Annotated in this window: 47 protein-coding genes and 1 pseudogene (1 of these 48 running past the window's edge); 34 read left to right on the plus strand and 14 right to left on the minus strand. The window is 64.7% G+C overall.

Features of this window, described 5'->3' with window-relative positions:
- Positions 1-2,187 (plus strand): DUF3418 domain-containing protein (locus ACVOLI_RS03080; RefSeq protein ID WP_481533479.1); only part of this gene is annotated, 2,187 nt, incomplete at its 5' end.
- 12 nt (positions 2,188-2,199) lie between these two features.
- Here the strand turns inward: ACVOLI_RS03080 and ACVOLI_RS03085 are convergent.
- Together ACVOLI_RS03085 and ACVOLI_RS03090 are read right to left on the minus strand one after the other, a co-directional pair.
- Positions 2,200-2,730 carry a DUF4124 domain-containing protein gene (locus ACVOLI_RS03085; protein ID WP_481533480.1) on the minus strand — a complete coding sequence of 177 codons (531 nt, stop codon included), beginning with the start codon at positions 2,728-2,730 and terminating at the stop codon, positions 2,200-2,202.
- 77 nt (positions 2,731-2,807) lie between these two features.
- The gene (locus ACVOLI_RS03090) at positions 2,808-3,323 is read right to left on the minus strand and encodes a hypothetical protein (protein ID WP_481533481.1); all 516 of its coding nucleotides are present in this window, start codon (positions 3,321-3,323) and stop codon (positions 2,808-2,810) included.
- Between the two features lie 61 nt (positions 3,324-3,384).
- On the opposite strand from ACVOLI_RS03090, the gene ACVOLI_RS03095 reads away from it, so the two are divergent.
- Together ACVOLI_RS03095 and ACVOLI_RS03100 are read left to right on the plus strand one after the other, a co-directional pair.
- Positions 3,385-5,541: a RelA/SpoT family protein gene (locus tag ACVOLI_RS03095; RefSeq protein WP_481533482.1), complete on the plus strand. Its 2,157-nt coding sequence runs from the start codon at positions 3,385-3,387 to the stop codon at positions 5,539-5,541.
- Positions 5,542-5,554: 13 nt separating this feature from the next.
- The gene (locus ACVOLI_RS03100; protein ID WP_481533483.1) at positions 5,555-7,102 is read left to right on the plus strand and encodes a hypothetical protein; all 1,548 of its coding nucleotides are present in this window, start codon (positions 5,555-5,557) and stop codon (positions 7,100-7,102) included.
- A 131-nt stretch (positions 7,103-7,233) separates the two neighbouring features.
- Here the strand turns inward: ACVOLI_RS03100 and pdxR are convergent, their stop codons facing one another.
- Entirely contained in the window at positions 7,234-8,721 is a 1,488-nt protein-coding gene (pdxR, locus tag ACVOLI_RS03105) for a MocR-like pyridoxine biosynthesis transcription factor PdxR (protein WP_481533484.1), read from the minus strand.
- Between the two features lie 104 nt (positions 8,722-8,825).
- Between pdxR and ACVOLI_RS03110 the strand changes: the two genes are divergently transcribed.
- The 4 genes and pseudogenes from ACVOLI_RS03110 (at position 8,826) to glyA (ending at position 12,883) form a co-directional block, all read left to right on the plus strand.
- Positions 8,826-10,070 (plus strand): benzoate/H(+) symporter BenE family transporter, encoded by a 1,245-nt coding sequence (locus tag ACVOLI_RS03110; RefSeq protein WP_481533485.1) that lies wholly within the window; start codon positions 8,826-8,828, stop codon positions 10,068-10,070.
- Entirely contained in the window at positions 10,063-10,878 is an 816-nt protein-coding gene (locus ACVOLI_RS03115) for a YggS family pyridoxal phosphate-dependent enzyme (protein ID WP_481533486.1), read from the plus strand. The genes ACVOLI_RS03110 and ACVOLI_RS03115 overlap by 8 nt, the downstream gene beginning before the upstream one ends.
- Positions 10,875-11,570, plus strand: coding sequence for a glutamine amidotransferase (locus ACVOLI_RS03120; protein WP_481533487.1), 696 nt, complete (start codon positions 10,875-10,877; stop codon positions 11,568-11,570). Before ACVOLI_RS03115 ends, ACVOLI_RS03120 begins: the two co-directional genes overlap by 4 nt.
- A gap of 47 nt (positions 11,571-11,617) precedes the next feature.
- Positions 11,618-12,883 (plus strand): annotated as a pseudogene (gene glyA / locus ACVOLI_RS03125) (serine hydroxymethyltransferase).
- A 117-nt stretch (positions 12,884-13,000) separates the two neighbouring features.
- Here glyA and ACVOLI_RS03130 read toward each other — a convergent pair.
- A complete protein-coding gene (locus ACVOLI_RS03130; RefSeq protein ID WP_481533488.1) occupies positions 13,001-15,103 on the minus strand; it encodes a glycosyltransferase in 2,103 nt (700 codons plus the stop codon).
- A 96-nt stretch (positions 15,104-15,199) separates the two neighbouring features.
- On the opposite strand from ACVOLI_RS03130, the gene mrcB reads away from it, so the two are divergent.
- The 4 genes from mrcB to tsaB all read left to right on the plus strand — a co-directional run bounded on the left by mrcB (position 15,200) and on the right by tsaB (position 21,134).
- Positions 15,200-17,626, plus strand: a complete 2,427-nt coding sequence (mrcB, locus tag ACVOLI_RS03135; RefSeq protein WP_481533489.1) for a penicillin-binding protein 1B — start codon at positions 15,200-15,202, stop codon at positions 17,624-17,626.
- A gap of 8 nt (positions 17,627-17,634) precedes the next feature.
- Entirely contained in the window at positions 17,635-18,168 is a 534-nt protein-coding gene (locus ACVOLI_RS03140; RefSeq protein WP_481533490.1) for a tetratricopeptide repeat protein, read from the plus strand.
- A 152-nt stretch (positions 18,169-18,320) separates the two neighbouring features.
- Complete coding sequence (gene yoaA / locus ACVOLI_RS03145; RefSeq protein ID WP_481533491.1) at positions 18,321-20,417, plus strand: DNA repair helicase YoaA; 2,097 nt, start codon at positions 18,321-18,323, stop codon at positions 20,415-20,417.
- 9 nt (positions 20,418-20,426) lie between these two features.
- Positions 20,427-21,134 carry a tRNA (adenosine(37)-N6)-threonylcarbamoyltransferase complex dimerization subunit type 1 TsaB gene (gene tsaB, locus ACVOLI_RS03150; protein WP_481533492.1) on the plus strand — a complete coding sequence of 236 codons (708 nt, stop codon included), beginning with the start codon at positions 20,427-20,429 and terminating at the stop codon, positions 21,132-21,134.
- A gap of 123 nt (positions 21,135-21,257) precedes the next feature.
- On the opposite strand, the gene ACVOLI_RS03155 is transcribed toward tsaB, so the two are convergent.
- Together ACVOLI_RS03155 and gshB are read right to left on the minus strand one after the other, a co-directional pair.
- Complete coding sequence (locus ACVOLI_RS03155) at positions 21,258-22,148, minus strand: energy transducer TonB (RefSeq protein WP_481533493.1); 891 nt, start codon at positions 22,146-22,148, stop codon at positions 21,258-21,260.
- Positions 22,148-23,095: a glutathione synthase gene (gene gshB / locus ACVOLI_RS03160; protein ID WP_481533494.1), complete on the minus strand. Its 948-nt coding sequence runs from the start codon at positions 23,093-23,095 to the stop codon at positions 22,148-22,150. Before gshB ends, ACVOLI_RS03155 begins: the two co-directional genes overlap by 1 nt.
- Positions 23,096-23,335: 240 nt before the next feature.
- On the opposite strand from gshB, the gene pilG reads away from it, so the two are divergent.
- The 7 genes from pilG (at position 23,336) to ACVOLI_RS03195 (ending at position 35,600) form a co-directional block, all read left to right on the plus strand.
- The gene (gene pilG / locus ACVOLI_RS03165; RefSeq protein ID WP_057628851.1) at positions 23,336-23,737 is read left to right on the plus strand and encodes a twitching motility response regulator PilG; all 402 of its coding nucleotides are present in this window, start codon (positions 23,336-23,338) and stop codon (positions 23,735-23,737) included.
- A gap of 17 nt (positions 23,738-23,754) precedes the next feature.
- The gene (locus ACVOLI_RS03170; RefSeq protein WP_282271119.1) at positions 23,755-24,117 is read left to right on the plus strand and encodes a response regulator; all 363 of its coding nucleotides are present in this window, start codon (positions 23,755-23,757) and stop codon (positions 24,115-24,117) included.
- Positions 24,117-24,647, plus strand: a complete 531-nt coding sequence (locus ACVOLI_RS03175; protein ID WP_282271121.1) for a chemotaxis protein CheW — start codon at positions 24,117-24,119, stop codon at positions 24,645-24,647. Before ACVOLI_RS03170 ends, ACVOLI_RS03175 begins: the two co-directional genes overlap by 1 nt.
- A gap of 40 nt (positions 24,648-24,687) precedes the next feature.
- A complete protein-coding gene (locus ACVOLI_RS03180; protein ID WP_282271122.1) occupies positions 24,688-26,724 on the plus strand; it encodes a methyl-accepting chemotaxis protein in 2,037 nt (678 codons plus the stop codon).
- A gap of 108 nt (positions 26,725-26,832) precedes the next feature.
- Positions 26,833-33,768: a hybrid sensor histidine kinase/response regulator gene (locus ACVOLI_RS03185; RefSeq protein ID WP_481533495.1), complete on the plus strand. Its 6,936-nt coding sequence runs from the start codon at positions 26,833-26,835 to the stop codon at positions 33,766-33,768.
- Complete coding sequence (locus ACVOLI_RS03190) at positions 33,755-35,098, plus strand: chemotaxis protein CheB (RefSeq protein WP_481533496.1); 1,344 nt, start codon at positions 33,755-33,757, stop codon at positions 35,096-35,098. Before ACVOLI_RS03185 ends, ACVOLI_RS03190 begins: the two co-directional genes overlap by 14 nt.
- A 25-nt stretch (positions 35,099-35,123) precedes the next feature.
- Positions 35,124-35,600, plus strand: coding sequence for a chemotaxis protein CheW (locus tag ACVOLI_RS03195; RefSeq protein ID WP_282271128.1), 477 nt, complete (start codon positions 35,124-35,126; stop codon positions 35,598-35,600).
- Positions 35,601-35,795: 195 nt separating this feature from the next.
- Here the strand turns inward: ACVOLI_RS03195 and ACVOLI_RS03200 are convergent, their stop codons facing one another.
- A complete protein-coding gene (locus ACVOLI_RS03200; RefSeq protein WP_481533497.1) occupies positions 35,796-36,530 on the minus strand; it encodes a 16S rRNA (uracil(1498)-N(3))-methyltransferase in 735 nt (244 codons plus the stop codon).
- A gap of 124 nt (positions 36,531-36,654) precedes the next feature.
- Between ACVOLI_RS03200 and nudE the strand changes: the two genes are divergently transcribed.
- The 11 genes from nudE (at position 36,655) to ACVOLI_RS03255 (ending at position 44,040) form a co-directional block, all read left to right on the plus strand.
- The gene (nudE, locus tag ACVOLI_RS03205) at positions 36,655-37,203 is read left to right on the plus strand and encodes an ADP compounds hydrolase NudE (protein WP_296252621.1); all 549 of its coding nucleotides are present in this window, start codon (positions 36,655-36,657) and stop codon (positions 37,201-37,203) included.
- Positions 37,200-38,009 carry a 3'(2'),5'-bisphosphate nucleotidase CysQ gene (gene cysQ, locus ACVOLI_RS03210; protein WP_481533498.1) on the plus strand — a complete coding sequence of 270 codons (810 nt, stop codon included), beginning with the start codon at positions 37,200-37,202 and terminating at the stop codon, positions 38,007-38,009. The genes nudE and cysQ overlap by 4 nt, the downstream gene beginning before the upstream one ends.
- Before the next feature lie 78 nt (positions 38,010-38,087).
- A complete protein-coding gene (gene mazG, locus ACVOLI_RS03215) occupies positions 38,088-38,909 on the plus strand; it encodes a nucleoside triphosphate pyrophosphohydrolase (RefSeq protein WP_481533499.1) in 822 nt (273 codons plus the stop codon).
- Entirely contained in the window at positions 38,906-39,229 is a 324-nt protein-coding gene (locus tag ACVOLI_RS03220) for a YnfA family protein (protein ID WP_282270615.1), read from the plus strand. Before mazG ends, ACVOLI_RS03220 begins: the two co-directional genes overlap by 4 nt.
- Before the next feature lie 39 nt (positions 39,230-39,268).
- A complete protein-coding gene (locus ACVOLI_RS03225) occupies positions 39,269-39,571 on the plus strand; it encodes an Mpo1-like protein (protein WP_296252631.1) in 303 nt (100 codons plus the stop codon).
- A gap of 66 nt (positions 39,572-39,637) precedes the next feature.
- Positions 39,638-40,606, plus strand: a complete 969-nt coding sequence (locus ACVOLI_RS03230) for an SPFH domain-containing protein (protein WP_303747133.1) — start codon at positions 39,638-39,640, stop codon at positions 40,604-40,606.
- Positions 40,607-40,609: 3 nt separating this feature from the next.
- Entirely contained in the window at positions 40,610-41,041 is a 432-nt protein-coding gene (locus tag ACVOLI_RS03235) for an NfeD family protein (RefSeq protein ID WP_481533500.1), read from the plus strand.
- A gap of 90 nt (positions 41,042-41,131) precedes the next feature.
- Positions 41,132-42,253 (plus strand): glycine cleavage system aminomethyltransferase GcvT, encoded by a 1,122-nt coding sequence (gene gcvT / locus ACVOLI_RS03240; RefSeq protein ID WP_481533501.1) that lies wholly within the window; start codon positions 41,132-41,134, stop codon positions 42,251-42,253.
- 86 nt (positions 42,254-42,339) lie between these two features.
- A complete protein-coding gene (gcvH, locus tag ACVOLI_RS03245) occupies positions 42,340-42,735 on the plus strand; it encodes a glycine cleavage system protein GcvH (protein WP_282270622.1) in 396 nt (131 codons plus the stop codon).
- A 299-nt stretch (positions 42,736-43,034) separates the two neighbouring features.
- Complete coding sequence (locus ACVOLI_RS03250) at positions 43,035-43,238, plus strand: hypothetical protein (RefSeq protein ID WP_481533502.1); 204 nt, start codon at positions 43,035-43,037, stop codon at positions 43,236-43,238.
- Positions 43,239-43,524: 286 nt separating this feature from the next.
- The gene (locus tag ACVOLI_RS03255; RefSeq protein ID WP_481533503.1) at positions 43,525-44,040 is read left to right on the plus strand and encodes a hypothetical protein; all 516 of its coding nucleotides are present in this window, start codon (positions 43,525-43,527) and stop codon (positions 44,038-44,040) included.
- 389 nt (positions 44,041-44,429) lie between these two features.
- On the opposite strand, the gene ACVOLI_RS03260 is transcribed toward ACVOLI_RS03255, so the two are convergent.
- A complete protein-coding gene (locus tag ACVOLI_RS03260) occupies positions 44,430-45,845 on the minus strand; it encodes a serine hydrolase domain-containing protein (protein ID WP_481533504.1) in 1,416 nt (471 codons plus the stop codon).
- 79 nt (positions 45,846-45,924) lie between these two features.
- Here ACVOLI_RS03260 and ACVOLI_RS03265 point away from each other — a divergent pair, with 79 nt between their 5' ends.
- A complete protein-coding gene (locus ACVOLI_RS03265) occupies positions 45,925-46,530 on the plus strand; it encodes a LemA family protein (RefSeq protein ID WP_481533505.1) in 606 nt (201 codons plus the stop codon).
- A gap of 29 nt (positions 46,531-46,559) precedes the next feature.
- Entirely contained in the window at positions 46,560-48,485 is a 1,926-nt protein-coding gene (locus tag ACVOLI_RS03270) for a M48 family metallopeptidase (RefSeq protein WP_481533506.1), read from the plus strand.
- Positions 48,486-48,591: 106 nt separating this feature from the next.
- On the opposite strand, the gene ACVOLI_RS03275 is transcribed toward ACVOLI_RS03270, so the two are convergent.
- Entirely contained in the window at positions 48,592-50,187 is a 1,596-nt protein-coding gene (locus ACVOLI_RS03275; protein WP_481533507.1) for a GMC family oxidoreductase, read from the minus strand.
- 169 nt (positions 50,188-50,356) lie between these two features.
- Between ACVOLI_RS03275 and ACVOLI_RS03280 the strand changes: the two genes are divergently transcribed.
- Together ACVOLI_RS03280 and ACVOLI_RS03285 are read left to right on the plus strand one after the other, a co-directional pair.
- Positions 50,357-51,685, plus strand: a complete 1,329-nt coding sequence (locus tag ACVOLI_RS03280; RefSeq protein ID WP_481533508.1) for an NTP/NDP exchange transporter — start codon at positions 50,357-50,359, stop codon at positions 51,683-51,685.
- A 49-nt stretch (positions 51,686-51,734) separates the two neighbouring features.
- A complete protein-coding gene (locus ACVOLI_RS03285) occupies positions 51,735-52,091 on the plus strand; it encodes a DUF1304 domain-containing protein (protein WP_481533509.1) in 357 nt (118 codons plus the stop codon).
- 229 nt (positions 52,092-52,320) lie between these two features.
- Here the strand turns inward: ACVOLI_RS03285 and ACVOLI_RS03290 are convergent, their stop codons facing one another.
- From ACVOLI_RS03290 to ACVOLI_RS03305, 4 genes are all read right to left on the minus strand, one after another.
- Entirely contained in the window at positions 52,321-52,725 is a 405-nt protein-coding gene (locus ACVOLI_RS03290) for a hypothetical protein (protein WP_481533510.1), read from the minus strand.
- A gap of 3 nt (positions 52,726-52,728) precedes the next feature.
- Positions 52,729-53,211: a hotdog fold domain-containing protein gene (locus ACVOLI_RS03295; protein ID WP_481533511.1), complete on the minus strand. Its 483-nt coding sequence runs from the start codon at positions 53,209-53,211 to the stop codon at positions 52,729-52,731.
- 66 nt (positions 53,212-53,277) lie between these two features.
- On the minus strand, positions 53,278-55,758 hold the full coding sequence (locus ACVOLI_RS03300; RefSeq protein ID WP_481533512.1) for an acyl-CoA dehydrogenase: 2,481 nt from the start codon (positions 55,756-55,758) through the stop codon (positions 53,278-53,280).
- Positions 55,755-56,660, minus strand: a complete 906-nt coding sequence (locus tag ACVOLI_RS03305) for an alpha/beta fold hydrolase (RefSeq protein ID WP_481533513.1) — start codon at positions 56,658-56,660, stop codon at positions 55,755-55,757. The genes ACVOLI_RS03300 and ACVOLI_RS03305 overlap by 4 nt, the downstream gene beginning before the upstream one ends.
- Positions 56,661-56,824: 164 nt before the next feature.
- Between ACVOLI_RS03305 and ACVOLI_RS03310 the strand changes: the two genes are divergently transcribed.
- The gene (locus tag ACVOLI_RS03310) at positions 56,825-57,427 is read left to right on the plus strand and encodes a TetR/AcrR family transcriptional regulator (RefSeq protein WP_282265782.1); all 603 of its coding nucleotides are present in this window, start codon (positions 56,825-56,827) and stop codon (positions 57,425-57,427) included.
- 40 nt (positions 57,428-57,467) lie between these two features.
- Here ACVOLI_RS03310 and ACVOLI_RS03315 read toward each other — a convergent pair whose 3' ends face one another.
- On the minus strand, positions 57,468-57,671 hold the 3' portion of the coding sequence (locus ACVOLI_RS03315) for a putative 2OG-Fe(II) oxygenase (protein WP_481533514.1). 1,176 nt of this gene lie beyond the right edge of the window; 204 of the gene's 1,380 nt are visible here — the last part of the coding sequence; its start codon lies off the right edge, out of view; its stop codon occupies positions 57,468-57,470.

Below are 57,671 nucleotides of genomic sequence, written 5' to 3' on the forward strand. Positions count from 1 at the left end.
GGTTTCCCTCGAGTTTTGTCCGCCGCGGAAGGAGTCAGTGGGAAACCCGACTCTGACCCCGGTTTTAAAGCCGGTCTTAACTCCATCCCGGACAAGGTACGCATAGCGGCCTATCAAACGCTGCATCGTGCAGTGCTGGCAGGCCTGCCAACCCAGATTGGTCATCGCACCGACAAGGGCGACTTCCAGGCGCCGCGTCAGCGTCGCTTCCATTTGTTCCCGGGTTCGGCCCTGGCCAAGCGGCCGCCGCCATGGGTGCTCAGTGCCACGTTGTTGGATACGGCGCGCGTCTGGGGCATGACCAATGCCTCGATCGAGCCGGATTGGGTGATCGCCGAGTTGCCGCATCTGCTGGCGCGCAAGCACTTCGATCCGCATTGGTCGCGTGCCCAGGGGCAGGTGCTGGCCTCGGAACAGATCAGCCTGTTCGGGCTGGTGCTGGCACCGAAAAAGCCGGTGCATTACGGCAGGATCAATCCAGGCGAAGCGCACGACATCTTCGTGCGGCAGGCGCTGGTCACCGGTGAGATCAATACCCGCGCCGGTTTTGTCGCCGACAACATGAAGCTGCTGGAGCAGGCGCGCGAAGAGGAAGCCAAGCTGCGCCGTGCCGGTATCGTTGCCGACGAGGATTGGCAGGCGCGCTGGTACCTGGATCGGGTGCCATCGCATATCCATTCGGCCAATCTGCTCGATGGCTGGTGGAAAGCTTTATCGCCGGAACAGCGCCGCAGCTTGCACTGGTCACTGACCGATCTGTTGCCGGGCGAGGGCAGTGAGCAGGATCGCTATCCGAAGTATTTCCCGTTGGGCGATGCACGGTTGGCCATGCACTACCGCTTCGAGCCGGGTAGCGAGGAGGATGGCGTCACCCTCGATGTGCCGTTGCACCTGCTCAATGCGCTGGACCCGGCGCGCCTGTCATGGCTTGCCCCCGGCTTTGTCGCCGACAAGGCCTCGGCCCTGATCCGCAGCCTGCCCAAGGCGATGCGCCGCAATTATGTGCCGGCGCCGGACTTTGGCCGTGCGTTTGCGGAAGCCTGGGCGCAGCCGTCGGCTGACGACATCCGTGGTGAGCTGGCGCGCTTCCTGTCCAAGGCTACCGGGGCGATGGTTGCTGCGACGGACTTTGATGTGGACGCATTGGATCCGCACCTGCGCATGAACCTGCGTTTGTTTGAAGCAGCATCTGGTAGCGCAACACGCGGCAAATCGGCTGGCGCTGGCGAGAAGGACGGGATGAAGCTGCTCGCCATGTCACGTGACCTGGATGCACTGCGTGCCCGCTTCGGCGAGCGCGCTGGTAACGCGTTTGCTGCACGTGCAGGCGCGGCCCTGGCTGCTGAGGGGCTGCGCGAATTTCCAGCCACCGCCATTCCCGAGCAGGTTCCGGGTGAAGCCGGGGTGCCGGCCTATCCTGCGCTGGTCGATACCGGCGAGGCCGCTGCGCTGCGCATCTTCGCCGACAAGAGTGAAGCTGCGCTTGCGCATCCGCAAGGCGTCCGCCGCCTGCTGGAGATCGCCTTGGCCGACAAGCTCAAGCAGGCACGCAAACAGCTGCCTGTGTCGCCCAAGACAGGCTTGCTTTATGCGTCCATCGAGTCGCAGGAGCGGCTGCGTGGCGATCTGGTCGATGCGGCGGTAAACGCGGTGTTGGCCGATGGCTTGGAAGCGATACGCACACCGGAAGCCTTCCAGCAGCGCTGTGCCGACGCTGGCAAGCGCCTGTTCGGCGAAGCGATGGAGCGGCTCAAGCTGGCCGAAAGCATCCTCGGTCTGACCGGTGAGTTGAAGCCACAACTGGAGTCACCGTTGATGGGCTGGGCACGCGGCAACCTGGACGACATGCAGGCGCAGCTGGCCGGTCTGGTGCATGCGGGCTTCCTGCGCGAGACACCAGCCGATGCGCTGGCGCAGTTCCCGCGTTACTTGAAGGCGATGATCCTGCGTGCCGAACGCGCCAAGCGTGATCCGCCGCGTGACCAAGCACGCATGCTGGAGCTCAAACCCTTCGTTGATGCCTTGCAGGAAGCGCGTGTGCAGGGACTGGCGCAGCGACCGCAGTGGGCGGCCCTGCGCTGGGACATCGAGGAGCTGCGGGTATCGCTGTTCGCCCAGGAGCTGGGCTTCCGTTCCGGTATCTCGGCCAAGAAGCTGGCGCAGCGGGTGGCAGCACTGCGCGGCTGAGCGCGGCTGCGTTCAGCGCGCGACCGCCGCTCCCGGACGGTGCTGCTGGACGCAGGCGCGACGGGCGGTATTCATCTGCGCGTGGGCGCTGGCATGTTCGCGGCTGATGGCCTGACGGAAGGTTGCCATCCGTTCCCGCAAGGCCTTGCTGCGTTGCGCGTCCTCGGCTGCAGCGAGCTGTTCGCTGAGCACGCCCATCTGCTGCTGCAGGGTGCCGACACGATCATTGGATGAGCCATAGATGGACGCTGTGGCGGTACTGATGCAGCTGCGCTCGGCTTCGCGGGCTTCTGCCAGCTCCCTGCTATCGATTGGCGCCGGGGGCGCATCGCCCTCGTTGCCACTGCTGCCTTCGCTGGCTTCCGACTGTTGCGGTGCGGGGGCGGAAACGGGTGTGTCACGCAGCTTCATCGGTTCGGCGCGGGCATCGCAGGGATGCTCGGAATACACGGTTTCGCCGGATTTGCCTTTGCATTTGTACACCTGGGCCGCCGCGCTGGCAGGCAGTAGCAGCAACAGCAGGGTCAGAACGAATACACGCATGGCGAAGGCAGGCTCACAGAGTGGAGAACATGGAAATACCTGCCCAGGCAGATGCGGCCGGGGCGGGGCAGGAGCGCTTACTTGGTGCGCCGGACCTTGGCGCGGGTGTTGAGGCCATCGATCTGTAGATACCACACGTTCATCAGGCCGGGGGTGATACGCACCATCGGGCTTTGCTTGTGCACGCCGCCGGCACGCGCATCATCGGTCTGTTCCCAGATCTGGCCGTTGTCCAGGGTGTACTGACGGCCCTTGCCGAAGCCACGGAACTCACCTTCCAGGTTTGCCTGGATGGGGTCCTTGGAACCGAAATCGAAAAAGCCGCGGTTCTTGACGATCACTTCCTGGCGGCCTTCTTCGCGCGCCTGTTCCACGGCGACACTGGCAGCCTGTGCCACCTTGCCCTGCAACCAGTTGTTGAGCGTGACCAGCTCCTCGGGGCTGAGCTTGTTCAAGCCGGCGGCGTCGAATTCGGCAGCGGACATCTGCTGTTGCAGATCCCCCTGCACCACGCGCTGGGCGTGTGCATCGGTGAATGGGTACGACGACAGAGCGGTGGCGGCAAGCAGGACAGCAAGGCGGGGCAGCTTCATGAACATTGTTCCCAGAGAGGGTGGGCGCTAGTGTAGGGGCATCCGACCGTAATTGAATGCTGTGAACAGTTCCCCCACCCCCGGCCTGGAAGCGCTGCTGCAGCGCGCCTCAACCCGTGCCCTGTCCGAGCCGCTGCGCCAGGCCTTGCTGGCCTGCTGGCAGCAAGCGGACACGGATGTGTCGCCGCGCCTGTCCTGGCCGGTACTTGCCGATACCCTGGACTCGCTGGCGCTGCTGTCCGCCGACGAAAGTGTGATCGTCGCCGCCCTGCTGTTTGATTTGCCCGGGTTGCGCGCGCGCGTGGCCGAGCTGCCGCTGGGGCCAAGTACCACGGCGGTGACCGGGCTGCTGGACGGGCAGGAGGCTGCGGACCAGGTGTGGGCGCTGCATGCCGGGCGCGAAGCCGGCCGCAACAGCGAAGGCCTGCGCCGGCTGCTGCTGGCGATCATCCATGACCTGCGGGTGGTGCCCATCCTGCTGTCCCGGCAGTTGGCCTGCATGCGTGCGGCCGACAAACTGCCGGCCGAGGAGCGTCGTGCGCTGGCCCAGCTGACCCGCGATATCCACGCGCCGTTGGCCAACCGGCTGGGTATCTGGCAGTTGAAGTGGGAGCTGGAGGATCTGGCATTCCGCTTCCTCGAACCGGACACCTACCGCCATATCGCCCGCGAGGTGGACGAAACCCGCATCGCCCGTGAGCGCTATGTCGAGGCGGTGAAGAAGAAACTGTCGGCTGCCCTGGCCGAGCAGGGCATCGGCGCTGAAGTCAGCGGCCGGCCCAAGCACATCTACAGCATCTGGCGGAAAATGCAGAAGAAGCAGCTGGCCTTCGAGCAGCTGTATGACCTGCGCGCGGTGCGGGTGATGGTCGATGACGTTGGCGCCTGCTACGCCACACTCGGCGTGGTGCATGCGCTGTGGACGCCGATTCCCAGTGAGTTCGACGATTACATCGCGCGCCCCAAGGCCAATGACTATCGCTCGCTGCACACCGCGGTGATCGGCCCGGAAGGTCGCACCATCGAAGTGCAGATCCGCACCCACGAAATGCATGCGCAGGCCGAACTGGGCGTGGCCGCGCACTGGAAGTACAAGGAAGGCGGCAAGGGCGCGGAGAAGGCCTTCGATCGCAAGATCACCTGGATGCGGCAGTTGCTGGAGCAGGCCCAGGAGCCCGGTAGTGCGGATGATCTGGCCGGCGCGCTGGATGCCGAGCTGATCGAGGACCGGGTCTATGCGCTCAGCCCCAAAGGCGAGGTGATGGACCTGCCGGCGGGCGCCACGCCGCTGGATTTCGCCTACCACGTGCACACCATGGTCGGGCACCGTTGCCGCGGCGCCAAGATCAACGGCCGCATCGTGCCGCTGACCTACCGCCTGCGCAGCGGCGACCGCGTCGAGATCCTCACCGGCAAGGAAGCTGACCCCCGGCGCGACTGGCTGCTGGTGTCCAATGGTTTCCTGGCCAGCGGGCGTTCGCGCGAAAAGGTCCGCAACTGGTTCCACAAGCTCGACCGTGCCCGCAATGTGCAGGCCGGCCGTGAGCTTCTGGACCGTGAATTGAAGCGATTGGGCCTGCAGCATTCGGACCTGATGGTGGCGGCGCGCAAGTTCCACGCCGACAGCGTCGACGATCTGTACATCCAGGTTGCGCTGGGCGATACCGGACCCAACCAGGTCAGCCGCGCGCTGCTGGAGGCCGAAAAAGCCGCCTCGCAACCGGCAGCACCGGTACTGCCAAGGCCGACTGCGCGCCGTGGCAGCATCGGCAAGTCCGATTTCACCGTGCAGGGCGTGGGCAATCTGCTGGTGCAGTTGGCGCGTTGCTGCCAACCGGTGGCCGGTGAGCCGATCACCGGCTACCTCACCCGCACCCGTGGTGTCACCGTGCATCGCATGGACTGCGCGTCGCTGGCGCGCTTGTCGGCCGCCCATCCGGAACGGGTATTGCCGGTCGAATGGGGACGTACCGGCACCGGCTATGAGGTGGATGTGATGGTGCGCGCGGTTGACCGCCGCTGGCTGTTGAAGGACATCACCAACCTGATCGCGCAGGAGGATGCCTATGTGCTGGAGATCAACAGCGACAACCTGCGCGAGAGCGGACGCATCCAATTGCGCCTGCGCTTGAAGGTGAGTGACTACGGCCAGCTGTCCACCCTGCTTGGAAAACTCGATGCCTTGCCCGGCGTAGACGATGCGCGAAGGCTGGGATAGGTAAGCTTGGCGCATGGAGAACTGGCGTCAGCGCGGCCAACAGGGATTGGAGACATTCGGCGACAAGCTGCGGCTGTACGGGCGCTGGTGGGTGGCGCGTGGCTGGAACAGCCCGCGTGCCTGGCGTTCGATCGCCATCGGCGTAGCCGCCTTGGCACTGCTATTGGCGTTGTTCCGGCAGCCGCTGGCCGACTGGTTGTGGCCGGAAACCAAGATCCAGCAACTGCTCGATGACGGCCGCCAGGCGCTGCGCGAGGGGCGTTTGAGCGCCGCCGACGGGCGCGGGGCACGTGAACTGTTTGAAGCCGCCGCCGCGCTGGACCCGGACCGCAGCGATGTGCGCAACGCGCTGGTGCAGACCGCGCAGGCAGCGCTTGCACAGGCGCGCGCACAGTTGGCGGCAGGCGATCGCGAGGCGGCTGCGGCCAGCCTGGCGCTGGCGCGGCAACTGCAGGCACCTTCCGCCGAGATTGATCTGCTCGCGGCCAGGCTGCAGCAGGCGGTGCGCGGGCATGACGGCATCGAGCAGCTGTTGCAGCAGGCCGAGGCCGCGCAGGCGCAGGGCCGTCTGGATGATGCGGCCGACGCGGCCTTGCCGCTGTACCAGCGTGTGCTGGCGCTGCAGCCGGACAAGATGCAGGCGCTGGAAGGACGTGACGAGGTGCTCTCCGACCTGTTGACCCAGGCCACGCGGGCGGCGGATCGCGGTGATCTGGCTGCAGCGGCGGCCTTGCTGCAGCGGGTGGAGCACTATGACGCCGGTCATGCCAATCTGCCGGGGGTCAAGGCGGTCATGAATGCCGCGCTGGAACAGCGTCGGCAGCAGGGCGAGCGTGACCTGGCGCGCGGCCGCCTGCAGCGCGCAGCCACTGCTTTCCAGCAGGTGCTGGCAGCAGGCGAGGACCCGGTCGCCCGCCAGGGGCTGCAGCGCATCGCCCATGCGCAGGTGCAGGAAGCATTGCGCCTGGCTGCGGATTTTCAGTTTGAAGCGGCTGAACGCGCGCTCCAGCACGCGCGTGAACTGGCGCCGGACAGCGCCGAACTGAGCCCTGCCGAACAGGTGCTGCAACGCGCGCGTCAGGCCCGGCAGTCGATGGAGGCTCCGGTTGCCGGCGCCGAGCGCGAACGCCGCTTGAAGGCGCTGCTCAAACAACTCGACGAAGCCGAGGCCCGCCAGCAATGGTTGTTGCCGCCGGGCAGCAGCGCCTACGACCGGTTCAAGGCAGCACAGGCGCTGGCACCGCAGGACCCGCGGGTCAAACGCGCGGCGGCGAGGATACTTCCGGCCGCGCGCACCTGCCTGGACGACAACCTGCGCGGCAATCGCCTGCGTGCAGCACGTACCTGCCTGGATGCCTGGCAGGCGCTTGCCCCGACTGATCCTGCATTGGCACCGGCGCGGCGACGGCTGGCGCAGCGCTGGATCGCGGTTGGCAGCGAGCGTTTGGGAGGCGGCGACACCGCCTTTGCACAGCAGGCGCTGCTGCAGGCACGTGAGATCGATCCGGCGACGCCGGAAATTGCCGGCTTCAGCGAGCGGGTCCGCAACGCCCTGCGTTGATGGCAGCGAGCAGGCCCGCCACGCGATCCCGGTAGTGCCGAGCCATGCTCGGCTGAGGCTTTCCCGGTAAAGTCTCAGCGCAGCATGGCTGCGCTCTACAAAACCGCGCTCGATGATCCAGATTCTGGCCCTCAGCGGGCGACCACGCGCAGCACCTGCGCAAGCTTCTTGACCGCGGCTTCGAGCTCACCGGGCGTATGCGCGGCGAATCCCATCAGGAAGCCGGCGCTGGCGGACTCGCGGGACGCATGCAGGCCGCTCAGCCCAAGCAGATCGATCCCGGCGCGGCGCGCTGCATCGATGGCCTGCTGCTCGGGTATATCGCGGATGAAGACGCAGGGCATCTGCATGCCGCCATCGGGCACGCGCGGCTCCACGAAATCCTTCAGATGTCGGCGCACCAGCCTAGCCAACACATCGCGGCGCTCGCAATAGATCGCGCGCATGGCCCGCACATGCGCACCGAAATGCCCGCCTTCCATGAAACGCGCCAGTGTCAGCTGCGGAATTGGTGCGCTATGTCCGTCCAGCAAGGTGCGCGCGATGGTCATCGGCGCAACCAGCTCGGTCGGCAATACCATGAAGCCGATGCGCAGGCCGGGGAACAGCGACTTGGTGAAGGTGCCGATGTAGATGGTGCGCTGGTGCGCATCCAATCCCTGCACGCAGGCCATTGGTCTGCCTGCGTAATGGAACTCGCTGTCGTAGTCGTCTTCGATGATCCAGGCCTGATGTCGCCTGGCCCATTCGATGATCTGCAGGCGTCGTTCCAGCGCCAGCGTCGCGCCGCTGGGGAACTGGTGCGAGGGTGTCAGGAACACCGCCCGTGCGCGCTGCTGCGCGTCGCGCAGCAGGTCCACACGCATGCCATCGACATCCACGGGTATGGGCGCGCAGTCCAGCCCGGCAGCATCAAACGCCTTGCGCGCACCGTGATAGGCGGGGTCCTCGATGAAGATTTGCTCGCCGGGATCGAGCAGCACGCTGGCACACAGGGTCAATGCCTGCTGTGAGCTGGTCACCACCAGCACCCGCTCCGGGCTGGCGTGGGCGCCGCGTTCCAGGTTGACGTAGTCGGCGATTGCCTTGCGCAGCGGCGGCATGCCTTGTGGCGGGCTATGCAACAGGGCAGCGCTGCCCCATTCCTTCAGCACCTGGCGTTGTAGTCGCTCCCAGATCGCCAAGGGGAAGTTGCGGGTTTCCGGCACGCCGGGAACGAATGCGCGCGGCGCAAGGAACTCACGCACCCCGCCATTGCGGTGCATGGCAGCGCCGCGCTGACTCAGCCGCAATGGTTGTTGCATGGAGCTGCTGCGGTGTGCGGTGCCGCGTCCACCCAGGCGGCGCGCACCCTCTGCGACGAAGCTGCCGCTGCCAACCCGGCGTTCAATGAAACCCTCGGCATGCAACTGGCCATAAGCCGCTTCCACCGTGTCGCGCGATACGCCCAGCGAGGCAGCAAGGGCGCGTGAAGCCGGCAACGGTCTGCTCGCATCCAGGGCGCCGTCGAGGATCAGCTGGCGTACCGCGCGCTGGATGCGGACATGCAGTGGCAGGCTCCGCTGTGCCGGGTCGACGACCCAGGCCTTCACCGATTCAAGTTGTGCGTGCCTGAACAATTGGTCTGGCCTATGTGCAGAAAGTGGCGGGATCAATCAGGCCATTCTAGGCCTATAAAAACGGACCCGCCGCGCCGGCGTCCACCAGGAGTTCGAACTTCGCCATGCCGTCTGCCGCTGCTTCCTTCCGGGCCGCGCGCCCGGCTGACCTGATCCATCCCATCGTTGCCGGGCTGGTCTCGGTCATCGTCAACTACGGTGGCACCTTCATCCTGGTATTCCAGGCGGCCAAGGTGGCCGGGCTCAGCCCCGAGCTGACCGCGTCCTGGGTGTGGTCGCTGTCGATTGGCGTTGGGGTCAGCGGGCTGCTGCTGAGCTGGCTGAGTCGTGCGCCGATCATCACCGCGTGGTCCACGCCTGCCGCAGCCTTTCTGGTAACGGCGCTGGCGACAACGCCGTACAACGAAGCGATCGGTGCTTACCTGATTTCAGCCGCTGCCTTCGTGGTGCTGGGCCTGTCAGGCTGGTTCGACCGGCTGATCCGATTGATTCCTGCCGGGGTGGCCGCCGGCCTGCTGGCCGGCATCCTGGTGCAGTTCGGCACGCGTGCGTTTGCCGGGCTTGCCGTTGATCCGCTGCTCGCAGGCTTGTTGATCGTGGCCTATCTGTTGCTGAAGCGCGTCAGTGCGCGCTATGCCATTGTCGGCATCTTGCTGCTGGGGTTGGCGTTCCTGTGGCTGCAGGGCCGGCTGGATCTGTCGGCGGTGTCTCTGCAGCTGGCCAAACCGGTTCTGACAACGCCCGTGTTCTCGCTCAATGCGCTGCTCAGCGTGGCGCTGCCGTTGTTCCTGATCACCCTGACCGGCCAATACATGCCCGGCATGCTGGTACTGCGCAACGACGGCTTCAAGACCAGCGCCAATCCAATCGTGGCGGTCACCGGACTCGGTTCCCTGCTGATGGCGCCGTTCGGTTCGCATGCTTTCAATATCGCTGCGATAACCGCCGCAATCGCAACCGGCCGCGAAGCGCATGAAGACCCTTCGCGGCGTTGGATTGCCGGGGTTGCCGCGGGCCTGTGCTACATCCTGGTCGGGGTGTTTGGGGTGACCTTGGCCGCGGTGTTCATGGCACTGCCGGCGACCTTTATTGCCACCCTGGCCGGGCTGGCACTGCTGGGCACGATAGGCGGCAGCCTGGCCACGGCGCTGGCCGAGCCGCGCACGCGCGAAGCGGCGCTGATCACCTTCCTGGCGGCAGCCGCCAACATCACCTTGCTCGGCATCGGTGGCGCATTCTGGGGTTTGCTTATCGGTTTGGTGGCGCATGCCCTGTTGCATGGGCGCTGGTCGCCGAGAAGCCAGCCAGCCCACGGCCACGCCAACAAACAGGAGCAGGCCAATGGCTGATTCGCCATCCACCCAGACCCGGCACGCGCAACATGGGCGCTACCCGCAGGCGGCGACGGTGGAGGATTTTCGCCACAACCTGGCCGCGGTGCGCGCGCGCATGGACGCCGCCTGCCTGCGCGTTGGTCGTGATCCGGCGCAGGTGCGCCTGTTGCCGGTCAGCAAAACCAAACCCGAAGCCAGCCTGCGCCTGGCCCATGCCGCCGGCTGCCGCGTGCTGGGCGAAAACAAAGTGCAGGAGGCTGCGGGCAAATGGCAGGCAATGCAGGATCTGGATGACCTGCAATGGTCGATCATCGGTCATATGCAGACCAACAAGGCAAAACTCGTTGCGCGCTTCGCCAGCGAGTTCCAGGCGTTGGACAGCCTGCGCCTGGCCGAGGCGTTGGAACGTCGGCTACAGGTTGAAGGCCGCTCGCTGGATGTCTATGTGCAGGTCAATACCTCGGGCGAGGCCAGTAAATACGGGCTGGCGCCGGATGCGGTGGCCGCGTATGTGCAGGCGCTGGGTGCCTATCCGGCGTTGCGCGTGCGTGGCCTGATGACGCTGGCGGTGTTCTCGGCCGAGGCCGCGCGCGTGCGCCGCTGCTTCGTGCAGCTGCGCGAACTGCGCGATCGATTGCGCCAGGAGACAGCGGTTGGTGATTCGTTGAATGAATTGTCGATGGGCATGTCGGGCGACTTCGAGATCGCGATAGAGGAGGGTGCCACCGTGGTGCGCGTCGGCCAAGCGATATTCGGTGCGCGGCCGCTTCCAGACAGCTACTACTGGCCAAGTGACGGCGTGGCTGCGGAGGCAGGGCAATGAAGACTGCCCTCGCCATACGCCATCTGCATTTCGAAGACCTTGGCGCCTTGCGGCCGCTGTTGCACGAACGTGGCTACAGCGTGCGTTATCTGGAGGCAGCCAGCGATGATCTGCACATTCAGGAGGAGCCCGACCTGCTGGTCGTGCTCGGCGGGCCGATAGCTGCATTCGACGAGCGCGAGTATCCATTTCTGCTTGATGAGCTGGCGTTGATCCAGCGGCAACTGCAGCGCGGGCTGCCGCTGTTGGGTATATGCCTCGGTGCGCAGCTGATCGCACGCGCGCTGGGTGCGGAGGTTGCCAGCATGGGGCTGAAAGAGATCGGCTTCGCACCGTTGACGCTGACCGCGCAGGGCAGGGCTTCTGCGTTGGCTGGCCTGGAGCAGGTGCCGGTGCTGCATTGGCACGGCGACCGCTTTGAGATTCCCGAGGGAGCTACGCCTCTGGCCGGGACCGCGTTGTGCGCGAATCAAGCATTCAGCGTCGGTGAGCATGTGCTCGCGCTGCAGTGCCATCTGGAGGCGCAGCCGCAGCAGATCGAACAGTGGCTGGTCGGACATGCCTGTGAGCTTGCTCAGGCCGGTATCGATCCTTGTGTATTGCGCAGGCAGGCCGAGGCCGCGGCACCGAGCTTGCCATTGGCAGCGCGGGCTGTATTTGGCACTTGGCTGGATGCGCTGCCAAGCCGGTAGCGGAGTCGAGTATTCCACCGAACAACTCAAGCACAGGAGCAACTGCCATGTATGACACATCCAACGATCTGGCCGATTTCGACCCCGAGCTGGCGTCGGCGCTGGCGGCCGAACAGCAGCGCTAGCATGATCACGTCGAACTGATCGCCTCGGAGAACTATGCCAGTCCGCTGGTGATGGCGATCCAGGATTCGGTGTTCACCAACAAGTATGCCGAGGGCTACCCTGGCAAGCGCTATTACAGCGGCTGCGAGAACGTGGACGTGGCCGAGCGGCTGGCGCTGGAACGAGTCAAGCAGCTGTTCAACTGCGACTACGCCAATGTGCAGCCGCATGCCGGTGCACAGGCCAATGCGGCGGTGTTCCTGGCGTTGGCCAATCCGGGTGACACGGTGATGGGAATGAACCTGGCGCAGGGCGGACATCTGACCCACGGCAACCCATCCAACTTTTCGGGCCGTCACTACCGCATCGTGCCGTACGGACTTGATCCTGCGAGTGGACTGATTGATTACGAGGAGATGGAACGCATCGCGATGCAGAGCAGGCCCAAGCTGCTCATCGGTGGCTTCTCGGCGTACTCGCGACACAAGGACTGGGCGCGCATGCGCGCGATTGCCGACAAGGCTGGTGCACTGTTGTGGGTGGACATGGCGCACGTGGCCGGGCTGGTTGCGGCTGGCGAGTATCCAGATCCGCTGCCACACGCACATGTGGTGACCAGCACCACCCACAAGACCCTGCGCGGGCCGCGCGGGGGCATCATTCTCAGTAAGGGGCAGGATGCGGACTTCAACAAGCGGCTGGACTCGGCGGTATTCCCAGGCATCCAGGGTGGGCCGCTGATGCATGTGATCGCGGCCAAGGCGATTGCCTTCAAGGAAGCGCTGCGGCCGGAGTTCAAGACCTACCAGCGGCGGGTGATAGCCAATGCACGGGCGATGGCGGCGGTGATGCAGCAGCGAGGTTACCGCATCGTTTCCGGCGGCACCGACAACCACCTGATGCTGATCGACCTGTCCAGCAAGCCGTTCACAGGCAAGGACGCGGACGCGGCGCTGGCCCGTGCCTGGATCACTACCAACAAGAACTCGGTGCCGAATGACCCGCGTTCGCCATTCGTGACCTCGGGCGTGCGCATCGGCACACCCGCGGTGACCACGCGCGGCTTTGGCATCGCCGAATGCGAACAGTTGGCCGGCCTGGTTGCCGACGTGCTCGACAGTTTGGACTCGAGCAGGCTCGATGAAGTGACCGGCGAGGTGCGTGAGCAGGTGTCAACCTTGTGCCAGCGCTATCCGGTGTATCGCTGAGCTCGATGGTTGTCCCGTCGACGATTGGGCAAACGTTGAGCGCTGTCGATCCGCACGCGTGCGCCGCGATCTGCGTGCGCACGCTTGAATCTGGTGTGATTGAACGAGTGACCTGCGCTATGGAGAGAAAAACACGCGCTGCACGGCCTGACGCGCCGCATCCATCGAGAAGTGTCTGGCGATATTGGCCAGACCGTTATCCGACAGGCGTTGCCATAGCGCCGCGTCGTCATACAGGCGCAGGACTGCGTCGGCAAAGGCCTGGCTGCCATCGGCAACCAGCACGTCCTGGCCGTCCTGCAGGTGCATGCCTTCCACGCCGCAGGTGGTGGCCACAACTGGCTGGCCGTGGGCCATGCTCAGGTTGACCTTGCCCTTGACCCCGGCGCCGAAGCGCAGCGGCGCCACCGCAACACGCATGCCGGTCATGAAGGGAACTACATCGGGCACATAGCCATGTACCTGCACGCCGGGGCTGCCAGCGGCCAGTGCATGGATGCTGTCAGGTACATCGGCGCCGATGCAGTGGAATTGGATCTCCGGACGCTGGGCATGGATCAGCGGGAACACCTCGCCGATGAACCAGGTCATCGCATCCAGATTCGGTGGATGGCGGAAGCCGCCGACGAACACCAGATCATGCCGCTGTGCCCAGCCCTGGCCAGCGCCAGCGACTTCATGCAGATTGGAGATCAGCTCGACCTGCACCTGCGGTGCGTCGGTCACCAGTTGCTCTTTTTCGGCGGCGCTGACCAACAGGGTCACATCGGTGGTTGCCATCACCGCCAGCTCGCTGGCGCGGGTACGCTCTGCACTACGCAGCAGGCGCTGGTCGCGGGCCAGCTCGGCACCACGGCGCTCGCGCAGGTAGTGCAGGTCGACGGTATCGAACACGGTGCGTGCCTGCGGGGCAAACTGCTTCAGCAAGGGCAGGCATTCGTTGGCAACGTGGTAACGCACCAGCAGGACCACCGCGAAACGTTTGCCATTGTCGCGCAACCAGCTGCCCACGCCGGCGAGGAAGGGGGCGTGCCAGACCTCCACGCCTATTGCCTGCAGCGCTTGGCTGGCAGGGCTTGCGGGCTCACCGCGGGTGGGTAGGAACACCACATGCGCGCCTTCGTTCAGCAGCATGCGGATCAGGTTGAACTGGCGCAGCGAGGCCGAGTCGCGGTCAGGTTGTGGCAGGCACTCATCGATGATCAGGATCTGCCGCTGGCGCCGATGCAACAAGGCAGGGGATGGCACGCTGCCGGGTGCGGGCTGCGCTGCAAGTGCATCCTGCCAGTTGGCGGCGAACACGGTTTGATTGCGGACCTGGTAGGCCTTGACCCCCGAACTGGTGTCGGTGCCATTGCTGGTGCCTTCATCGTGTACGACGCGGCTGGAGGGTTGCACCAGCACGCGGCGCCGGGCTGCGCGCACCTTGAAGGCCAGGTCGGTGTCTTCGTAGTAGGCCGGTGCATACACGCTGTCCAGGCCGCCCAGCTCTTCAAACAGCACTCGCGGTATGGCCAGCGCTGCGCCGGAACAATAGTCGGCATCACGCAGCGCGCTGTAGCGGGGGTCTTCGGCCGACTCGAAACGACCGTAGCTCCAGCAGCTGCCATCGGCGAAGACGACACCGCCCGATTCCTGCAGGCGGCCGTCCGGATACAGCAGCTGGGCGCCGACCAGGCCGGCTTCCGGCACGCGGTCGAAGGTTTCCAGTAGCGCGTCCAGCCAGCCGGGTTGGGGAATGGTGTCGTTGTTCAACAGCACCACGTAGTCGCCGCGACTGAGCCGCAAACCGTCGTTGCAGGCGGCGATGAAGCCGCCGTTCTGCGCCCGCAGGTGGTAACGCAGCCCATCGATCTGCTGCATCCAGGCGCGGGTGCTGTCGCTGCTGCCGTCATCGATCACCAGGATCTCGCAGCTGGCAGCCGGCGGATGCGCGGCGAAGGCACGCAGGCAGGCCAGCGTATGTGCGCAATGGTTGTAGACCGGAATGACGATGCTGGCCCTCGGACGGTCACTGCGTGGCACGCTGAACGGCGCAAAGGGGGCGTTGTCAGGGAAGTACAGGGGCGCGCGCTGAGCCGGCGGTTGGCGACGGGTATGCACCCCAACCCGGTGCAGGGTTGCCCGCCAGCCGCGCGTTCGCAGGCTGGCCAGACCGCGACGGATCAGGCCGATGATGCGGTTGACGGCGTAGCGCGCATCGGCCAGCGAAATCGACATTCCTTTGGAACTCCAGCTTAAGCAGGGAACTGACAGCCAACGCCCCCGGGGATGCGGCTGCGTTAGACTCATTGCAAACCACATTCTCGCATCCCTGTGCCACGACGCCACGATTCCGACCAGTTCGAAGACGATACCGACGGCAACAGCCCTGTGTGGCGGAGCCGCTTGATCACCTGGGGATTGGCCGCAGCCGCATTGGGGCTGGGTTTCATGATCCCGTATACGCTCTACCTGAACAGTCAGGTCAGCCAGCGTTTTGGCGAGCTGCGTTGGCAGATCCCCACCCGCGTCTATGCGCGGCCGCTGGTGCTCAGTCCGGGCACGGCGATGAATCCCAATACCCTGAAGACCGAGCTGGCGGCGTCCGGTTACCGGGATGATGGCGCTGGCAACAGTCCCGGCACCTACAAGGTGCAGGGCGGCAGCTTCAGTATTTCCAGCCGAGGCTATGTCGACGTTGACGGCAATGTCGCCGCGCGCAAGGTGGACGTGGTGGTTTCCGGCGGTCAGGTGGCTTCATTGCGCGATGCCGACAGCCGCAAGGCGCTGAAAGCTGCGCGCCTGGACCCGGCACGTATCGCCACCTTGTACGGGCAGAAGCAGGAAGAGCGCCGGCTGGTGCGGGTGGGTGACGTGCCGGAGTTGCTGGTCACCGGCCTGCAGGCGGTGGAAGACAAGGACTTTGCCCGTCACCACGGCATTGATCTGAGCGGTATCGCGCGCGCGGTGTGGGTGACCATCCGTACGGGTGGTGAGACCAGGCAGGGCGCCAGCACCTTGACCCAGCAGCTGGCCCGCAGCGGCCTGCTCGGCATCGGCAAGGAACAGACCATCACCCGCAAGTTCAACGAGGTGCTGTACGCGCTGATCATGGAAGCGCGCTACGACAAGTCCACCATTCTTGAGGCCTACCTCAACCAGGTCTACCTGGGCCAGCGCGGCAAGCAGGCCATCCATGGCGTGTCCTCCGGTGCCGAGTTCTGGTTTGGCCGCGACCTCAACTCGCTGAGCAGCGAGCAGATCGCCTTGCTGATCGGTCTGGTCAAAGGCCCATCGTTCTACGACCCGCGGCGCAATCCCGAGAATGCGCTGGACCGCCGCAACTTCGTGCTGGGCAAGCTGCACGAAAACAAATTGATCGACGATGCCGAGTACCAGCGTGCCCTCAAGGCGCCGCTGGGCGTGTCCAAGACGGCGGGTATCGCTGCCGCCAACCGGTTCCCGGCCTATGTCGACCTGGTACGTCGCCAGCTGGGCAACGATTACCCGGAAAGCGTGCTGCAAGGCGCCGGCCTGAATGTCTTCACCGGCATGTCGCCGTCGGCCCAGGCCTATGCCGAGGGTGCGGTGGCGCACACCATCAAGGCGCTGGAGAACAAGCGTCGCCCGGAGCTGCAGACCGGCCTGGTGGTCACTGACGTGCACAATGGTGACGTGCTGGCCGTGGTCGGCAGCCGTGATGTATCCGAACCGGGCTTCAACCGCGCCATCGACGCGCAGCGGCAGGTTGGTTCGCTGCTCAAACCCTTCGTCTACCTGCTGGCATTGGCTCAGCCGGATCGCTACTCGCTGGCCAGTTGGGTCGATGACTCCCCGGTTACCGTCAAGCTCAGCCGCGGCCGCAACTGGACGCCGGGCAATGCCGACAACCGCAGTCACGGTACGGTGCGGCTGATCGATGCGTTGGCCCGTTCCTACAATCAGGCCACCGTGCGCGTTGGCATGCAGGTCGGGCCGGAACGGCTGACCCAGTTGATCAATGTGCTGGCCGGGCTCAAGGCCGAGTCCAATCCGGCGGTGATCCTGGGTTCCACGGACCAGAGCCCTTACGGCATGGCCCAGCTGTACCAGTTCCTCGCCTCCGGCGGTGAAATCCAGCCGCTGCATGCGGTGCGTGGCGTGGTCGATGCGCAGGGCAAGCTGCTCAAGCGCTATGACAAGAGCCCGGCGCCGGCACAGGAGGGCGACTCGATCGCCGCCAACCTGATCAGTGTCGGCCTGCAACAGGTGGTGTCCAGTGGCACTGCCTCGGGCTTGAACGCCGCAGGCCTGTCGCGGCTGCAGGCCGCCGGCAAGACCGGTACTTCCAACGACGGCCGTGACAGCTGGTACGCCGGTTATACCGGTGACCATCTGGCGGTGATCTGGATGGGCAACGACCAGAACGAGCAGACCGGTTTGTTTGGCGCTTCCGGTGCGATGCGGGTGTGGTCGGGTATCTTCCGCAACCTGCCGAGCAAAGCCCTGCAGGTGAACAACAAGGGCCTGGACTGGCAGTACGTGGAAGCGGCAGGCAGCAATGCCACCGACGAATCCTGCCCGGGCGCGCGTCGCTTCCCGTTCGTGGTTGGCTATGCGCCGCAGTACGTGCCCTGTGCTGTGCCGGCGGAAGTGCCGCTGGAAGAGGGTGCTGACGGTGCGCAGGAGCAGTCCGGCGGCGGCTGGCGTGGTTGGCTGGGACTGGATCGCAAGGAACCTGAACCGGCTGCGGCCCCCGCTGCGCAGACGCCTGCGCGATAATCCCGCCCATGAATACCAAGTCTTTGATCCGCTACGCGCTGCTTGCTGCTGCAGCTTCCCTGTCACTCGCAGGCTGCGTCAGCGCACCACCGGCAGCAAAGCCGGCGGTAGTCGACAACACCACGCCGACCCAGCGTCTGGCTGCGGTCGATGCCATCGCCGGCGTCGATGACACCGAGCTGTCAGTGCAGCCGCTGCGAGATGCGCAGGTGGATGATCTGCGCCAGACCGCCATCGCCCTGCGCAAGGCCGGTGACCTGGCCGGTGCCGCCGAAGCCCTGAACGAAGCACTGCTGCAGGTGACCGATGATCCGGGCATCCTGCAGGAACGTGCCGAAATCGCCCTGCTGCAGGCCGATTGGGCGCGCGCCGAGACCTTGGCCAGGAAGGCGGTGGATCTGGGCTCGCGCACTGGTCCGCTGTGCCGTCGCCACTGGGCCACCATCGAACAATCGCGTCTGGCCCGCGCCGAAAAAGAGAATGCCGTCTCCGCGCATGCGCAGATCGAAGGCTGCACCGTGCCGGGGATCAAGCGTTTTTGAGCGCGCCGGGAATCGGGAGTTGGGAACAGGGAATGAAAGTGCGTGATCGCAGGGCGAGGGTGTACTCCGTCAGCGCCATGGCGCGATCACCGTTTCGATTGAGGCCAGCCGCCATTCCCCATTCTCGATTCACCATTCCCGGCGCTTGAGCCATGTCCTCCCTGGTCACCGCCAGCTGCGAAGCACTCAGTGAAGGTGGCGCGCTTGCGCGCCAGCTCGATGCCTTCGTGCCGCGGCCCGCGCAGCTGCGTTTGACTGGCGCCATCGCCGAGACCTTCCAGCAGCGCGATGTGCTGCTGGCCGAAGCCGGTACCGGAACCGGCAAGACCTACGCCTACCTGGTACCGGCCTTGCTGTCCGGTTTGAAGACCATCGTCTCCACCGGCACCCGCGCGCTGCAGGACCAGCTTTACCACCGTGATCTGCCGCGCGTGCGCGCCGCATTGGGTGTCGGTCATCGATCTGCGCTGCTGAAGGGCCGCGCGAATTACCTATGTCGCTATCGCTTGGATCAGGCACGCGGCGAGCCGCGCTTCACCTCGACCGAGCAGGTGGCGCAGTTCCAGCGCATCCTCACCTGGTCCGGCCGCACCCAGTACGGCGACATGGCCGAGCTGGACGGGCTGGCCGATGATTCGCCCTTGCTGCCGATGGTCACCTCGACCGTGGATAACTGCCTGGGCACCGATTGCCCGTTCTGGGGCGACTGCTTCGTGGTGCAGGCGCGGCAGCGGGCGCAGGAAGCGGATCTGGTGGTGGTCAATCACCACCTGCTGCTGGCCGATCTGGCGCTCAAGCAGGAGGGCTTCGGCGAGATCCTGCCCGGCGCGCAGGCCTTCGTCATCGACGAGGCACACCAGCTGCCGGAGCTTGCCGCGAACTTCTTCGGTGAAGGCTTCGGCATGCGTCCGTGGCAGGAACTGGCGCGCGACTGCATGGCCGAATGCCGCAGCGTCGCTGGCGCGCAGGCCACTCTGCAACAACCCGTGGCGACGCTTGAGCTGGCCCTGCGCGAACTGCGCGAGGCGATGGAGAAACTGCCGCAGCGCGGCACCCGCTGGCGCGCCCTGGCAGTGCCTGCGGTGGCCGAGGGTTTTGATGCGGTTGCTGCGGCGATGGCGCAGCTGCGCGATGCATTGAATTTTGTGCGCGAAGCCTCGCCGGGCCTGGATGCCTGTCATGCACGTGCGCTGGAAGGCGTGTCACGGCTGTCGCGCTGGTTGGATGACGGCGACAGTGGCGCGGTTGATGCGTGGGATATCGATGAGGTTGCAGTCGCGCCGGAAGATAGTGCCGCACCAGCCGCCAGCGATTCGCTGTTCCCCGTCGATGATGGCAACGATGTGCTGTGGTACGAGCTGACCCCGCGCGGCTTCCGCTGCCAGCGCACGCCGATGGATGTGTCCGGCCCGTTGCGCGAGCACCGTCTGCGCTCGATGGCGGCCTGGGTGTTCACTTCGGCCACGCTGACCGTGGATGGCGGCTTTGAACACCTGTCCAAACGCCTGGGCCTGGATGACCCGGATACCCTGGTCCAGCCCAGTCCTTTTGATTGGCAGCAGCAGGCCCTGTGCTATCTGCCACAGCAGCTGCCCGATCCGGCTGCGCGAGGTTACGGTGCGGCCTTGATCGCCACCTTGCGGCCGGTGCTGGAAGCGTCGCAGGGCAGGGCATTCCTGTTGTTTGCCTCGCACCGCGCGCTGCGTGAGGCCGCCGATGCGCTGCGCGACGGCCCTTGGCCGCTGTTCGTGCAGGGTGAGGCGCCACGCGCTAGCCTGCTGCAGCGCTTTCGTGAGTCGGGCAATGGTGTGCTGCTGGGCGCGGCCAGCTTCCGTGAAGGCGTGGATGTGGTTGGCGATGCGCTGAGCGTGGTGGTGATCGACAAGCTGCCGTTTGCTGCCCCTGATGACCCGGTATTCGAAGCGCGGCTGGATGCGATCCGCCGCCAGGGCGGCAATCCGTTCCGCGATGAGCAACTGCCGCAGGCGGTGATCGCGCTCAAGCAGGGCGTTGGCCGGTTGATCCGCAGCGAGACCGACCGCGGCGTGCTGGTGCTGTGTGACCCGCGCCTGCTGTCACGCGGCTACGGGCGGATCTTCCTGGACTCACTGCCGCCCTTCCGCCGCACCCGCGCATTGGCCGATGTGCAGGCCTTCTTTGCGCGACAATGGGCGCCGGAGGCAGATTCTGCCAGCGCGACGGCCCCGGCCGACGCTGGCTCCGAAGCGCCGCCGTTCTCCCTTTCCTGATGTGATGCCATGAAGCTGCTTGCCTTTGAAACCGCCACCGAAGCCTGTTCCGTCGCCCTGTATGTGGATGGGCAGGTATTGGAGCGGTTTGAAGTCGCTCCGCGTCGGCACGCCGAGCTGAGCCTGCCGTGGGCCGAGCAGTTGCTGGCCGAAGCCGGTGTCGCCCGCAGCCAGCTGGACGCCATCGCGCTGAGCCGTGGACCGGGTGCTTTCACCGGTGTGCGCTTGGCTATTGCGATCGCGCAGGGCATTGCCTTGGCACTGGACCGGCCCTTGCTGCCGGTATCTACCCTGCAGGCCTTGGCACTGCGCGCACCGGCCGATGCGCCGCGGGTGCTGGCCTGCATCGATGCGCGCATGGGCGAGCTTTACGCAGCGTGTTATCTGCGCGATGCCGATGGCGAACTGCAGTTGCAGGAGCGTGAGTTGCTGGTCGCGCCGGATGCCGTGCAGTTGCCGGCCGATGACAGCAGCTGGGCCGGTGTTGGTACTGGCTTTGCGGCGGGCGAGGGCGTGTTGAGTGCGCGCCTGCAGCCGCGGCTGGGGAGTGTGGATGCGCAGGCATTGCCCGGTGCCGCCGACGTGCTGAAGATTGCCGTGCCGGCGATGCTGCGCGGCGAAGCCATCGCCCCGGAGCTGGTGCAGCCGGCCTACCTGCGCGACAACGTCGCGCTGACCCTGATCGAACAGCAGGCCTTGCGCGATTCCAAGCGTTGAATCTTGATGGGTTTTGTAGGAGCGGCGTAAGCCGCGAAGCCGGTGTTGTCTGAACTACCGGCCTGATTGCGATCTGGGAATGTACGAGCTTCGCGGCTTACGCCGCTCCTACGAAATTCCGGTTCAGTGATCGTCGTGCAACTGCCCGCCGGGCAGGAACATCCAGGTGCGGGTGACCTGCAGGATGTCGATGTCGTCCTTGGTCTCGGGCAATGCCGGGAACGGCTGCGCCTGCTCGATCACGCGCAGGGCGGTGGCATCCAGCAGGGGCACGCCGCTGCTGCGCAGCACGCGGCTGCTCTCCACGCTGCCGTCGCGGCGCACGCCGACGGTGATCACCACCTGGCCGGCAAGCCGGCGCTGGCGCGCTTCGTCGGGATAGTTCAGGTTGCCGACGCGCTCGGCGCGGTCGACCCAGGCGCGCAGGTAGTTGGCATAGGCGTATTCGCGGGTGCTGGCCGAGACGAACTTGCGGTTGGGGCGCTTGGCGTACTGCTCCGAGCGCAGATGCACTTCGGCCGCCAGTCGCGCCATTGCTGCATCGCGTTGTTCGCGTGCACTCATCGGCGCGTTGGCATCGGGGCGATCGGGCAGCGGCTGGGTCTGCACGGTCGCTACCGGGTCCTTGCCCTGGGTGCTGGTGATGATGCGCGCCTGTGGTGGCGGTGGCGCGGCCGCGCTTTGTGCCTGCAGCGGTACCGGCGCCAGCCCGTCCTGCAACTGCGGCACGATGCCGGCCTGGGAATCGCGAGGACGCTGGGCCTTGTCATGGTCGCCGCCGCCCTGCTGGTTGGCCTGGGCGAGGAAGTCGGCCTGCTTGGGCGTGAGCGGCGTGCTGGTCTGGCTGAAGATCACATCCAGCGTCGGTACCAGCGGTGCGTTGTCGCTCACTGCAAAGCCGACACCGAGGATCAGCAAGCCATGCACCAGCGTGGACAGCACCAAGGTGGCGGTCAGGCGTTGCTGCTCGCTGACCCGCGGTGCCGCGGGCAGGACGTCAGGCTGGGAATACATCAGGCCAGGCCAGCCTCGATCGCATCAAACAACTGGCCAGCGATGTTCAGGCCGAACTGTGCATCCAGCTCGCGCACGCAGGTGGGGCTGGTGACGTTGACTTCGGTCAGGTAGTCGCCAATCACATCCAGTCCCACAAAACGCATGCCGCGGCGTTTCATTTTCGGGCCAACCTGGGCAGCAATCCAGCGGTCGCGTTCGCTCAGTGGGCGGCCTTCGCCACGGCCGCCAGCGGCCAGGTTGCCGCGGAATTCGTCGCCCTGTGGGATGCGCGCCAGGCAGTAGTCCACCGGTACACCATCGATCAGCAGGATGCGCTTGTCGCCAGCACTGATGTCGGGGATGAAGCGCTGCGCCAGGGCCAGGTGCTGGCCGCCATCGGTCAGCGTCTCCAGGATCACGTTGAGATTGGGGTCGCCGGTGCCGCTGCGGAAAATCGAGCGCCCGCCCATGCCATCCAGCGGCTTGAGCACGGCCTGGCCGTGTTCAAGCACGAAGGCCTTGAGTTCGCGCGCGTTGCGGCTGACCAAGGTCGGCGGGCAACACTGCGGGAACAGCAGTGCGGCCAGCTTCTCGTTGAAGTCACGCAGCCCCTGCGGGTCGTTGACCACGGTGGCGCCGGCCTGCTGGGCGACGCTGAGGATGTGGGTGTCGTACAGGTACTCGCCATCGAATGGCGGGTCCTTGCGCATCAGCACGATCTGCCCCGGGCCGAATGCCAGCGGGGCGAACTCGCCCAGGCTGAACCAGCCGGCCTTGTCGTCGCGCACCTGCAGCGGGGCAACCTCGGCCTGGGCCTGGCCGCCGTGCAGGGACAGTCCGCCGGGGCGCACGTAGTGCAGCCGATGCCCGCGGCGCTGGGCTTCCAGCAGCATGGCAAAGGTGGTGTCCTTGGCGATCTTGATGTCGGCGATGGGGTCCATCACCACGATGACGTCTAAAGGCATGACTTGAATCCAGCAGATCTGGTCGACGATGTTAGCTGTTCAGGGCGGGGCCGCACAGCGCGGAAAGCGGAACGCTGAGGCTGAATGGTGCTGCGCTTTTATTGAGATGCAGGTCACATTACATTGGGGATCGGCCAAGTCCTGCGGACATCGCTTGACAGTTCGCGGCTGGGCTGGGATATAGATGCGCTTTCGCGGCAATATCGCACTTGGTATCGGTCGCGCGTTCGGGGAACAAAAATGGTTGAAAACATGGCTGCGGGTGGGGAACTCGCAGGGCTGAAGGTGATGGTCATCGATGATTCGAAGACCATCAGGCGCACGGCTGAAACACTGCTCAAACGTGAAGGTTGCGAGGTCGTTACCGCTACTGACGGTTTCGAAGCGTTGGCCAAGATCGCTGACCAGCAACCACAGATCATCTTCGTCGACATCATGATGCCGCGGCTGGATGGCTATCAGACCTGTGCGCTGATCAAGGGCAACCAGCTGTTCAAGTCGACGCCGGTGATCATGCTGTCATCCAAGGATGGCCTGTTCGACAAAGCCCGTGGCCGCATCGTCGGTTCCGAGCAATACCTCACCAAGCCATTTACCCGCGACGAACTACTAGGTGCCATCCGCACATACGTCAACGCCTGACCAGGGGGTAAGGCACAATGGCTCGAATTCTTTTGATCGAGGACTCACCGACCGACAGGGCGGTGTTTACACAGTGGTTGCTCAAGGCTGGGCACGAGGTGTTGTCGGCTGACAATGCCGAGGACGGCCTGCAGATTGCCCGTGAGCAGGCTCCGCAGCTGGTGCTGATGGACGTGGTGTTGCCGGGGATGAGCGGTTTCCAGGCGACCCGCGCGCTGTCGCGTGACGAGTCCACGCGTGCCATCCCGGTGCTGATCGTCAGCACCAAGGGCATGGAAACCGACAAGGCCTGGGGCATGCGTCAAGGCGCCAGTGATTACATCGTCAAGCCGCCGCGCGAGGATGATCTGATCGCGCGGATCAACAAACTGGTGGGTTGATGCGTTCTCCATTCGACATCCTTGAAGCCTACGAACGCCGCAGTCTGGCGCACGCGGTACAGCTGCCCGAGCGCAGCTTTTCGCAGGATGTCTGGCGTGGCGTGGGGTACCGCGTCGGCAGCCGGCATCTGGTCTCGGACTTCCGCGAAGTCGTGGAAATCGTGCCGATGCCGCCGGTCACGCCGGTTCCCGGCGCCCAGCCCTGGTTGCTGGGCGTGGGCAACCTGCGCGGCAACCTGTTCCCGGTGGTGGACCTGAAGAACTTCCTGGAAGGTGAGCGTACGCCGCCACAGGAAGGCCAGCGCGTGTTGATCATGCGCCAGAGCGGCGGCGACGTGGCGCTGGTGATCGACGAGTTGTATGGCCAGCGCAGCTTCGAGGCACCGATGCAGGTGCCGGCCGGTGACATCGCCCAAGGCCGTTACGCGCACTTCGTCGAACGTGCCTTCCACGATGAAGGCCGTGACTGGGGTGTGTTTTCGCTGTCGCTGCTTTCCCGCACTCCTGAATTCCGGCAAGCAGCCGCCTGACGGCACGCTTGCCTCTTCGTATTGAGACCGAGGTCGAACGATGAGTACTGCTCCTGAAGCCGCCAAGGCTGGCAAGCTTGGCAATGTAAGCACCAACTTCTGGTTGGGCTTGTTGGTGCTCTCGATGGTCGTGTTCGGTGCCAACACCGGCGTGGCTACCTGGCAGGGCAGTCGTCTGGCCGGCGCCAGTACCGGCGCCGCGGATCTGCAGGTGCTTTCACAGCAGCTGGCCAACCAGGGCCGTGAAGCCGTGGCCGGTAGCCGCGAAAGCTACGCAGCGTTCAAGGACACGCGCAGCAAGGTGGAAAGTACGGTCAGCGAGTTGCAGGGCCGTTACGGCAATGAGACTGGCGTGTCCGGCCCGCTGAGCGCGCTGGTCGATACCTGGAAGCCGCTGTCCAAGAACGCCGAGCAGATCGTCGCCTCCGAGCCGGCCGTGCTGGCCCTGGCCGGTAACGCCGATGCCTTCGTTGGCGCGGTGCCGCAGCTGCAGGCGCAGTTGAACGAAGTGGTGCGCGCAATGACTGCCGGTGGCGCCCAGTCCTCGCAGGTCTACAACGGCCTGCAGCAGGTGGTGGTGGTGGGCACCATGGCCCGTCGCGTCACTGAAATCCGCGCCGGTGGTGCTGGCGCAAGCGGCGCTGGCGACGCGCTGGCACGCGATATGGTGGTGTTCACCCAGGTGCTGGAAGGCCTGCGCAACGGCAATGAGGAAATGGGCATTTCCGCCGTGCGCAATGCCAATGCACAGGTTGCGCTGGAACAATCGGCCAACCAGTGGGCAAAGATGAAGAAGGATGCCGACGCCATTCTGGCCAGCTCGCGCAACCTGTTTGCTGCACAGTCCTCGGCGGCCGCACTGGCGACCGGCTCGGACAAGATGCTGGAGAGCAGCCGCAAGCTGTTCGATGCGTTCTCGGCGTTCGGTTCGGCCCGTGACACCCGCATCTTCCCGAACTTCTGGTGGAGCGTGATCTTCGGCGGCCTGTCGGTGCTGTCGATCATCGGCTTCGTCTGGAGCACCGTGCGTACCCGTTCGCGCGAGCAGGACGTGCGTTACCAGACCCAGGTGGAATTCAACAGCCGCAACCAGCAGGCGATTATGCGTCTGCTGGACGAAATCAGCTCGCTCGGTGAAGGTGACCTGACGGTAAAGGCCTCGGTGACCGAGGACATGACCGGAGCCATCGCCGACGCTATCAACTACGCCGTGGACGAACTGCGCCACCTGGTGACCACGATCAACGACATCTCCTCGAAGGTGGCGGTGTCGGCACAGGAAACCCAGGCAACGGCAATGCAGCTGGCCGAAGCTGCAGGCCACCAGGCCGACGAGATCACCAGCGCCTCGGACCGTATCGGCGAAATCGCCACCTCCATTGAGCAGGTGTCGCGCAACTCCACCGAGTCGGCTGAAGTGGCACAGCGCTCGGTGGTCATCGCGACCGAAGGTGCCGGCGTGGTGCGCCAGACCATTCAGGGCATGGACCAGATCCGCGACCAGATCCAGGAAACCTCCAAGCGCATCAAGCGCCTGGGTGAGTCCTCGCAGGAAATCGGCTCGATCGTGGAACTGATCAACGACATTTCCGAGCAGACCAACATCCTGGCATTGAACGCCGCCGTGCAGGCAGCCTCGGCCGGTGAAGCCGGTCGCGGTTTCGCCGTGGTGGCCGACGAAGTGCAGCGCCTGGCAGAACGTACCTCCGGCGCAACCCGTCGAATCGAAGGTCTGGTGCAGGCGATTCAGGCCGATACCAACGAAGCGGTTACCTCGATGGAACAGACCACCGCCGAAGTGGTGTCCGGTGCGCGCCTGGCCGAAGACGCCGGTACCGCACTGACCGAAATCGAACGCGTGTCCAACGCACTCAACAACTTGATTAAAAGCATCTCCATCGCCGCCAACCAGCAGGCCTCGGCAGCTACCGATATCACCCAGACGATGGGCGTTATCCGGCAGATTACCGGCCAGACCTCGCAGGGTGCCGGGCAGACCGCCGACTCGCTGGGTCAGTTGAACCAGTTGGCGGCAGAGCTGCGCCGTTCGGTGGCCGACTTCAAGTTGCCGGCCTGAACGGACTGATCGGGCGGGGATGCAGAGGAATCAGCAGATGAAGTTTCGTCACAACGCAACGCAGGGCCGCCCGGACGGCATGCAATTGATGCTGCACGGGGGAGTGCGATGAGTACCTTGCGCGATGCGATGAGCCACGCAGCTCTTGGGTGGGTAAAGCCCGAGTTGGACGAGACCCTGCGCCAGGTGCGCAACGAGGTCGAAGCGTTCGTGGAAGACCCCAGCGATTCCAGTCGCATGCGTTTCTGCGCCGGTTACCTGCACCAGGTGCAGGGCACGCTGCGGATGGTGGAGCTGTATGCACCGGCGATGGTTGCCGAGGAGCTGGAACTGCTGGCCAATGCGGTGCGTGACGGTGGCGTCGCCGACCGCGATGAGGCCTGCGCCACGCTGATGCGCGGCACCGTGCTGCTGCCCGACTACCTGGAGCGCCTGCAGAACGGCCACCGTGATATCCCGATCGTGCTGCTGCCGTTGCTCAATGACATCCGCGCGGCACGCGGCGCTGAAGGCATCAATGAAAGCGTGCTGTTCGCCTTCAATCCCGATGCCAGCGACGCCAGCCCGGACGAGCTTGAGCACGCCCGTGGCAGCGTGAGCGGGCGTAACCGCGAACTGCTCGATACCGTCGGCAGTGCGGTCAAGGAAGAGCTGATGCGCATCAAGGATGCGCTCGATCTGCATATGCGCATGGATGGCAATCCGGCCGACCTGCAGGTACAGGTCAATGAGCTGGGCGCCGTCTCGGATACCCTGGGCGTGATGGGCCTGGGCGTTGCCCGTGGCATCGTTGCCCAGCAGCGCGATTCGCTGCACGAAGTCGTCAGCGGCAGTCGTCAGATCGATGACAACCTGTTGCTGGATATCGCTGGCGCGCTGCTCTATGTGGACGCCTCGCTGGACGAGCAGGTTGCCCATCTGGGCGCCAACGTCGCGGGTGAAGATGATGCGGGTTCGGTGGAGACACGCCGTACTGTGGAAGTGCTGGCGCATGAAGCCATCGCCAATTTCACCGCTGCGCGCGAATCCTTTGTCGCCTTCATCGAGACCAATTGGGATCATGCCCGCCTGGCCGAAGTGCCACGTCTGCTGGGCGAGGTCTCCGGCGCACTGCGCATGCTGGAAATGCCGGCGCCGGCCGATTACCTGCAGGCCGTGCGCCAGTACATCGATGTCGAACTGATCGCACGCCAGCGTATCCCGAGCGGCCGCCAGCTCGACACCCTGGCCGACGCGATGGCCAGCCTGGAGTACTTCCTTGAAGCCCTGCGCGATCGCCGCCCGGGCCGCGAGGAAATCCTCGATATCACCCGCACCAGTCTGGAAACCCTGCGCTACTGGCCGATTCCGTCGCAGCAGGCCGTGGCCGACAGTGCTGTTGTCGAGACGGCGGTTGCCGACGTCAGCAGTGCAGCCGGTGCGGACAGCGCAGGCAACGCCGTGGCCGATTCGGCAGCTGCGGATGTGGCCGAAGCACCGGCTGAAATTGTCGAAACGGCGGGCGAAGCCTCGCCGGTTGTCGAACAGGCAGCGATCATCGCTGCAGCGGCCGTGCCGCCGCCGTTGCCGCCACTGGAAGTGAAAGAAAAGCCGCAGGCTGCTGTCGCCGATTACCCGTTGGTGTTTGGCGCGGCGATCAACGCCGTGGCGACCCCAGTCGCACCGGTCCAGGTTGTGGACGTGCCTGCGGTGTCTGCGTCGCAGGCAGCAGACGGCGCAGCCGGAAGTTTTGCATTCGATCCAGTGGCGGCCGAGACGCCGGAAGCCGCTGCGAGCAGTTTCAGCCTGGCGCCGATGGTTCTTGAGGGCCAGGAGCCAGCGGATTCGAACGGCGCGGAAGCACCGGCGTCGTTTGCCGCGAGTTTCGATCCGGTCGCCGCGGAGGACGCGACGTCCACCGTCGCCAGCGACAGCTATCACTTCGACGCCTCGCTGTTGACGCTGGACGGTACCGATACAGCAGCAGCGCAGGTGTCCGAGCCTGCCAGCACCGGCGCGCTTGATGCCGAGCTGGCCAACCTTGAGTTTGCCGACACCGATGTGTTCTTCAGCCCGGAGCTGGAAGCCGTCAACCCGGTGATCGATGACACAACGAACGCGCCGGTATCGCTGACCAACGACTGGGAGCTGGCCGCCACGCCGGTTGAACAGGCATCCGCCCCGATCGAACCGGCATCCATGCCGGCGGAAGCCGTGTCCAAGCTGGATATGGAAACCGCTGCGTTCATGGCGCAGCTTGATGCAGCTGCCGAGGCCTTCGATCCGTTCGCGCTGCCTGAGTCGCTGCAGCCTGAGCCGGTTACGGCGGAAGTTGCCGATAGTGCTGCCAGTGCTGCCGCGGCGACGCGTGCTTCGGCGCCGGCGCAGCAGCTTGATGGCGGCTTCATCGATGGCGGCGATGTAATCGATCAGGACATCCGTGACGTCTTCATCGAGGAATTCGACGAAGAACTTGAGAACCTTGGCAATCTGCTGCCCGCATGGCGCGCGGCACCCGCCAACATGGAGCGTCTGCGCCCGGTACGGCGCGTATTCCATACCTTGAAGGGCAGCGGGCGCCTGGTGGGTGCACGCACCCTGGGCGAGTTCAGCTGGAAGATCGAGAGCATGCTCAACCGTGTGCTCGACGGCAGCCGTCCCGCCAGCCCCGCCGTCATGGCTGCGGTGACCCAGGCCTATGACGTATTGCCGGAACTGAATGCCGCGCTGCGCGGCGTTGGCAACATCCAGTCCGATCTATTGGGCATACAGGATGTGGCTGACCGCGTTGCCGCGGGCGAAGAAGCGTTCTACGTGACCGGTGCCACCGCTGTTGCAGCGGCTGCGCCGGCTGAGCAGGTGGCGCCGGAAATCGCGATCGTCGCGCCGGCGGAAAGCGACGTTGCAGCAGCCATCGAAATCGACGATGCGGAAGGTACCCCAGCGTCGGTGGATGAGGTGCTGCGCGAGATTCTCGAAGCCGAGATCGGCGCGCATCTGGTCACGGTCAATGCCTGGCTGGCTGGCTCGGCTGCACAGCCGCAGCCGGTGTCCGAAGACCTGTTGCGCGCCGTGCACACCATGAGCGGTGCATTCGCGATGACCGATGTGCCGGTGATCACCCAGATCACCAGCCCGGCGGAAACCTTCGTCAAGCGTTCGCTCGCGGCTGCGGTGACGCCGACAGCTGCGGGCGTGGATGCGCTGGCGCAGATGGCGGTGGCCGTACAGACCACGATCACGGCGCTGCGTGCGTCGTCACCACGCATCCCGGCGTTCCCGGGCGTGGCTGAGCGTCTGCAGGCGCTGGTTGATGCCCTGCCGGAAGGCAAGTGGCCACCGATGCAGGCCGAAGACGACGTCGTCGCAGACGATATCGCTGCTGTGCCGTCGACCGGTTCGCTGGACAGCGACGTTGGTTCCGAGCCGGTTGGTACGGAAGACCTGTCCGCGTACTTCGATGCCGGCTTGCTGGATGAGACGCCTGGCAGCGAAGCATCGCAGGACGTCCCTGCGCCGCTGGCCGCAGCCGAACCGGAGTTCCTGCAGGCTGGTGCCGACGTTGCCGAGCACGATGCACACGAGACAGCTGACGGTGCTGATGCGGTTGATGTGGAGCCGCAGCCGCAGCCGGTCGACGCCGCCGTTGCAAGCGGGTCGGAAGCCGTGGTTGCCGTTGATGAAGTGAGCGGGCAGATCGACATCGCCGGATCGGCTGAAGTCGTCGAGCCGGTTGCCCCGCAGCAAGCCGTCGAAGCTGAAGACCACTATGACGCGGTGCGGGCGTCCACCTGGGGTGCTGCACACGACGCTGAGGAGACAGCAGAAGCAACGGATCCGCAGCTTGCCGTTGAAGCTGGCGAGGTCGAATCCGAATCGGCTGTCGGCACTGAAGTTGATCTGGCATCTGCAGTCGAAGCAGTCGACACGCAGGTCGAAGATGGTCAGCAGAACGCGTCGGTCGCGCTGGAAGCGTCCAGCCATCCGGATGACCGTGACAGCGTGGTCGCACGCGCCCTGGCCATCGCCACCGCTGCAACTGCAGCTGGTGTTGGCGCAGCACAGCTTGGCTCGGTCGAAGCCGAAGCCGAAGCATCAAGCCCGGCTGGGCAGGCTGCAGAAAGCGAGCCGGCGGTAGCAGACGCAGAAGAGATTGAGACGGCCGTGGCCGAAGAGCAGGCTGATGCTGCCGCGGAACTCGACGAAGTCACCGATGACAGCGACGTGCCTTCGTCGATCGCGGCCGCCCAGACCGACGTTGTTGCTCCGATTGGCGAGGAGCCGGTTGTGGATGCAGCGTTGGAGCTGGAAGCTGTAGAAGCCGAAGCCGAAGCCGAAGCCGAAGCCGAAGCCGAAGCCGAAGCCGAAACTGAAACTGAAACTGAAACTGAAACTGAAACAGCAGTAGAAGCTGAGATCGAAGCTGAGAGAGCTGTCGACGAAGCTGCGTTGATCGAAGACATCGCTTCGAACGAAGAAGATGCGTCGGTCGAGGACGCGCTGGCAATCGAAGAGGCCGAGCAGCTTGAAGAAGCCGCTCAGCTTGACGATGTGGCTGTGAGCGAGGTTGTCGAGCCGGTTGGCGTCGAAACCATTGCCGTCGCCAAGACCGTGCTGGCACCGCTGACCGCAGCGTTGCCGGAACAGGCTGAGGTACCAGTCGCTGCGGCCGTGGCGCACGAACTGGACGCTGGGCCGCTGAATTTCGCCGACCTGGATCGCGAGCTGGTCGATATCTTTGTCGAGGAAGGCAAGGACCTGCTCGACCATTGCGATGGTCTGGTCAACGACATGCGCGCCGCGCCGGAAGACCGCGAGGCGCTGGCGGGTCTGCAGCGTGACCTGCACACCCTCAAGGGTGGTGCACGCATGGCCGGCATCAATGCCATCGGCGACCTTGGCCATGCCATCGAATCGCTGCTGGAGGCGGTTGCCGCCAACCGCACCGAGATCACCCGCGCCGACGTGCAGCTGCTGGAGCGCGGTTTCGACCGTCTGCACCAGTTGTTGATCCGCACCGGTGAGCATCGCGCAGTGGTCATGCCGACCGATCTGATCGAGGCCTTCGAAGCGCGTACCGATGGGCGCGCCGAAGCCGCGCAGGCACCGGTGGAAGCAGCTGTCAGCACGTTCGAACCGGCACCGGCAAATGCTGCTGCCGACGTGCTGCCGAAGCCGCTGGCGGCGATCGAGCCGCTGTCCGCACCGCTGCGCGAAGAACAGGCGAGCAACGAGGAAGAAGGCGCGCCGCGCGGCCAGGAACAGGTGCGCGTGCGCGCCGACCTGCTCGACAGCCTGGTCAACCACGCCGGCGAAGTGGCGATCTACCGCTCGCGCCTGGAGCAGCAGCTGGGCGCGTTCCGTGGCGCCATGGCCGAGCTGGACCGTACCAACGCACGTCTGCGCGACCAGCTGCGTCGTCTGGACCTGGAAACCGAAGCGCAGATCGTGGCGCGTTACCGCCGCGAGCATGAGCAGGCCGACCAGACCTTCGATCCGCTGGAACTGGACCGCTTCTCCACCCTGCAGCAGCTCAGCCGTGCGCTGAACGAATCGGCGGCCGACTTGGGCGGTCTGCAAGGTGTGCTGGACGATCTGTCGCGCAACTACGACACCTTGCTGCAGCAGCAGTCGCGTGTCAGCTCGGAGCTGCAGGATGGCCTGATGCGCGCGCGCATGGTGCCGTTCGATGGTCTGGTGCCGCGCCTGCGTCGCGTGGTGCGCCAGGCCGCGCAGGAAACCGACAAGCAGGTGCACCTGAAGCTGGAAGGCACCCACGGCGAACTCGATCGCAATGTGCTGGACCGCATGGTCGCGCCGCTGGAGCACATGCTGCGCAACTCGGTTGCGCACGGCCTGGAACAGCCGGCCGCACGTGCTGCCGCAGGCAAGCCGGAAGAAGGCGAAATCGCCCTGCGTCTGCGCCGCGAAGGTTCGGAAATCGTGCTGGAAGTGGGCGATGACGGTGCCGGTCTCGACCGCGAGGCGATCCGCCGCCGCGCCGAGCAGCGTGGGCTGTTGGGCAGCGACGAGCAGATCGACGATACGCAGCTGGACCAGATGATCTTTGCGTCCGGCTTCAGCACCAGCGAACAGGTCAGCCAGCTGGCTGGCCGCGGTGTGGGCATGGACGTGGTGCGCAACGAAGTGCGCCAGCTTGGCGGCTCGGTGGACATCCACTCGGTGCGTGGCCAGGGCGCGACCTTCACCCTGCGCCTGCCGCAGACCCTGGCAGTCACCCAGGCGGTGTTTGTCCGCATCGGCGAAACCACCTACGCGGTGCCGGTGGCATCGGTCAGCGGTATCGGCCGTATCTCCCGCGAGCGTTTCGAGTCCGGGCAGGGCGGTTACCACTACAACGGCGAAGATTTCAGCCTGTACAACCTTGGCACCCTGGTGGGCCAGGTTGCTGCCAAGGCCGAAGGCCAGGCCGAGATCCCGCTGCTGCTGGTGCGCTCCGGCGACCTGCGCGCAGCGGTTGCGATCGACCAGGTGCTGGGCAACCGCGAAGTCGTGGTCAAGCCGGTGGGCCTGCAGATCGCGTCGGTGCCGGGCATCTACGGCGCCACGATCACCGGCGAAGGCAACGTGGTGGTGATCCTGGACGTGGCACCGCTGGTGCGTCGTCACCTCACCCAGCCGCAGCAGTTGGTCGAGCACACCGAAACCAGCAACCAGCGCCATGTGCCGCTGGTGATGGTGGTCGACGATTCGCTGACCATGCGCAAGGTCACCGGCCGCGTGCTGGAACGTCACAACCTGGATGTAGCGGTGGCCCGCGACGGCGTGGAAGCGCTGGAGCAGCTGGAAGAGCGCATCCCGGACCTGATGCTGCTGGATATCGAAATGCCGCGCATGGACGGCTACGAGCTGGCCACCGCGATGCGTGCCGATCCGCGCTACAAGAACATCCCGATCGTGATGATCACCTCGCGCAGTGGCGACAAGCATCGCCAGCGCGCATTCGAGATCGGCGTGCAGCGCTATCTCGGCAAGCCGTACCAGGAGCTGGATTTGATGCGCAATGTCTATGACCTGCTGGGGATCGCCCGTGCACGCGACTGACGACACTGCCAAGCCGGTTGCATTGCTGGCCCGTGCCGGTGCCGCCCGTGATCGCCTGCGCGAGGCGTTGGTCGCCGCTGGCGGCCGCATCGTGCTGGAAGAAGACCCCAACCAGCTGGAGCCGGCGACGCTGACCTCGGCTGCGCCACAGGTCGTGCTGGTGGCCCTGGAGCCGGCAGTCGAGGATGCGCTGGAGCGGCTGGAGTCGGTGCTGGAGACGCCCGAGCTTTCCTTGTTGTTCGAGGAAGCCGAGCTGGCCGCGCGTCGCGAAGGCTGGGAAGCACAGCGTTGGATCCGCCATCTGGCCGCCAAGCTGCAGGGCCACGACAACGTGCTGCCACCGGGTCTGGAGAACGAAGACGCCGAGCCGGCCATCACCCTGGAACCCGGCTTGCCGCCACGCCCGGAAGACGGGCATGTGGATGCACCGTTGCAGTTCCATCTGGACGAGGCACAGGTGCAGGCCTATGACCTGCCTGCCGATGAGATCTACGTCGCTCCGGTCAGCGCGCTTGAACCGCGCCCGGAAGTGCTGTCATTCGAGGAACTGATCGGCGGGAACGCGCAACCTGCGCAGCCATCGTCGCCGAGCCTGCCACCGCCGCTGCCGCCGGAGCCGGTTGTCGCGCCGGTTGAAGCTGAGAGCAGGAAGGCACCGATTGCTGACTTCAGCAGCTGGTCGCTGGTGGAGGACGACGGCTACGAGACGGCGCCTGCTGCAACCACCAACACCCCGGAGCCGCCTCCGGCCCTGGCCAGCCTGCTCAACAGCGAGTTGTCCCTGGTTGAGATCGACGCCGGCCCTACCGAAGGCAATGGTGCGGTGCTGCTGATCGCCGGTATTGGTGGCCCGGATGCGGTGCGCCGCGTGCTGGCCAGCCTGCCGGAAGACTTCGCGCGGCCGGTGCTGGTGCAGCTGCGCCTGGATGGCGGTCGTTATGCCAACCTGGTCAAGCAGATGGCGCGGGCCACACCGTTGCCGGTGACCTTGGCCGATCCGGGCCAGAACCTGGTCCCGGGCGATGTCTATATTCTTCCCGACGTGATCGGCGTGGAGTCGAGTGCCGAGGGCCTGCGCTTCTGCGCGGAAGCCAACGACCTGCTCGGCGCTTTGCAGCCGGACCGCAGCGCGGTGCTGATGCTCAGTGGCGCCGACGTGGCGATGGTCGCCCCGGTGCTGGAGTTTGCCGGCAAGGGTGGCTGGGTGGCGGGGCAGATCGGCGAGGGGTGCTATGACCCGGCCGCTGCCAGCCAACTGGCTGTCGCTGGCTTGAGCGCCGGTGATCCGGAATACCTCGCCGCCGAATTGGCTGTGCATTGCGCGGCCTGACCGCAGCGCGACCCAGGAACTGACGATGAGCTACGCAAACAACGATGAAGTCCGTGGGGTACTGATACAGGCCGGTACCGAGCGCGTATTGCTGCCCAACGCGACGGTGGCGGAAATGATGTCCCGCGTTGCGGTTGAGCCGATTGCCAATACCCCCGGGTGGCTGGTCGGGCAGATCGCGTGGCATGGCTGGAGCGTGCCGTTGCTGTCCTATGCCGGGCTCAGTGGCCATGGCAATGAAATGGTGACCAGCAACAACAAGGTGGTGGTGCTCAAGGCGCTGGGTGGTAACCCGGACCTGCCGTATTTCGCCCTGCTGACCCAGTCCTTCCCGCAGCTGATCGCGGTACCCCGCGACGGCCTGCTGGCCGACGCATCGGAAGAAAGCCTGCCGGTAGGCGTGCACATGCGCGTATTGCTGGGCGAACAAAGCGCGCTGTTGCCGGACCTGGATGCGGTCGAAAGCGCAGTCATCCTCGCCCTGGCAGAAGCCGTAGCCTGACCTGGTTGTGCGGTAGTGCCGAGCCATGCTCGGCAGGGGCTTTCCCGCCCGAGCATTGTAGGAGCGGCGTAAGCCGCGAAGCTCGCATCACATCAGATTGCAGACGGGCCGGTGATTTCGGCAGTGTCAGCTTCGCGGCTGACGCCGCTCCTACAAAAGCCGACACTGAACGCCCCAGCCGAGCACGGCTCGGCGCTACAGATCGCCCAGCCGCGCCTGCAGGGCCGCGATTGCGGCCAGGCCGGCGGTCTCCGTGCGCAGGATGCGTGGGCCCAGCTGCAGGCCCTGGAAGCCCGCCTCGCTCAGTTGCTGGCGATCGCGCGGCGACCAACCACCTTCCGGGCCTATCGCGATCACAACCCCGTTTGCCGGTGCGTCAGGCAGCGAGGCCAGGCGGTGTTCGCCCAGTGGGTCCAGGGTCAGGCGCAGGGTCTGCTCGGGCAGTGCCGCGGCGGCCGCGGCCAGCGCCTGCGGGCTGCCAATGGATGGGATCCGTGCGCGCCCGGATTGGCCACAGGCCGAACCCACCACGTTGCGCCAATGCGCGATGCGCTTCTCGGCCCGTGCCGCGTCCAGCTTGACCTCGGTGCGCTCGGCATTGACCGGAATGATGCGGCTGACTCCAAGCTCGGTGGCCTTCTGCAGGATCAGGTCCATCTTCTCGCCCCTGGCAATGCCTTGCAGCAAGGTGATCGCCAGCGGTGATTCATTGTCGACGGCCTGGGCGCTGTCGATGTGTACCTGTACCTCGCGCTTGCTGATCGTGCTGAGGGTGGCTGCGTAGTCGTTGCCATCGCCGTTGAACAGGATGCAGCCTTCGCCCTCGCGCAGGCGCATCACCCGTACCAGATGATTGGCCACATCTTCCGGCAGGGACAGGGTCTGGCCGACGGCAAGCGGCAGTTCGATCGGGCTACGGGTAAGGCGCATGGGAGTTCTCGCAAAGGCGGTGCCACATGGGGAGCGGCTGGGTCTGCTAGCATTTCAACGTCATGAAAACGTATCTGCCAATGCGCATTCTATCGGTCTACCGTCGTTTTGCCCGGAGTGGCGCATGAGTCGCCGCCTGCCACAGATCCACAACGTGGTCGAAGAACACATCGGTCCCTTCCGCCAGCAGCAGCTGGATCTGGAGTTTTCCAACGGCGAGCGCCGGCATTTCCAGCGGCTGGTCAGCGGCGGCCACGGCGCTGTCGTGGTGGTGCCGATGCTCGATGAGGAGACCGTGCTGCTGGTGCGTGAATACGCCGCCGGCCTGCATCGCTACGAGCTGGGCCTGGTCAAGGGGCGCATCGATGAAGGCGAAACGCCGATAGAAGCGGCCGACCGCGAACTCAAGGAGGAGGCCGGTTATGGCGCGCGCAAGCTGGATGCGCTGCGCAGCCTGACCTTGGCACCTACTTATATGAGTCATCAGTCCACCCTGGTGCTGGCACGTGATCTGTATCCGCAGCGTCTGCCTGGCGACGAGCCCGAGGAGCTGGAGGTGGTGCCGTGGAAGCTGGCCGAGCTGGACCAGCTGATGCTGCGCGAGGATTTCTCCGAGGGACGCTCGCTGGCAGCCCTGTTCATTGCCCGTGAGTGGTTGCGAGGTGGCGCATGAGCGCAGTAGTTGATGACGTGCTGTGCGAAGGCGTGCTGGATATCGCCCAGCGCGCAGGCGCGGCGATCATGCAGGTCTATGCTAGTGGCTTCGATATCGAACAGAAGGCCGACGACAGTCCGGTCACCACGGCCGACCTGGCCGCCCATCGGCTGATCGTTGCAGGCTTGTCGCAGCTCACCCCGGATATCCCGGTGCTGTCCGAGGAATCCGCGCAGTTGGCTTGGGAGACGCGTCGGCAGTGGCAGCGCTATTGGCTGGTGGACCCGCTGGACGGCACCCGCGAGTTCATCAAGCGCAATGGCGAATTCAGCGTCAATATCGCGCTGATCGAGCAGGGCGTATCGGTGTTTGGGGTGGTGCAGGCACCGGTGACCGAGGTCATCTGGCATGCACAGCGCGGTGGCCAGGCCTGGCGCCGCAGCGGTGAGCAGCAGGATGCGATCAATACGCGGGTGCCACCGGCATCGCCGCTGCGGGTCGCCGCCAGCCGCTCACATGCCAGTGCCCGTACGGCCACCTTGTTGGCGCGGATGGGCGAGATCGAGCTGGTCGCGCAGGGTTCCTCGCTGAAGTTCTGCCGCATCGCCGAAGGGACGCTGGATGTGTACCCGCGCCTTGGGCCAACCAGTGAATGGGATACCGCCGCCGGTCAGTGCGTGCTGGAGGCAGCAGGCGGTGCCGTGTTGGCGGCCGATGACGGCGTGCCGTTTGCCTACAACCAACGCCCGCGTCTGCTCAATGGCGACTTCGTCGCCTTGGGTGATGCCTCGTTGCCGTGGCAGGAGTGGGTGGCCGGGCTTTGACGCCCGGCCACTGGCTGCCTGCAGTGAACTTCAAACGCCGGCAATTGCCGGCGTATTCGTAACAATGGTGATGTGCGCATGTCCGAACTGACCGATATCCAGACCCTGTTGCAGATCATGGCGCGCCTGCGCGATCCCAATGGCGGATGCCCGTGGGACCTGGAACAGGACTTCGCCAGCATCGCGCCGTATACGGTGGAGGAGGCTTACGAAGTGGCCGACGCCATCGACCGCAACGATCTGCCGGATCTGAAGGACGAGCTCGGCGATCTGCTGCTGCAGGTGGTATTCCACGCGCAGATGGCCAGCGAGCAGGGGGCCTTCGATTTCGGTGATGTGGTGGCCTCGATCAGCAACAAGATGATCCGCCGCCACCCGCATATCTTTGCCGACGCCGAAGTCAGTGATTCCGACGAAGTATTGGCCAACTGGGACGAGATCAAACGCAGCGAACGCGCCGCCAAGGGCGAGCAGGATGGGTCGGCATTGGCCGGTATCTCGCGTGGACTGCCGGAATGGCTGCGCGCCACCAAGCTGCAGTCGCGTGCGGCCCGTACCGGCTTCGATTGGCCCGACGCGGTGCCGGTGCTGGACAAGCTGCGCGAGGAAATCGACGAAGTGCAGGCCGAGTTCGCGCTTGCCGCCACAGGCGTGGACAACCACACCCGCCTGCAGGAAGAACTGGGCGATGTGTTGTTTGTCTGCGCCAATCTTGCCCGCCACGCCAAGGTCGATAGCGGCACCGCCCTGCGTCATGCCAACCACAAGTTCGAGCGTCGCTTCCGCGCGATGGAAGCGCTGGCGGCTGCGCAGGGAAACGCAATGTCGCAGCTTGACCTGCAGCAGCAGGAGGCACTGTGGCAGCAGGTGAAGCAGCAGGAAAAGGACGCGGCGAAGTGAAAACCTTTGCCCTGTTCCTGCTGACCGCATTGGCCGAGATCGTCGGCTGCTACCTGCCGTGGCTATGGCTGCGGCAGCAGGGTAGCCCGTGGCTGCTGTTGCCGGCTGCCGCCAGCCTTGCCTTGTTTGCATGGCTGCTGACCCTGCATCCGGCCGCCAGTGGGCGTGTCTATGCCGCCTACGGTGGTGTCTATGTCTGCATGGCACTGCTGTGGCTGTGGCTGGTGGACTCGGTCAAGCCCACCCGCTGGGACCTGCTCGGCGGCGGTCTCTGCCTGCTTGGCATGGCGGTGATCATGTTCGCCCCACGCAGCAACTGAAACGCCTATGCTGGGCGCATCCTGTCCTGGATGCCGGCCATGTCGCGTTTCAGCAGCTTCCGCCAGTTCTATCCGTTCTACCTGGGCGAACACAGCAACGTCGTCAGTCGCCGCCTGCATTTCATCGGCAGCTGCGGCGTGCTGCTCTGTGTCGCGATGCTGCTGTGGAGCGGCCAGCTGCGCTGGCTGTGGTTCGCGCTGCTATGCGGTTATGGGTTTGCTTGGGTAGGGCATTTCTTCTTCGAGAAGAACCGGCCGGCGACGTTCCGCCACCCCTTCTATTCATTTGCCGGCGACTGGGTGATGTTCGTCGACATCCTGCGTGGGCGGGTGCGGCTTTAGGCATATCGGGCGCTTTCCTGGGCTGTGGCTATACTCGCTTCATCTATCGGCACAAGGAGAGGGAAAATGGGCGGCGGAGCAGGGTTGTTGGCGTTGGTGGTATTGGTGGCCGGCATCATTGTGCTGTTCAAGACGGTGCGGATGGTGCCGCAGGGCTACGAGTGGACGGTGGAGCGCTTCGGCAAGTACACGCACACGATGAGCCCCGGCCTGCACTTCCTGATCCCCATCGTCTACGGCGTCGGCCGCAAGGTGAACATGATGGAGCAGGTGCTGGAGGTTCCCAGCCAGGACGTCATCACCAGGGATAACGCGGTGGTGCGGGTGGATGGCGTGGTGTTCTTCCAGGTGCTGGACGCGGCCAAGGCCGCTTATGAAGTGGCGAATCTGGAAGTGGCGATGATCGCCCTGGTGCAGACCAACATCCGCACCGTGATCGGCTCGATGGACCTGGACGAATCACTGAGCCAGCGCGAGACCATCAATGCCAAGCTGCTCAACGTGGTCGACCACGCCACCAATCCTTGGGGCGTCAAGGTCACCCGCATCGAGATCAAGGACATCCAGCCGCCGGCCAACCTGGTGCAGTCGATGCAGCAGCAGAAGATGGCCGAGCAGAACAAGCGTGCCGCCATTCTGGAATCCGAAGGTATCCGCCAATCGGAGATCCTGCGCGCCGAAGGCCAGAAGCAATCCGCCGTGCTGGAGGCAGAAGGTCGCAGGGAAGCCGCCTTCCGCGATGCGGAGGCACGCGAGCGCCTGGCCGAGGCCGAAGCAAAGGCGACGGCGATGGTGTCCGACGCCATCGCCAACGGCAGCGTGCAGGCGATCAATTACTTCATCGCGCAGAAGTATGTGGAGGCCTTCAGTGAACTGGCCAACTCGCCGAACCAGAAGCTGGTGTTGATGCCGATGGAGGCTACCGGCGTGATCAGTTCCATCGCCGGCATCTCGGAACTGGCCAAGGAAGCATTCTCCAAGCAGGGCGAAGCCAAGCAGCCTGCTCGCGGCAACCCGCCGCCGTTGGGGCGCTGAGCCATGCGCTGGGAAGTGGTGGCGTGGGCGGCGCTGGCGGTGGTCCTGTTCGCCGCCGAGGCGCTGGCGCCGGGTGCCTTCATGTTGTGGATGGGGATTGCCGCGGCGGCAGTCTTCCTGACCGTCTGGGCAATCGACGGCATGACCGTGTTGCTGCAGGTGATCCTGTTCGTGGTCCTGAGCTTTGTCTCAATTCAGGTCTATCGCACCTGGTTCCGGCAACGCGCGCGGGCCAGCGACCAGCCGCTGCTCAATCGCCGCGCCGAGCAGCTGATCGGGCGCGTGGTGACGCTGGATCAGCCGATCACCGCCGGCGTTGGCCGGGCCAAGGTGGACGATGCATTCTGGGTGGTGGCCGGCCCGGACCTGCCGCAGGGCAGCACGGTGCGCGTGGTTGCCGTGGACGGCATGACGCTCAAGGTGCAGGTGGTCTGAATACAGCTGCGGTACTGCCGTTGTGGCAGTGCCGCAGGTTTTAAAAGTAACCATCTGGGATAATGGCGGTCCCCTTAGTGTGGAACGGCCATGACCCTGAAGACTCTGCTCAACGAAACCCACCGCTCACTCGGCGCCAAGATGGTCGACTTCGGAGGTTGGGACATGCCGATCCACTACGGCTCGCAGATCGACGAGCACAACCTGGTCCGCAGCGCCGCCGGCATGTTCGACGTCAGCCACATGACCGTGGTCGACCTGAAGGGTGCGCGCACCCGCGAGTTCCTGCGCCAGCTGCTGGCCAACTCCATCGACAAGATCAAGGTCCGCGGCAAGGCCCTGTACTCGTGCATGCTCAATGCGCAGGGCGGGGTGATCGACGACCTGATCGTCTACTTCCTGGCCGAAGACATGTTCCGCATGGTGGTCAATGCCTCCACCCGCGAGAAGGACCTGGCCTGGATCCGTCAGCACGCCGAAGCCTTCGGTGTCGAGGTGGTCGAACGCGAAGACCTGGCCATCGTCGCCGTGCAGGGACCGCAGGCGCGTGCGCTGGTCGCCGGGCTGGTAGCGGAGTCGGATCGTGCCGCGCTGGACAAGCTCGGCCGCTTCGCTGCACTGACCGTCAGCTCCATCGACGGCGTTGAACTGTTCGTCGCACGCACCGGTTACACCGGCGAAGACGGCTACGAAGTGCTGCTGCCGCAGAGCGCGGTCGTGGCGTTCTGGAATGCGCTGCTGGCTGCTGGCGTGAAGCCGGCCGGCCTTGGTGCGCGCGACACGCTGCGACTGGAAGCCGGCATGAATCTGTACGGCCAGGACATGGACGAAGCCATTACTCCGTACGAGGCGGCGCTGGCCTGGACCGTGGCGCTGGATGACCTGGCCGATGGCACGCCGCGCGCGTTCACCGGTCGCACCGTGCTGGAAGCGCAGAAGGCCGCCGGCAACGCGCGCCAGATGATCGGCCTGGTGATGGACGAGAAGGGCGTGCTGCGCCACGGCCAGAAGGTGCTCACCGCCAATGGCGAAGGCGAGATCCTGTCCGGCACCTTCTCACCGACGCTGGGCAAGGCGATTGCCTTCGCACGCGTGCCGGCCGGCGCGCCGGGTGATGTGCGGGTGGATATCCGCGGCAAGGAAGTGCCGGTGCGCATCGTCAAGTTCCCGTTCGTGCGTGACGGCCAGGCACAGGCCGGCATCAATCTTTGACCTGTAGGACCGGGCCGGAAGCGACCTTGCTTCCGGTTCGTTAAACTAGCGCTTCATCCCGACCACCGTTTTTCCGGAGTAGTTCCATGAGCGAGATCCCTGGCGACCTCAAGTTCCTCAAGTCCCACGAGTGGGCCCGTGTCGAAGGCAGCAACCGCGTTACCGTCGGTATTTCCGATCATGCCCAGGGCTTGCTGGGTGACCTGGTCTATGTCGAACTGCCGGCTGTCGGTGACAGCGTGCAGGCTGGCGTTGGCGCCGCTGTGGTCGAGTCGGTGAAGGCGGCCTCCGACGTCTACAGCCCGGTGTCCGGCACCGTTGTCGAAGTCAACGAAGCGGTGACCGACAAGCCGGAAACGATCAACGAAGACGCTTACGGCGACGGCTGGCTGTACGTGGTCGAGCTGTCCGATCCGGATCAGTTGAACGACCTGCTCGGCCCGGACGACTATGCCGAGATGTTGGAAAACGAGGACCACTGAGTCCTGTCGTGATCCGAAAAGCGGCCGCTACCAGCGGCCGTTTTTTTATGTCGGTGTCAGCATCACGTGATGATCGGTGGTGATGAGTGGCCGGCGATGACGCGTCGATGCGGATGCCAACGAGCGCGAAGTGGTTCCAACCGGCGTCGTTGCGGACTGCGAAGTAGTCCAAAAAGTTTGCGCAAAATGATCCGTCGCGCAGCCAAAGTGTTGCCGTCGGCAAACTTTTTTTCGGGTGCTGGAAGTGGCCGGCGACGACTGTTGGTCGCATGTCTTGAGATGCCGTTGGTGTACTGCCAATGCAGCAGCGTGTTGGCAGCGTCGAAACGAATAGTGCACTTTTACCGATGTTTTTTTACTTTGTGTTTTTTTTGAAGCATGCAGGCATGGTGGCGACGGGTGCACATCGCGGGCTGTGGCGGCGGGCGGCCGGGCGCGGAAGGCTGAAGGCTTCCGAAAAATATTTCGCAAAGATAGTTGACAGTAAAAAAAACCGTGATTAGGTTTCGCCCAGCAGACCTTTCCTGCGGAAGCGAGTGAGCCGGATCAACATTCAGACGCGAAGCACAACTTGGACGTCCGCCAGGATTCTCTCGATGGTGGAGCAGGACTCGCTTCCTTCCGCGAAACACCCCCCTGATTTCTATCTGGCACCTGCAGCGGGCCCCGTTGCGGGTGTTTCTGTATCCGTAACGACGCGCTAGACGCGTCGTCGGTCCTCCGCCGAACACCGCGGATTTGCTTCAACTGGGCATTTCAATTCCATAGATCACTGACGAGGAACAAACCATGGCTACGAAGAAAGCTGCTAAAAAGCCGGCCGCCAAGAAGGCGGTAAAGAAAGTCGCCAAGAAGGCTGCCGTGAAGAAGGTTGCCAAGAAGGCAACCGCCAAGAAGGCAGTGAAGAAGGTCGCAAAGAAGGCTGTTGCCAAGAAGACCGTGAAGAAGGCAGCCGCCAAGAAGACCGTCAAGAAGGCAGCTGCCAAGAAGACCGTCAAGAAGGCCGTAAAGAAGGTTGCCAAGAAGGCAACTGCCAAGAAGGCCGCCAAGAAAGTAGCTAAGAAGGCCGTAAAGAAGGTTGCCAAGAAGGCAACTGCGAAGAAGGCCGTCAAGAAAGTAGCTAAGAAGGCCGTAAAGAAGGTTGCCAAGAAGGCAGCTGCCAAGAAGGTCGTAAAGAAGACTGCAAAGAAGGTTGCCGCCAAGAAGCCGGCCGCCAAGAAGGTTGCTGCGAAGAAGAAGCCGGCCGCTCGCAAGAAGAAGGCCGCTCCGGTAGCGCTGCCGGCTACCCCGGCGCCGCTGATCTGATCCAGCTCCACTAGCAGTACCTGAAACTCCTTCCCCGACTGCCCAGCGGGGAGGGAGTTTTTTTATGGGCGTCTTCTGGAATGGCGGGGCAGTGGATGTGGGAGCGGCGTCAGCCGCGAAACCGGCTACACATCCGAGGAACCGAGCCCTGCCTTTGCCGCAGGCAAGGGGAGGGTTGGGAGGGGGGCTTTAGGTTTGCTGGTAAAGCCTATGCCGAGCGTGGCTCGGCACTACAGGTGACGCCGGCCTTTGTAGGAGCGGCGTCAGCCGCGAAGCTGACGGTGCATCCGATCTACCGGCGCTGGCTCCTGCCAAAGGCGACGCTACCGAGCAAAGAAAAAGGCGGCCATCGGCCGCCTTTCGGATACTGCTGGAGATCGCAACGCAGCTCAGCGCGGTGATGCCACCGCGCGATCCGAGGATGCGCCCTTCTTGCCGCCGCGCGCCGGAGCCGCATCTTCAGCCATCAGGTTGTCGCTGCCGAAGTCGGTGTCCACGTCCAACCAGCGCTGTGTCGGCAGGCCGATTGCGCGATCGAGGATGGTCGGCATCATGCCGCTGGGCAGGGTGCTCTCGCCGTTCCACATGATGGCGATGCCCAGGTCGCGTTCCGGTAGCAGCGCGACCAGACCGCGATAGCCCTGCACCGCGCCGGCATGGAAGACAACCTGATGGCCGGAGTAATCGAATACGCGCCAACCCAGCGCATAGCCCGCCGACTCCAGACGCTGATGACGCCAGCCCGAGCGCATTTCGCCTGGCGTGTTCACCAACGGTGCGTGCAGCGTTGCCAGCAAGGGCGCCGGCAATACGTCCGGACGATGGCCGGTGTGCGCCAGCAGCCACTGCGCCATGTCACTGGCACTGGCGTTGACGCCGGCGGCAGGTGCGACGCGGTAATAGGTAGGCTTGGGCGTCAACGACACCCAGCCGTTGCGGCTGCGCACGTGCGGGCGCGCCCAGCGCGGGCTGGCCTGGATGCCGGCCAGGCCGAGGCTGGCATCGTTCATGCCCAGCGGCTTGAGGATGCGCTTTTCAACGGCTTGCTCGTAGAAGCTGCCCGAGGCGGCAAACACCACATCGCCAACCAGGCTGAAGGCGACGTTCTGGTAGGAATAGCATTCGCCGGGTGCGCACTTGAGTGGCGCGGTGGCCAGCTTCTGGGTCAGCGAGTAGTAATCGGCATTGGCCTCGACATCGCGGTCATAGGCATTGCTGGTCAGGCCGACGCGTTGGCTCAACACATCGGCCACGGTCAGCTTGTCGGTTGCCTCGGGCGTTGCCAGACGGAAGCCGGGCACGTAGTCGGTGACCTTGCTGTCCCAGCGCAGGGTGCCGTCGTTGACCAACAGGCCGGCCATGGTGCCGGCGAAGGCCTTGGACAGCGATGCCAGGCGGAACACGGTATGTGCGTCGACTTCCTGCGGGTTGCTGATATCGGTGACGCCGTAACCACGTGCCGACAGTACACGCCCGTTCTGGACGATGGCCATGGCCATGCCGGGGACGCGGTTGCCGTAGGTCAGCTGCTCGGCCAGTGATTCGATGGACGCGACATTGAAGTCGGCCGGCAGCGGCTGTATCTGATCCGGGCGCAGTGCGGTGCGATACGGCATCGGCTGCGTCGGCGATTGAGTGGGCGCGTTCTCCAGGTTCACCGGCAACACGCTTGTCGCGGGCGCGACGGCTGGCGAGCCGTTGTGAGTGGGAGTCTGCGCGGTAGACGACAATGCGAAGGGCATCAACACCCCCAGCAATCCCGATGCCACCGGACGAATGTGCCGGCGCTTGCTCTTGTCTTTCATCGTGATCGGTGCCTGTAAGCTACTGCTGTCGGCGATTCTAGCGCCGCTTTTCATCAATGCACAAACGGGGAGAGAATGAATGGGCATCGCGTTGATATTGCTGATCTTTCTTGTGGTGGTTGTCGCAGTTGTGGCAGCAGGCGTGGGTGTCTACAACGGCCTGGTCCGGGCCCGTAACGGCTACAAGAACGCTTTTGCGCAGATCGACGTACAGCTGCAGCGCCGTTTTGACCTGATTCCCAACCTGGTGGAGACCGCCAAGGCCTATATGGGCCACGAGCGACAGACCCTGGAAGCGGTGATCGCAGCGCGCAGTGCTGCGCAGTCAGGTTTGGCGGCGGCCAAGGCTGATCCGGGTGATGCGGCGGCAATGGCGCAGCTGGCGGCCTCGCAGGGGCAGTTGAATGGTGTGCTGGGGCGCTTGATGGCGGTGGCCGAGGCCTATCCGGAACTGAAAGCCAACCAGAACATGATGCAGCTCAGCGAAGAGCTCTCCAGCACCGAGAACAAGGTCGCCTTCGCGCGTCAGGCCTACAACGACGCGGTGATGGGCTATAACAACCGCCGCGAGACCTTCCCGGCCAATGTATTTGCCGACATGTTCAATTTCGCCACGGCGGCGCTGTTGGATATTCCCCAGGAGAAGCGCGAGCAGGTGCGCGAAGCGCCCAAGGTGCAGTTCTGAGCCTGGCGCAGGCGTAACAGGGGCGCGGGATGAACTTCTTCGAACACCAGGCGCAGGCGCGGCGTAACTCCGGGCGGCTGGTGCTGTTGTTTGCGTTTGCGGTGCTGGCCATCGTGCTGATGGTCGATGTGCTGGTGTGGTTCGGCACTGGCAGCGTGCGCGGCGTGCTGTGGAGCAGCGTGCTGACCGTGGCGGTGATCGGCTTCGCCTCGCTGTACCGGATCCGTTCGTTGAGCGGCGGCGGCGAAGCGGTGGCGGCGCAGATGGGCGGCACCGAAGTGCCAGCCGATACCCGCGATCCGGCATTGCGGCGCCTGCGCAATGTGGTGGAGGAGATCGCAATCGCCTCCGGCGTGCCGATGCCGCGCCTGTACGTGCTGGAACAGGAGGCGGGCATCAACGCCTTTGCCGCTGGTTATTCGCCGGCTGACGCGGCCATCGCGGTGACCCGTGGCACCTTGCAGCGGCTCAACCGCGATGAACTGCAGGGCGTGATCGCGCATGAATTCAGCCACATCCTCAATGGCGACATGCGCCTGAACATCCGCCTGATGGGCGTGCTGTTCGGCATCCTGATGCTCAGCGTGATCGGCAAGCGCGTGCTGCTGCATATGGGCGGCGGCACGCGTGTGCGCTTCGGTCGCAGTGTCGGGCCGGTGTTCTTGTTGATGCTGATTGGTTTGGCCGGCATCGCCATCGGCAGCATCGGCGTATTGTTTGGTCGGCTGATCAAGGCGGCGGTATCGCGCCAGCGCGAAATCCTGGCGGACGCTTCGGCGGTGCAGTTCACCCGGCAGACGCAGGGCTTGGCTGGTGCGCTGAAAAAGATCGGCGGTCTGGATGACGGCTCGCATCTGGCCAACCGTGCCGGCGCCGAGGAAGTCAGCCATATGCTGTTTGGCGAAGGCCTGCGGTTGTCGAGCTGGTTCGCCACCCATCCGCCGCTGGTTGAACGTATCCAGCGTTTGGAACCGTCATTCCGTGCCGAACAGCTGCAGAAGCTGCGCGGTAACTGGTTCAGTGCGCCGCCCGACGGGCTGGCCGAGGATCGCGTGCTGGGCCTGGCGGGGCGCGATGTAGCGAGTGTGGATGCGTTGCTGCCGCCGTTGCCGGGCGTGCAGCGGGTGTCCGTTGATCCGGTGATGGTTGCCGCACAGGTGGCGACGCCTGCCGACGACGATTACCAGCAGGCAGTGCGCCTGGCCGGCAGTCTGCCACTGCCCCTGCGCGCATTGGCTGGCGATCGTGGCGCGGCGCAGCCGCTGTTGCTGGCAATGTTGCTGGACGTGGATGCCGCGGTCGCCGCCCGCCAGCGCGAAGCGGTGAGCGCGCAACTGGGCGAGCCGATGGCCGCCAGCGTAACGAGCATCGCGGCGGGCCCGTTACGCGAGCTGCACGCTGCGCTGCGGCTGCCATTGGCGGCTTTGGCATTCCCGACCCTGCGCAGCTTGCCCCGCCCGCAATTGATGGCTTTCATGCGCTGCATTGATGCGGTGACCCACGCTGATGGGCGCATCTCCCTGTTCGAGTACTGCCTGTCGCGCTTGTTGCTGGTGCAGGTGCAGGCAGCCTTGGATCCATCGCGTCACCTGCATTTCGGCCGCCGCAAAGCCAGCGGCGTGCAACGTGAGTTCGCCATCCTGTTGTCGGTGGTGGCGCGCGCCGGCAACCCCGGCGACGAAGCGGGCGCACGCCGAGCCTATCTGGCCGGCCTGCAGCGCATCCTGCCGCAGGATCATCTGCCCTACGCGCCGCCGGCGAACGGCGTGCTGGCCCTGGATGAAGTCTGGGCACCCTTGGATTCGATGGACCCGCTGGCCAAGCAGCTGCTGGTGGAAGCGGTGACCGCAACGGTGAGCCACAACCAGCGCATCAACATCGCAGAAGCCGAGCTGCTGCGGACCATTTGCGCTACCTTGCATTGTCCCCTTCCAGCAATGCTGCAGGTGGCGTGAGCAGCCGCTTGTCTCCCCCCCCCCCTTTCGCCAAAGGCGAAGGGGAGGGCCGGGGAGGGGGGCTTTCTGCCTCTGCTTGCTTCTCCCTGACAACAACCACTGGGCCTCACCCCAGCATCAACCCAGCCGCCCGCTCCGCAATCATGATTGTCGGCGCATTGGTATTGCCGCTGACCAGTGTCGGCATCACCGAGGCATCGATCACCCGCAATCCATCGATGCCGCGCACACGCAACTGCGGGTCGACCACGGCCGCATTGTTGCTGCCCATGCGGCAGGTGCCGATCGGGTGGTAGATGGTCTCGGCCTTGGCGCGGATGAAGGCTTCCAGGCCGGCATCGTCCAGGTGCTCATCGGCGGGGAACAGCGGAGACTTCCGCCACGGCGCGAACGCGGCCTGCTGCAGGATGTCGCGGCTCAGGCGTGCGGCCTCGATCATCATCTTCAGATCGAAGCCTTCTGCATCGCTCAGGTAGTTGGCCTGGATGCGCGCGGGTGCGGCCGGGTCGGCGCTGGCCAGGCTGATGCGGCCACGGCTGCGCGGATGCAGGTAGCAGGCGTGCAGGGTGTAGCCGTCGCCGGGCAGGCGATTGCGGCCGTGGTTGTCCAGCATCGCCGGGACGAAATGGAACTGGATGTCGGCGCGCTCGTCCGGCGCGAAACGCGAACGAACGAAGCCGCCGGCCTCGGCAACATTGCTGGTGCCTGCACCTTGATGGCCGCGCAGGAAGTAGTTCAAGCCGATCATGATCTCGCTGGCGCGGTCGTAGCTGACGCCCGGCACGCTGCGGTACAGCGTGCAGATATCCAGGTGGTCCTGCAGGTTGGCACCGACGCCGGGTTGGTCGAGCTGGACGTCGATGCCCTGCGCGCGTAGCGCATCGGCGGGGCCGATGCCGGACAGCATCAACAGTTGCGGCGAGTTGATCGCGCCGGCGCTGAGCAATACTTCTGCGGCCGCGTGGTACTGCTGGCGCTGGCCGCCCACGCGCAGGTGCACGCCGGTAACGCGCCCAGCGTCGATCTGCAGCCGTTCAACCAGTGCGCCGGTGACTACCTGCAGATTGCTACGCGAGCGCACTGGAGTGAGGTACGCGGCGGCTGAGGAGCAACGGGCGCCATTCTTCTGCGTTACCTGATAGAGACCCACGCCTTCATGCTGGACGCCGTTGAAGTCGGTGTTGTGTGCGTGTCCAGCCTGCTGCCCGGCTTCGATGAAGGCGCGGCTGAGTGGATTGACATGGCGCAGGTCGGCTACCTGCAGCGGACCGTCGGCGCCATGCAGTGCATCGGCGCCGCGCGCATTGCCTTCGCTGTGGCGGAACCACGGCAGCACGTTGTCCCAGTTCCAACCGCTGGCACCTGCCGCTGCCCAGCGATCGTAGTCGCCGGGCACGCCGCGCACATAGCACATGGCATTGATCGAGCTGGACCCGCCGAGCACCTTGCCGCGCGGCCACCACAGGCGGCGGTTGCCCAACGCGGGTTCCGGCTCGGTGTCGTAGCTCCAGTTCACGCGGCGGTTGTTGACCAGCCGGGCGATGCCGGCCGGCATATGGATGAAGGGGTGCCAGTCGCGTGGGCCGGCTTCGATCAGCAGCACCCGTAGCTGGGGGGCGGCACTGAGCCGGTTGGCCAGCACGCAGCCGGCCGAACCGGCACCGACGATGATGTAGTCGAATTCCTTTGCAGCTTCGCTCACACGCTTCTCCCTCCCGAGTCCCTCAGGATAGAACGGCGCGTTGTACCGGAGTAAGCCCTGCTGCACTGGCGATGTTGCAGTGCATTAGATAACGTACGCGCTCTGCCGAGTCCCACCGGAGTTACCCGATGCCGCCGTCCTCTCGCCACCCGCTGCACCGGGGTGCCGCATGACCGTTCCGCGCGGACCCGGTGCAATGCATCGACTATTGCTGGCGCTGCGCGGCTCACCGCCGCTGTGGTGGTCGTTCCTGTACTTCTTCTGCCTGCTCAGCGGCTATTACGTGCTGCGCCCGGTGCGTGAGGCGATGGCGGCCTCGGCGGACATGGAGGCTTTGTTTCCGCCGGGGTTGATCGCCTGGTTCGCGGCCCATGGGATGCCGCTGAAGGACTTCACCCTGCAGTTCCTGTTCTCCTGCGTGTTCCTGATCATGCTGGTGCTGCAGCCGCTGTACGGCTGGCTGGTCAGCCGCTATCCGCGACGGGTGTTCCTGCCGCTGGTGTATGGCTTCTTCATCTTCACCCTGTTCGTGTTCTACGCGATGTTCAGCGCCAACATCCCCGGCCGGGGCATGGCGTTCTTCTTCTGGATCACCGTCTTCAACCTGTTCGCGGTGGCGGTGTTCTGGAGCTTCATGGCGGACGTGTTCTCCAACGTGCAGGCGCGTGCTTTCTACGGTTATATCGGCGCGGCGGGCACGGTGGGGGCGTTCCTGGGGCCGATCATCACCAGCTCGCTGGTGCAGCGGGTGGGCATCGCCAACCTGATGCTGGTCTCGGCCGGCTTCCTGTCGATCTGCCTGTTCTGCATCTGGAAGCTGCGGCCGTGGGCGGTGCAACGCGAACGCGAGCAGCAGCTGGCCGACGGCGAGCAGCCGATGGGCGGCAGCGTGTTCGATGGACTGAAGCTGATCGCACGGGAGCCACTGCTGCGCTGGCTGGCCCTGATGGTGATATTCGGGGTCGGCGTTGGGACCATGCTGTACAACGAGCAGGCCTCGATCGTGCGCCGCATGATCACCGATCCGGCGGCCAGTACCGCGTTCTACTCGCGCATCGACCTGGCGGTGAATGCATTGACCCTGATCATCCAGCTGGGCCTGACCCGCTGGTTGCTGTCACGTTATGGCGTGGCACCGGCGCTGTTGATTCCGGGTTTCGCGATCATCATCGGCTTCTCGATCGCGGCGGCGTCACCGTTGCCGGTGATGGTGGCGGTGATCCAGGTGCTGACCCGTGCCAGTGAATTCTCGCTAGGCAAACCGGCACGCGAGACCATCTATACGCGTGTTGACCGGCAATGGCGCTACAAGGCTGGTGCGGCCATCGACACCGTGGTTTATCGCGGCGCCGACCTGACCTTTGCCTGGGTGCACAAAGGTTTGTCCCTGTTTGGCTCAAAGGCGGTGTTCGTCGGTGGCGCTGCGGTGGCCGTGTTCATGACGCTGTCGGCGCTGGGCGTCTTGCGCGAAGAGAAGAAGCTGCCGCAGGATCGTTGAGTGATTCCCCCGCGGCGGGCTGCCGCCGTGTTACCAGGATGAGATGACGATGAGCGTATTGGGCGTGAGTGCGATGGCGGTGACACTGCTGGTGGCGGTGTTGCATGTGTACTTCCTGGTGCTGGAGATGTTCCTGTGGACCAAGCCGCAGGGCTTGAAGACCTTCCGCAACACGCCGGAGAAGGCGCAGGCCACGCGGGTGCTGGCGGCGAACCAGGGGCTGTACAACGGCTTCCTCGCTGCCGGCATCATCGCCGGGCTGCTGTTGGCGCAGCCGGTGCTGGTGACGTTCTCCCTGGTTTGCGTGGTGGTGGCCGGTGCCTACGGCGCGTACAGCGTCAGCCCGCGCATCTTCTACGTGCAGGCCGTACCGGCAATCGTGGCGCTGCTGCTACGCACGCTGTAGTGCCGAGCCATGCTCGGCAGGAGCGTTACCGATGGATCAACTGTAGTGCCGAGCCATGCTCGGCAGAGGCATTGCCGATAGATCACCTGTAGTGCCGAGCCATGCTCGGCAGAGGCATTACCGATAGATCACCTGTAGCGCCGAGCCATGCTCGGCAAGAGCGTTCCCTACAGATCACCTGTAGAGCCCCTGCCGAGCATGGCTCGGCACTACAGGGCATCGCTTTGGATCAGCGGCTGATGTAGCGCGCGAATCCCAGCCACAACGGTACCGCGTACAGCACCGCACCGAGCACGAACAATGCGGTAAGCAGGTGCACGCGCCAGTCATTGATGCGCAGGAAAATGAGTTGCTCAATGGTGCGGCCCAGCCAGAACAAGGTCATGAAAGCCAGCACCACATGCCCTAGTTGCGTATCCAGCAGTTCGCGGGTGAAGGCCAGCGACAGCGCGCCCATCCCCAGAAACATGTAGACAAGGCGCAGGTTGAGTATCTGCATGATCGCGCGGTTGGCAGCGCTGAGCCTTGCCAGCTCATGTTTCCAGCCGAACAAGCGCCAGAACGCGAGGTGGAACAGGGCGAAGCCCAGACAGTGCAGTCCGCCAAGGCGCAGCATCCATTCCGCGGTCTGCATGGGCTAGCCTCCGCTGCGGCTGGGACGTGGTGATACCCACATCGCGATGATGGCCTGGAAGACCTCGGTACCGGTGGCATCGGTGACGCTGACCTGCACCGGCAAGTCGTAGCCGTGGTCGGTGCTGATGATGGGCTGCTGCGGAGTTGCCACCGCCTTCAAGACTCCCAGCGCCTTGGCCTGGTAATTCACCTGCATGCCCTTGGGGATCCAGCGCATGTCACCGGGCAGGCTGGCATCCACCATCACGCCGCCGACCAGCTCGGCAAGATTGCACATCGCGATCGCATGCACCGTGCCGATGTGGTTGCTGATGCGGCGGCGCTGGCGGATCACGCCTTCGCAGCGGCCCGGCTCCAGCGCAGTGATGGTTGGCGAGATGCTGGCGAAATAGGGTGCCTTGAAGCAGACCGCGCGTGAGAACAGCCAGTTGCCGGCGGGCCAGCGGGTGAAACGACGGTACAGCGAGAGTAAGGGCGCAGTCATGGCGTGGTGTCCTGATATGAAAACGGCGGGCACAAGGCCCGCCGTCGGTATTGCATGTGGATTGGCTTACGCGGCCTGCTGCGGCTGCGGGCGCTGCTTGCCCGGCAGGTCGTAGTAGCCGGCCGAACGCAGTTCGTGCGGTTCGAAGTCGTCCACGGTGATGGTGTCCATGGTGATCTCGCGCAGTTCTTCCAGCAGCTTGCGCTCGTCCTGGGTGATCACGCCCTCGGCCACCGCTTCGTCCAGCTGGGTGGCGAAGGTCAGTGCTTCGATGCCCTTGGTCTTCAGCGCCTTGATGAACTTGCGTTCCACCGGCTCGGCCATGATCGCCTTGGACAGGTAGCTGTTGATGCGGCCACCCGGGTTGTTCTCGCACGGGGTCAGGAACACGCCCTGGGCCAGACGGTCACGCGCTTCACCCGGAGCCATCAAGGTGGCGGCAACGCGGCGGCTCAGGCGATCGCCCGGGGCTTCGGCACGACGGCCGAAGGGGAAGATCAGTGCCCACATCAGCCAACCGATCGGGCGGATCGGGAAGTTGCGCAGCGCAGCCGACAGCGATTCCTCGATCTTGTGCACGCTGTCATGGAAGGCCCAGGCCAGCAGCGGCTGGTCAGCGCTCGGTGCGCCTTCGTCGTGGTAACGCTTGAGCATGGCGCTGGTCATGTAGATGTGGCTGAGCACATCGCCCAGGCGACCGGACAGCGATTCCTTGAACTTGAGCTTGCCGCCGAGCGTCATCATCGAGATGTCGGCCATCAGCGCCAGATTGGCCGAATAGCGGTCCAGCTTGCGGAAGTAGCGGCGGGTGTAGGCGTCGCCCGGGGCGGCACCGAAGCGTGCACCGGTCAGGCCGAACCACAGCGAACGCACGGCGTTGGAGATGCCGAAGCGAACGTGGCCGAACAGCGCCTGGTCGAACTCACGCAGGCCAGCCTTGCGGTCTTCATCCTGCGCGGCCTTCATTTCCTTCAGCACCCACGGGTGGCAGAGGATGGCGCCCTGGCCGAAGATCAGCAGCGAGCGGGTCATGATGTTGGCACCTTCCACCGTGATGGCGATCGGTGCGGCCTGCCAGCTGCGGCCGGCAAAGTTGCGCGGCCCGAGGATGATGCCCTTGCCGCCGATCACATCCATCACGTCGGAAATGACTTCGCGGCTCATGTTGGTGCAGTGGTACTTGGCGATCGCCGACGGCACTGACGGCACGTCGCCACGGTCAACCGCAGCGGCGGTGGCCTGCGACAGCGCGCTGATCTTGTAGGCCTTGCCGCCGATGCGGGCCAGCGCTTCTTCCACGCCTTCGAAGCGGCCGACCGACAGGCCGAACTGCTTGCGGATGCGTGCATAGGCACCGGTCACCACCGCGCCGGCCTTGGCACCACCGGAAGCAGTGGAGGGCAGGGTGATGGAACGGCCGACGGCCAGGCACTCGTTGAGCATGTTCCAGCCCAGGCCGCGCTTCTCGGCGCCGCCGATCAGCTGGGTCAGCGGGATGAACACGTCCTTGCCGCGGATCGGGCCGTTCTGGAAGGTGGAGTTCAGCGGGAAGTGGCGACGGCCGATTTCCACGCCATCGGTGTCACGCGGCAGCAGTGCCAGGGTGATGCCGATGTCCTTGGTATCGCCGAGCAGACCGTCCGGGTCGTACATGCGGAAGGCCATGCCGATCAGGGTCGCGACCGGGGCCAGGGTGATGTAGCGCTTGTCGAAGGTGAGCTTCAGGCCCAGCACTTCCTCGCCCTTCCACATGCCCTTGCAGACGATGCCGAAGTCGGGAATCGAGGTGGCGTCGGAGCCTGCGAACGGGCCGGTCAGGCCGAAGCACGGCACTTCCTGGCCGATGGCAAGACGCGGCAGGTAGTAATCCTTCTGCTCCTGCGTGCCGTAATGGTTGAGCAGTTCACCCGGGCCCAGCGAGTTGGGCACGCCAACGGTGGAGCTGACCACGCTCGATACCGATGCCAGCTTCTGGATCACCTTGTGGTGGGCCAGCGCACTGAAGCCCAGGCCGCCGTATTCCTTCGGGATGATCATGCCGAAGAACTTGTTCTTCTTGATGAACTCCCACAGCTCCGGCGGCAGGTCGGCGTGCACGTGGGTGATCTCGAAGTCGTTGACCATCTTGCAGAGCTCTTCCACCGGGCCATCCATGAAGGCCTGTTCTTCGGCGGTGAGCTGCGGCTTGGGGTAGTTGAGCAGGATGTTCCAGTCCGGGTCGCCGGTGAACAGCTCGCCTTCAAAACCGACCGAGCCGGTTTCCAGGGCGATGCGTTCGGTCTTGGACAGCGGCGGCAGCACCTTGCGGAACACGCCCATGAACGGCGCGGTGATCAGCGGCTTGCGCAGGAACGGCAGCAGCACCGGCACGCAGATCAGCGCAACGATGGCGGCGGCGACGATGATCGCGGTCTGGTTGACGCCGGCAAACCAGCAGATGGCCAGGGCCACCACGCTGATGACCGTCCATACGACGAGTCGCATGCGGTGGTAGGCAACAAAGGCACCTGCAAGCAGCAGGGCCAGGAAAGGTACGACGATGCTCATGGACGTGCTCCGGTAACGTGCTCGGTTCGGGCGGACGCTGCGGAAGGCAGTGCGTCCAGATAGTTCAACACAGCGGCGGTAAACGCATTGTTGTCATCGCCGGCCACCATGTGGGTGGCGTGCGGCAGATGGACATGCTGTGCGTGTGGCACCAGCGCCATGAATTCTTCAACGGTCTGCGGTGAGACCAGGTCACTGCGGCCGCCGCTGACCAGCAGCAGCGGGCATTGCACCTGGCGTGCGGCGTCGGCAATCACGCCTTGATGTTGCTCGCTGTCGCGCGCCAGCTCATCGACCAGGCGCGGGTCCCAATGCCAGTTCCAGCGGCCGTCCTTGCCCGGTCGCAGCAACGCACGCAGCGCGTCTTCGCTCTTGCGTGGGCGGTGCGGCATATAGGCGGAGATGGTGTCGGCAGCGGCCTGCAACGAGGCGAAACCGTCCGGGTGCGCGCTCATGAAGGCAAGGATGCGCTCCACGCCGCTGGTTTCCCAGCGCGGGGTGATGTCCACCAGCACCATCGCCGAGAACAAGCCCGGCCAGCGCGCTTCGGCCATCAGGCCAAACAGGCCGCCCATGGAAGCGGCGACCAATACCGGCGGCTGCGGCAGTTCGCCGGCTACCACGATCAGGTCATCGGTGAACTGGTCGCCGTGGTAGGGCAGATCGCTGGCGTTCCAATCCGAATCGCCATGGCCGCGGGCGTCATAGCTGAGCGTGGCGTGGCCTTCGGCATTGAGCGCTTCGGCTGTTGCAGTCCATGCGCCGCGCGTCTGGCCAAAGCCATGTGCGAACAGGATGCAGGGCTGTTTTCCGCTGGTTCTGGACGCGCCAAGGCCAGCGCCATGCGCGCCTTCCAGACGGATGTCCTCAGGGGATACAGAGATGGGAGTTGGCGTAACCATACCTGATGGTATGGAATGGCCTGAATGACTGTCAATACCTATGGGTATGGAAATGCTGACTGGGGAGGATGAGCGCGTCGGACCTGATCATTTATTTGCCAGATTGTCCGTATTTTGTTGCCCACATACTGCAACCAGTCCCCGCCGTATGGTTAAATCTGCCCATGAACGATTCTTCAGATTCCAGCACCGAGTCCCGCAGCACGCGGAACAGCCGCCTGAGCGCGGATGACTGGGCGCAAGCGGCCTTGGACCTGATTGCTGAACAGGGTGTGGGCGCGGTCGCGGTCGAGCCGCTGGCGCGTCGCCTTGGCGTGACCAAGGGCAGCTTCTATTGGCATTTCCCCTCGCGCGACGCGCTGCTGCAAGCGGCCTTGGAGCGCTGGGAAGTCGTCGAGCAGCAGCAGGTTTTCGGCAGCCTGGAAGAGGTGCCTGATCCGCGCACCCGTCTGCGCGCGCTGTTCCAGCTGGTCGCCCATGAAGTCACTCCGCACGTGATCTACAGCGAGCTGCTGAAGGCCCTGGACAACCCGATGGTGCGTCCGGTCATTGACCGCGTCTCGCAGCGACGCATGGAGTACCTGATCGCCTCGTTCCGCCAGGCCGGTCTGAGTTCCACCGACGCGCGTCATCGTGCACGCCTGGCCTATGCGGCCTATGTCGGCTTCCTGCAGCTGTCGCTGCAGCTGCAGCAGCCCAAGCAGGCCCGCGAGGATTTCGAGGCCTATGTCGAGCACGTGATCGAGACCTTGATTCCGAACGGGTGAGTTGATCGAACGCAAGTGCCAGGTTAGAGCGCTTCCAGAATCAACCAACAGGTCGATCCGAGGGAATTACATCGAATGCGATGCTGATTCGTTTCCTGCTGCCGAAATAAGGCGTGGTGTGATGCAGGAAGAATGAAGGGAAAAGCAGCAGGTCGCCTGTCTGCGGTATCACCTCAAGCTGGTTTGCCGCAAAACTAAGCTCCAGTTCGTCAGGAGGGTGGCCGAAAACCAGCTGCCCTTCGGC

The sequence above is a fragment of the Stenotrophomonas sp. STEN029 genome (assembly GCF_056760015.1).

Excerpts from the sequence above, each read along its gene's own strand:
- ACVOLI_RS03085 (WP_481533480.1), bottom strand. The coding sequence starts at position 2,730 with ATGCGTGTATTCGTTCTGACCCTGCTGTTGCTGCTACTGCCTGCCAGC.
- ACVOLI_RS03090 (WP_481533481.1), bottom strand. The coding sequence starts at position 3,323 with ATGAAGCTGCCCCGCCTTGCTGTCCTGCTTGCCGCCACCGCTCTGTCG.
- ACVOLI_RS03100 (WP_481533483.1), top strand. The coding sequence starts at position 5,555 with ATGGAGAACTGGCGTCAGCGCGGCCAACAGGGATTGGAGACATTCGGC.
- ACVOLI_RS03110 (WP_481533485.1), top strand. The coding sequence starts at position 8,826 with ATGCCGTCTGCCGCTGCTTCCTTCCGGGCCGCGCGCCCGGCTGACCTG.
- ACVOLI_RS03115 (WP_481533486.1), top strand. The coding sequence starts at position 10,063 with ATGGCTGATTCGCCATCCACCCAGACCCGGCACGCGCAACATGGGCGC.
- ACVOLI_RS03120 (WP_481533487.1), top strand. The coding sequence starts at position 10,875 with ATGAAGACTGCCCTCGCCATACGCCATCTGCATTTCGAAGACCTTGGC.
- ACVOLI_RS03130 (WP_481533488.1), bottom strand. The coding sequence starts at position 15,103 with ATGTCGATTTCGCTGGCCGATGCGCGCTACGCCGTCAACCGCATCATC.
- ACVOLI_RS03140 (WP_481533490.1), top strand. The coding sequence starts at position 17,635 with ATGAATACCAAGTCTTTGATCCGCTACGCGCTGCTTGCTGCTGCAGCT.
- yoaA (WP_481533491.1), top strand. The coding sequence starts at position 18,321 with ATGTCCTCCCTGGTCACCGCCAGCTGCGAAGCACTCAGTGAAGGTGGC.
- tsaB (WP_481533492.1), top strand. The coding sequence starts at position 20,427 with ATGAAGCTGCTTGCCTTTGAAACCGCCACCGAAGCCTGTTCCGTCGCC.
- ACVOLI_RS03155 (WP_481533493.1), bottom strand. The coding sequence starts at position 22,148 with ATGTATTCCCAGCCTGACGTCCTGCCCGCGGCACCGCGGGTCAGCGAG.
- gshB (WP_481533494.1), bottom strand. The coding sequence starts at position 23,095 with ATGCCTTTAGACGTCATCGTGGTGATGGACCCCATCGCCGACATCAAG.
- pilG (WP_057628851.1), top strand. The coding sequence starts at position 23,336 with ATGGTTGAAAACATGGCTGCGGGTGGGGAACTCGCAGGGCTGAAGGTG.
- ACVOLI_RS03170 (WP_282271119.1), top strand. The coding sequence starts at position 23,755 with ATGGCTCGAATTCTTTTGATCGAGGACTCACCGACCGACAGGGCGGTG.
- ACVOLI_RS03175 (WP_282271121.1), top strand. The coding sequence starts at position 24,117 with ATGCGTTCTCCATTCGACATCCTTGAAGCCTACGAACGCCGCAGTCTG.
- ACVOLI_RS03180 (WP_282271122.1), top strand. The coding sequence starts at position 24,688 with ATGAGTACTGCTCCTGAAGCCGCCAAGGCTGGCAAGCTTGGCAATGTA.
- ACVOLI_RS03185 (WP_481533495.1), top strand. The coding sequence starts at position 26,833 with ATGAGTACCTTGCGCGATGCGATGAGCCACGCAGCTCTTGGGTGGGTA.
- ACVOLI_RS03195 (WP_282271128.1), top strand. The coding sequence starts at position 35,124 with ATGAGCTACGCAAACAACGATGAAGTCCGTGGGGTACTGATACAGGCC.
- ACVOLI_RS03200 (WP_481533497.1), bottom strand. The coding sequence starts at position 36,530 with ATGCGCCTTACCCGTAGCCCGATCGAACTGCCGCTTGCCGTCGGCCAG.
- nudE (WP_296252621.1), top strand. The coding sequence starts at position 36,655 with ATGAGTCGCCGCCTGCCACAGATCCACAACGTGGTCGAAGAACACATC.
- cysQ (WP_481533498.1), top strand. The coding sequence starts at position 37,200 with ATGAGCGCAGTAGTTGATGACGTGCTGTGCGAAGGCGTGCTGGATATC.
- mazG (WP_481533499.1), top strand. The coding sequence starts at position 38,088 with ATGTCCGAACTGACCGATATCCAGACCCTGTTGCAGATCATGGCGCGC.
- ACVOLI_RS03225 (WP_296252631.1), top strand. The coding sequence starts at position 39,269 with ATGTCGCGTTTCAGCAGCTTCCGCCAGTTCTATCCGTTCTACCTGGGC.
- ACVOLI_RS03230 (WP_303747133.1), top strand. The coding sequence starts at position 39,638 with ATGGGCGGCGGAGCAGGGTTGTTGGCGTTGGTGGTATTGGTGGCCGGC.
- ACVOLI_RS03235 (WP_481533500.1), top strand. The coding sequence starts at position 40,610 with ATGCGCTGGGAAGTGGTGGCGTGGGCGGCGCTGGCGGTGGTCCTGTTC.
- gcvT (WP_481533501.1), top strand. The coding sequence starts at position 41,132 with ATGACCCTGAAGACTCTGCTCAACGAAACCCACCGCTCACTCGGCGCC.
- gcvH (WP_282270622.1), top strand. The coding sequence starts at position 42,340 with ATGAGCGAGATCCCTGGCGACCTCAAGTTCCTCAAGTCCCACGAGTGG.
- ACVOLI_RS03250 (WP_481533502.1), top strand. The coding sequence starts at position 43,035 with ATGCAGCAGCGTGTTGGCAGCGTCGAAACGAATAGTGCACTTTTACCG.
- ACVOLI_RS03255 (WP_481533503.1), top strand. The coding sequence starts at position 43,525 with ATGGCTACGAAGAAAGCTGCTAAAAAGCCGGCCGCCAAGAAGGCGGTA.
- ACVOLI_RS03260 (WP_481533504.1), bottom strand. The coding sequence starts at position 45,845 with ATGAAAGACAAGAGCAAGCGCCGGCACATTCGTCCGGTGGCATCGGGA.
- ACVOLI_RS03265 (WP_481533505.1), top strand. The coding sequence starts at position 45,925 with ATGGGCATCGCGTTGATATTGCTGATCTTTCTTGTGGTGGTTGTCGCA.
- ACVOLI_RS03270 (WP_481533506.1), top strand. The coding sequence starts at position 46,560 with ATGAACTTCTTCGAACACCAGGCGCAGGCGCGGCGTAACTCCGGGCGG.
- ACVOLI_RS03280 (WP_481533508.1), top strand. The coding sequence starts at position 50,357 with ATGACCGTTCCGCGCGGACCCGGTGCAATGCATCGACTATTGCTGGCG.
- ACVOLI_RS03285 (WP_481533509.1), top strand. The coding sequence starts at position 51,735 with ATGAGCGTATTGGGCGTGAGTGCGATGGCGGTGACACTGCTGGTGGCG.
- ACVOLI_RS03290 (WP_481533510.1), bottom strand. The coding sequence starts at position 52,725 with ATGCAGACCGCGGAATGGATGCTGCGCCTTGGCGGACTGCACTGTCTG.
- ACVOLI_RS03295 (WP_481533511.1), bottom strand. The coding sequence starts at position 53,211 with ATGACTGCGCCCTTACTCTCGCTGTACCGTCGTTTCACCCGCTGGCCC.
- ACVOLI_RS03300 (WP_481533512.1), bottom strand. The coding sequence starts at position 55,758 with ATGAGCATCGTCGTACCTTTCCTGGCCCTGCTGCTTGCAGGTGCCTTT.
- ACVOLI_RS03305 (WP_481533513.1), bottom strand. The coding sequence starts at position 56,660 with ATGGTTACGCCAACTCCCATCTCTGTATCCCCTGAGGACATCCGTCTG.
- ACVOLI_RS03310 (WP_282265782.1), top strand. The coding sequence starts at position 56,825 with ATGAACGATTCTTCAGATTCCAGCACCGAGTCCCGCAGCACGCGGAAC.